This window comes from Vagococcus sp. WN89Y (assembly GCF_052220145.1).
Classification (GTDB): Bacteria; Pseudomonadota; Gammaproteobacteria; order Enterobacterales; family Enterobacteriaceae; genus Kosakonia.
The window spans coordinates 1-54144 of sequence record NZ_JBQPOM010000021.1 but is presented as its reverse complement, the minus strand read 5'-3'; the positions used below and the strand labels follow the sequence as shown (position 1 = coordinate 54144).

45 protein-coding genes, 1 pseudogene and 1 riboswitch are annotated in these 54144 nt (G+C 53.1%); of the genes and pseudogenes, 21 read left to right on the top strand and 25 right to left on the bottom strand.

Translation table 11 applies throughout. The features are described 5' to 3' along the window. Positions 1-149: 149 nt before the first annotated feature. Complete coding sequence (gene murI / locus ACTU3N_RS07185) at positions 150-1001, bottom strand: glutamate racemase (protein WP_443085452.1); 852 nt, start codon at positions 999-1001, stop codon at positions 150-152. Beyond that, complete coding sequence (gene btuB, locus ACTU3N_RS07180; RefSeq protein WP_443085451.1) at positions 946-2799, bottom strand: TonB-dependent vitamin B12 receptor BtuB; 1854 nt, start codon at positions 2797-2799, stop codon at positions 946-948. The genes murI and btuB overlap by 56 nt, the downstream gene beginning before the upstream one ends. A gap of 65 nt (positions 2800-2864) precedes the next feature. Then, positions 2865-3042: riboswitch (cobalamin riboswitch) on the bottom strand. Positions 3043-3160: 118 nt separating this feature from the next. Here btuB and trmA point away from each other — a divergent pair. Further along, entirely contained in the window at positions 3161-4270 is a 1110-nt protein-coding gene (trmA, locus tag ACTU3N_RS07175; RefSeq protein ID WP_443085450.1) for a tRNA (uridine(54)-C5)-methyltransferase TrmA, read from the top strand. A gap of 16 nt (positions 4271-4286) precedes the next feature. Here trmA and ACTU3N_RS07170 read toward each other — a convergent pair whose 3' ends face one another. After that, complete coding sequence (locus ACTU3N_RS07170; RefSeq protein ID WP_443085449.1) at positions 4287-4646, bottom strand: YijD family membrane protein; 360 nt, start codon at positions 4644-4646, stop codon at positions 4287-4289. A 3-nt stretch (positions 4647-4649) separates the two neighbouring features. Further along, a complete protein-coding gene (fabR, locus tag ACTU3N_RS07165; RefSeq protein ID WP_443085453.1) occupies positions 4650-5291 on the bottom strand; it encodes an HTH-type transcriptional repressor FabR in 642 nt (213 codons plus the stop codon). 198 nt (positions 5292-5489) lie between these two features. Here fabR and sthA point away from each other — a divergent pair, with 198 nt between their 5' ends. Next, positions 5490-6890 carry a Si-specific NAD(P)(+) transhydrogenase gene (gene sthA / locus ACTU3N_RS07160; protein WP_443085448.1) on the top strand — a complete coding sequence of 467 codons (1401 nt, stop codon included), beginning with the start codon at positions 5490-5492 and terminating at the stop codon, positions 6888-6890. On the opposite strand, the gene oxyR is transcribed toward sthA, so the two are convergent. The 4 genes from oxyR to argC all read right to left on the bottom strand — a co-directional run bounded on the left by oxyR (position 6873) and on the right by argC (position 11257). Further along, the gene (gene oxyR, locus ACTU3N_RS07155) at positions 6873-7790 is read right to left on the bottom strand and encodes a DNA-binding transcriptional regulator OxyR (protein WP_443085447.1); all 918 of its coding nucleotides are present in this window, start codon (positions 7788-7790) and stop codon (positions 6873-6875) included. The two genes, sthA and oxyR, sit on opposite strands and share 18 nt — an antisense overlap. Before the next feature lie 249 nt (positions 7791-8039). Continuing rightward, positions 8040-9413, bottom strand: a complete 1374-nt coding sequence (gene argH, locus ACTU3N_RS07150) for an argininosuccinate lyase (RefSeq protein WP_443085446.1) — start codon at positions 9411-9413, stop codon at positions 8040-8042. 50 nt (positions 9414-9463) lie between these two features. Then, the gene (gene argB, locus ACTU3N_RS07145; RefSeq protein WP_443085445.1) at positions 9464-10240 is read right to left on the bottom strand and encodes an acetylglutamate kinase; all 777 of its coding nucleotides are present in this window, start codon (positions 10238-10240) and stop codon (positions 9464-9466) included. Positions 10241-10252: 12 nt separating this feature from the next. Further along, positions 10253-11257, bottom strand: coding sequence for an N-acetyl-gamma-glutamyl-phosphate reductase (argC, locus tag ACTU3N_RS07140; protein ID WP_443085444.1), 1005 nt, complete (start codon positions 11255-11257; stop codon positions 10253-10255). A 170-nt stretch (positions 11258-11427) separates the two neighbouring features. On the opposite strand from argC, the gene argE reads away from it, so the two are divergent. The 4 genes from argE to ACTU3N_RS07120 all read left to right on the top strand — a co-directional run bounded on the left by argE (position 11428) and on the right by ACTU3N_RS07120 (position 18377). Further along, positions 11428-12579 carry an acetylornithine deacetylase gene (gene argE / locus ACTU3N_RS07135; protein ID WP_443085443.1) on the top strand — a complete coding sequence of 384 codons (1152 nt, stop codon included), beginning with the start codon at positions 11428-11430 and terminating at the stop codon, positions 12577-12579. Between the two features lie 263 nt (positions 12580-12842). Then, a complete protein-coding gene (ppc, locus tag ACTU3N_RS07130; protein WP_443085442.1) occupies positions 12843-15494 on the top strand; it encodes a phosphoenolpyruvate carboxylase in 2652 nt (883 codons plus the stop codon). Positions 15495-15721: 227 nt separating this feature from the next. Further along, entirely contained in the window at positions 15722-17455 is a 1734-nt protein-coding gene (locus ACTU3N_RS07125) for a phosphoethanolamine transferase CptA (protein ID WP_443085441.1), read from the top strand. Positions 17456-17540: 85 nt separating this feature from the next. After that, positions 17541-18377, top strand: coding sequence for a helix-turn-helix transcriptional regulator (locus ACTU3N_RS07120; protein ID WP_443085440.1), 837 nt, complete (start codon positions 17541-17543; stop codon positions 18375-18377). A 9-nt stretch (positions 18378-18386) separates the two neighbouring features. Here ACTU3N_RS07120 and metF read toward each other — a convergent pair whose 3' ends face one another. From metF to metB, 3 genes are all read right to left on the bottom strand, one after another. Next, a complete protein-coding gene (gene metF, locus ACTU3N_RS07115; protein WP_443085439.1) occupies positions 18387-19277 on the bottom strand; it encodes a methylenetetrahydrofolate reductase in 891 nt (296 codons plus the stop codon). A gap of 206 nt (positions 19278-19483) precedes the next feature. After that, positions 19484-21916: a bifunctional aspartate kinase/homoserine dehydrogenase II gene (locus tag ACTU3N_RS07110; protein ID WP_443085438.1), complete on the bottom strand. Its 2433-nt coding sequence runs from the start codon at positions 21914-21916 to the stop codon at positions 19484-19486. Between the two features lie 2 nt (positions 21917-21918). Further along, positions 21919-23079 carry a cystathionine gamma-synthase gene (gene metB, locus ACTU3N_RS07105; RefSeq protein WP_443085437.1) on the bottom strand — a complete coding sequence of 387 codons (1161 nt, stop codon included), beginning with the start codon at positions 23077-23079 and terminating at the stop codon, positions 21919-21921. Positions 23080-23343: 264 nt separating this feature from the next. On the opposite strand from metB, the gene metJ reads away from it, so the two are divergent. Continuing rightward, positions 23344-23661 carry a met regulon transcriptional regulator MetJ gene (gene metJ / locus ACTU3N_RS07100; protein ID WP_015966498.1) on the top strand — a complete coding sequence of 106 codons (318 nt, stop codon included), beginning with the start codon at positions 23344-23346 and terminating at the stop codon, positions 23659-23661. Positions 23662-23818: 157 nt separating this feature from the next. On the opposite strand, the gene ACTU3N_RS07095 is transcribed toward metJ, so the two are convergent. Continuing rightward, positions 23819-23992 (bottom strand): hypothetical protein, encoded by a 174-nt coding sequence (locus ACTU3N_RS07095; protein WP_443085436.1) that lies wholly within the window; start codon positions 23990-23992, stop codon positions 23819-23821. 71 nt (positions 23993-24063) lie between these two features. Further along, positions 24064-24276, bottom strand: coding sequence for a 50S ribosomal protein L31 (rpmE, locus tag ACTU3N_RS07090; RefSeq protein WP_007369223.1), 213 nt, complete (start codon positions 24274-24276; stop codon positions 24064-24066). Positions 24277-24483: 207 nt separating this feature from the next. Here rpmE and priA point away from each other — a divergent pair, with 207 nt between their 5' ends. The 7 genes from priA (at position 24484) to rraA (ending at position 32390) form a co-directional block, all read left to right on the top strand. Beyond that, positions 24484-26676, top strand: coding sequence for a primosomal protein N' (priA, locus tag ACTU3N_RS07085; protein ID WP_443085435.1), 2193 nt, complete (start codon positions 24484-24486; stop codon positions 26674-26676). A gap of 121 nt (positions 26677-26797) precedes the next feature. Continuing rightward, complete coding sequence (gene cytR, locus ACTU3N_RS07080) at positions 26798-27823, top strand: DNA-binding transcriptional regulator CytR (RefSeq protein WP_443085434.1); 1026 nt, start codon at positions 26798-26800, stop codon at positions 27821-27823. Positions 27824-27919: 96 nt separating this feature from the next. Continuing rightward, the gene (ftsN, locus tag ACTU3N_RS07075) at positions 27920-28849 is read left to right on the top strand and encodes a cell division protein FtsN (protein ID WP_443085433.1); all 930 of its coding nucleotides are present in this window, start codon (positions 27920-27922) and stop codon (positions 28847-28849) included. Positions 28850-28940: 91 nt separating this feature from the next. Then, a complete protein-coding gene (gene hslV / locus ACTU3N_RS07070; protein WP_443085432.1) occupies positions 28941-29471 on the top strand; it encodes an ATP-dependent protease subunit HslV in 531 nt (176 codons plus the stop codon). Between the two features lie 9 nt (positions 29472-29480). Further along, the gene (gene hslU, locus ACTU3N_RS07065; RefSeq protein WP_443085431.1) at positions 29481-30812 is read left to right on the top strand and encodes an HslU--HslV peptidase ATPase subunit; all 1332 of its coding nucleotides are present in this window, start codon (positions 29481-29483) and stop codon (positions 30810-30812) included. A gap of 70 nt (positions 30813-30882) precedes the next feature. Further along, entirely contained in the window at positions 30883-31812 is a 930-nt protein-coding gene (menA, locus tag ACTU3N_RS07060) for a 1,4-dihydroxy-2-naphthoate polyprenyltransferase (RefSeq protein WP_443085430.1), read from the top strand. Between the two features lie 92 nt (positions 31813-31904). Beyond that, positions 31905-32390, top strand: a complete 486-nt coding sequence (gene rraA, locus ACTU3N_RS07055) for a ribonuclease E activity regulator RraA (RefSeq protein WP_443085429.1) — start codon at positions 31905-31907, stop codon at positions 32388-32390. A gap of 102 nt (positions 32391-32492) precedes the next feature. Here the strand turns inward: rraA and ACTU3N_RS07050 are convergent, their stop codons facing one another. After that, entirely contained in the window at positions 32493-34928 is a 2436-nt protein-coding gene (locus ACTU3N_RS07050; protein ID WP_443085428.1) for a putative adhesin, read from the bottom strand. Positions 34929-35231: 303 nt separating this feature from the next. Then, positions 35232-35477, bottom strand: a complete 246-nt coding sequence (zapB, locus tag ACTU3N_RS07045; RefSeq protein ID WP_443085427.1) for a septal ring assembly protein ZapB — start codon at positions 35475-35477, stop codon at positions 35232-35234. Positions 35478-35971: 494 nt separating this feature from the next. Here zapB and ACTU3N_RS07040 point away from each other — a divergent pair, with 494 nt between their 5' ends. The 4 genes from ACTU3N_RS07040 (at position 35972) to fpr (ending at position 40293) form a co-directional block, all read left to right on the top strand. Beyond that, positions 35972-36817: an MIP/aquaporin family protein gene (locus tag ACTU3N_RS07040; RefSeq protein WP_443085426.1), complete on the top strand. Its 846-nt coding sequence runs from the start codon at positions 35972-35974 to the stop codon at positions 36815-36817. Positions 36818-36838: 21 nt separating this feature from the next. Next, positions 36839-38347, top strand: coding sequence for a glycerol kinase GlpK (gene glpK / locus ACTU3N_RS07035; protein ID WP_443085425.1), 1509 nt, complete (start codon positions 36839-36841; stop codon positions 38345-38347). A 92-nt stretch (positions 38348-38439) separates the two neighbouring features. After that, positions 38440-39450 carry a class II fructose-bisphosphatase gene (gene glpX / locus ACTU3N_RS07030; RefSeq protein WP_443085424.1) on the top strand — a complete coding sequence of 337 codons (1011 nt, stop codon included), beginning with the start codon at positions 38440-38442 and terminating at the stop codon, positions 39448-39450. Positions 39451-39546: 96 nt separating this feature from the next. Then, positions 39547-40293 (top strand): ferredoxin--NADP(+) reductase, encoded by a 747-nt coding sequence (gene fpr, locus ACTU3N_RS07025; protein ID WP_443085423.1) that lies wholly within the window; start codon positions 39547-39549, stop codon positions 40291-40293. On the opposite strand, the gene ACTU3N_RS07020 is transcribed toward fpr, so the two are convergent. After that, entirely contained in the window at positions 40294-40713 is a 420-nt protein-coding gene (locus ACTU3N_RS07020) for a DUF805 domain-containing protein (protein WP_443085422.1), read from the bottom strand. It abuts the gene before it with no gap. A gap of 111 nt (positions 40714-40824) precedes the next feature. Between ACTU3N_RS07020 and ACTU3N_RS07015 the strand changes: the two genes are divergently transcribed. Both ACTU3N_RS07015 and tpiA read left to right on the top strand, forming a co-directional pair. After that, on the top strand, positions 40825-41424 hold the full coding sequence (locus ACTU3N_RS07015) for a DUF1454 family protein (protein ID WP_443085421.1): 600 nt from the start codon (positions 40825-40827) through the stop codon (positions 41422-41424). Between the two features lie 107 nt (positions 41425-41531). Further along, complete coding sequence (gene tpiA / locus ACTU3N_RS07010; RefSeq protein WP_443085420.1) at positions 41532-42299, top strand: triose-phosphate isomerase; 768 nt, start codon at positions 41532-41534, stop codon at positions 42297-42299. A 42-nt stretch (positions 42300-42341) separates the two neighbouring features. Here tpiA and ACTU3N_RS07005 read toward each other — a convergent pair whose 3' ends face one another. The 5 genes from ACTU3N_RS07005 to fieF all read right to left on the bottom strand — a co-directional run bounded on the left by ACTU3N_RS07005 (position 42342) and on the right by fieF (position 47773). Next, positions 42342-43646 carry an SLC13 family permease gene (locus ACTU3N_RS07005; RefSeq protein ID WP_443085419.1) on the bottom strand — a complete coding sequence of 435 codons (1305 nt, stop codon included), beginning with the start codon at positions 43644-43646 and terminating at the stop codon, positions 42342-42344. A gap of 73 nt (positions 43647-43719) precedes the next feature. Further along, on the bottom strand, positions 43720-44475 hold the full coding sequence (locus tag ACTU3N_RS07000; protein WP_443085418.1) for a CDP-diacylglycerol diphosphatase: 756 nt from the start codon (positions 44473-44475) through the stop codon (positions 43720-43722). A 122-nt stretch (positions 44476-44597) separates the two neighbouring features. Further along, the gene (locus ACTU3N_RS06995) at positions 44598-45587 is read right to left on the bottom strand and encodes a sulfate ABC transporter substrate-binding protein (RefSeq protein WP_443085417.1); all 990 of its coding nucleotides are present in this window, start codon (positions 45585-45587) and stop codon (positions 44598-44600) included. Positions 45588-45730: 143 nt separating this feature from the next. After that, positions 45731-46693, bottom strand: a complete 963-nt coding sequence (gene pfkA / locus ACTU3N_RS06990) for a 6-phosphofructokinase (protein ID WP_443085416.1) — start codon at positions 46691-46693, stop codon at positions 45731-45733. 198 nt (positions 46694-46891) lie between these two features. Further along, positions 46892-47773: a CDF family cation-efflux transporter FieF gene (gene fieF, locus ACTU3N_RS06985; protein WP_443085415.1), complete on the bottom strand. Its 882-nt coding sequence runs from the start codon at positions 47771-47773 to the stop codon at positions 46892-46894. A 189-nt stretch (positions 47774-47962) separates the two neighbouring features. Between fieF and ACTU3N_RS06980 the strand changes: the two genes are divergently transcribed. Continuing rightward, positions 47963-51532, top strand: coding sequence for a hypothetical protein (locus ACTU3N_RS06980; RefSeq protein WP_443085414.1), 3570 nt, complete (start codon positions 47963-47965; stop codon positions 51530-51532). Between the two features lie 107 nt (positions 51533-51639). Here ACTU3N_RS06980 and ACTU3N_RS06975 read toward each other — a convergent pair whose 3' ends face one another. From ACTU3N_RS06975 to ACTU3N_RS06960, 4 genes and pseudogenes are all read right to left on the bottom strand, one after another. Continuing rightward, positions 51640-52845, bottom strand: coding sequence for a glycosyltransferase (locus ACTU3N_RS06975; protein ID WP_443085413.1), 1206 nt, complete (start codon positions 52843-52845; stop codon positions 51640-51642). Positions 52846-53134: 289 nt separating this feature from the next. Further along, a pseudogene (locus tag ACTU3N_RS06970) lies at positions 53135-53365 on the bottom strand (DDE-type integrase/transposase/recombinase); the annotation flags it as partial. A gap of 208 nt (positions 53366-53573) precedes the next feature. Continuing rightward, complete coding sequence (locus ACTU3N_RS06965; protein ID WP_443085412.1) at positions 53574-54005, bottom strand: hypothetical protein; 432 nt, start codon at positions 54003-54005, stop codon at positions 53574-53576. A gap of 30 nt (positions 54006-54035) precedes the next feature. Beyond that, a partial coding sequence (locus ACTU3N_RS06960; protein WP_140417647.1) for an IS3 family transposase occupies positions 54036-54144 on the bottom strand: 109 nt, incomplete at its 5' end.

Genomic DNA, 54144 nt, shown 5'->3' with positions numbered 1-54144 from the left:
CTGATTAATTTCAGATTTCTTCGCCTGACAGGCCGATGTGTTTGCCGTTGTGCCGTGTCAGTGGAGGCGCATTATAGGGAGATAATTTCCGCTGGCAACCCCTAATTTGAAAAAAGTTTTCAACCGTCTCTTTTTTATGCAACACGCTGTCAAAGTGGCAACATTTCGAGCGTTTTAAAGCCATAACGCTGTAAAACGGGTAAAAGTTGCACAGTTTCCGGCGTCAGCGCCATACAGAAGGCAATATTTTCGTCGGCAGATTTTGCATCCGGCGCTTCATGCCCCAGTAGCCAGGCCGTTCGACGCGCGATTGCTGCGCCCGAATCAATCAGGCGGGTGCCGTCCGGCAACACCTGTAATAACTCATCCTGTAATAAAGGGAAATGTGTACAACCCAGTACTACCGTATCAGGCGGCTCCTTCATGCGCAGCCAGGGGCGCAAAATACGCTTCAGCTCATCCAGCGGCACCGCTTCTCCGTGCAGCTTTGCCTCCGCCAGCTCCACCAGCTCCGCCGACCCCAGCATTTCGATATGGCATTCGTTAGCGAAACGCGCAATAAGCTCATGCGTATAAGGGCGTTTCACCGTACCGCGCGTTGCCAGCAGCCCGACTACGCCGTTAGCCGTTAAGCGCGCGGCGGGTTTAATGGCAGGCACGACACCCACCACCGGAAACGTAAATTTTTCACGCAGCGCGGGCAAAGAAACGGTACTGGCGGTGTTACAGGCAATGACGGCCAGCGCGAGGGGATAGCGAGCCTGAACAGCAGTGACAACATCGACAACGCGCCCGACGATAAACTCTTCGCTCTTTTCACCGTAGGGAAAAGCAACGTTATCGAAAGCGTAGATATAATGCAGATCCGGCAGGAGTTGCCGGATCTCGTCATAAACGGATAACCCTCCGACGCCGGAGTCAAACACCAGGACGGTGGGACGTGCTTTAGAAGGTGTAGCTGCCAGAGACGGTATATTCTCGTCCTGCAGTGCGGTAGCCATAAGCTGTCTCGTACTCTTTATCGAACAAGTTGCCTATTTTACCACGAACTGTCAGGTGAGAGGTCACTGGATATGAAGCAGAAATATCAACCGTGCTATAACAAGGGAGAGTTCGTTGCTCCGGATTATAGCTTGATGTGCGGTTGTCAAAGCGCTTGCCGAAATATTGCCAGGAGAGGTTCATATCCACATCGAATAGCGCCCAATCCAAATCATATTTTGCCTGGCGTTTGGCGCGGCGCGGCAGCACTTCATGGGTTTCATCATCACGCGGATCTATATATTGCAGCGTAACGCGGTGCGAAAAGATGCCGGTGTCAATATTCCCCGTCAGCTCGACCCCTTTGATGGTCGCCGAGTTGATATTGTAATAAGCAGTGTCGCTGTAGGTTATCAGGTTATCGATGGTGTAACGATACGCCGACAGCCGCCAGTCCAGCGGCCCGGTCAGCCCTTCGATACCGGCTTCCCACTGCTTTGACTTTTCCGGTTTCAGGTTCGGGTTAGAAGCAATACCGAAACGCTTCGCGCCAAACTGCTGACCAAGCGAAGGAGCGAGGAAGCCCGTTCCATAGGAGAGCGTGAGGCGGTAATTTTCGATAAACTCCCAGCCCGCAGCGGTCTGCCAGGTGCCGTGCCAGCCGAACTGATCGTCTTTATCTTCACGACCCGATGCCTCCAGCGTGACATCCCCGAACTGTTGCAGCCCGGTCAGATACAGGCCCGTGTTTTCGCGCTCGTAGGCTTCACGCGTGGCGATATCCGCCGAGGTCAGGCGCTCCTGCTTCCAGTCAACGCCCGCGCTCACCGAGCCTTTTCCGACCGCCAGAGTATTTCCCCACTGAATGTAACGCTGCGCCATCTCATCGAGCGTCGTGCCGTCGTGATAGCGGCCATAAATACTGCTGTAGTTGTAATCTTTGCTCTTCTGGTAGCTCGCCAACAATTGAGAAGAGTAGATGCCTTGATTAAAGAGCAGCCCGGTGTCCCAACCCTGGGCGTAAAGCTGGCGCTCATCGGCACTGTAAGAAGGTAAAAACGGCGGGCTTCCAAGGTCATAATCGACGTTATTACTGAAGTTATAACCGCGGAAAAAACCGTTGAAATTATCGTTAAACTTATGCTGAACGCTGCCCCAAAAGGTCTTGTTACGATAACCATCACGGTCGTCGTCATGATCCCAGCTCGAGTCTGGCTGGACGTTAAACCCGCGCGTGCTGGTATAAGAACCCGCCGCCGTCGCAACGGTATCGCCGAAACGCTGGCGTAGCGCACCGTCATACGTTTGATAGCCTTTCGAGCCAACACCCGCGTTGATTTGCGATTTTTCATCATTCGTCAGCGTGATGACATTGACCACGCCGCCGATTGCCCCGGAGCCGTAAACGGTCGAGCGCGGCCCGCGAATGTATTCAACACGCTGCACCAGAGAGAGCGGAATTTGGTTAAGTTCGGGATCGTTCGAAATACCAGAACGCGCAACCGGCACGCCATCGATCAGCAGCAAAAGGTGCTTTGCTTCCGTACCGCGGACATAGACCGATGCGGTCTGCCCCATGCCGCCATTTTGCGCAATATCGATACCGGGCAGCCGACGGAGCACATCCACCAGCGAACGCGATTGCCAGCGATCGATATCCTCACGCGTGACAATTTCCGTCGGTGCCAGCACCGTATTCACCGGTTGCTGAAAACGATTCGCGGTTACTACCATCAAAGACGAGCTGTCGCTACCCTGCGCCCAGCCGGAAAATGCCGTGACGCAGAGCGCCGACAGCAGCGAAACTTTTTTTATCATTGTGAAAGCATCCACACAGTAAAAGGATGCCGCAGGTTTCATCAATAGCTCGCGATGATGTTAACCAGATGCGACGTATTCCGGCAGGTCTTCGGGCTTGGGGGTACAACGAGACGGCGACTTCCCACCAATGGCAGTGTCTGCTTGCGCTACCGTCTCACCTTATCCTTACCGCTGCGCGTCAGCCCCAGATTCACACTGGGTTCCCTTTTAACTCACAGGACCGGAACACGGATGCTACATTCTGTTACATATAGATGTCCAGACTTCCGTAAGACTATTTAGAATGCTAACCAGGGCTGGACATCCCGTGAGCAATCCCTACAATCCCCGCGATATTGTTAATCTCTCAGGAAGCATCATGACCCCCGAACACCTGCCGACAGATCAATACGAAGCTCAACTGGCTGAAAAAGTCGTGCGTCTGCAATCAATGATGACGCCCTTTTGTGCGCCAGTGCCGGAGGTGTTCCGCTCGCCGGTGAGCCACTACCGTATGCGCGCAGAGTTTCGTTTGTGGCATGACGGCGACGATCTCTACCACATCATCTTCGATCAGCAGACAAAATCGCGTATCCGCGTGGATAGCTTCCCGGCGGCGAGCGAGCTGATAAACGAACTGATGGCGAAGGTGATTAGCGCGGTTCGCGGCAACCCGGTGCTGCGCCATAAGCTTTTTCAGGTGGATTACCTCAGTACGCTCAGCAACCAGGCGATCGTCACGCTGCTTTATCATAAGAAGCTGGATGACGCGTGGCGCGAAGAAGCCACCCGCCTGCGCGATGCGCTGCGTGCACAAAATCTGAATATTCAGCTGATTGGCCGCGCCACCAAAACAAAAATCGAACTCGACAGGGATTTTGTCGACGAGCGCTTACCGGTCGGCGGCAGAGAGATTATTTATCGCCAGGTGGAAAACAGTTTCACGCAGCCGAATGCGGCAATGAATATTCAGATGCTGGAGTGGGCGCAGGATGTCACGCGTGGCGCAACCGGCGATCTGCTGGAGCTGTACTGCGGCAACGGCAACTTTTCGCTGGCGCTGGCGCGCAATTTTAACCGCGTGCTGGCGACGGAAATCGCCAAACCGTCCGTGGCGGCGGCGCAATATAATATTGCCGCTAACCATATCGATAATGTGCAAATTATCCGTATGTCGGCAGAGGAATTCACTCAGGCGATGAATGGCGTGCGGGCGTTTAACCGCTTGCAGGGTATTGATTTACACAGCTATCAGTGCGAGACGATTTTCGTCGATCCGCCGCGCAGCGGGCTGGATGCAGAAACTGAAAAAATGGTGCAGGCCTATCCGCAGATTTTGTACATCTCCTGCAACCCGCAAACACTGTGCAAAAACCTCGAAACGCTCGGCCAGACGCATGATATCTCACGCCTGGCGCTGTTCGATCAGTTCCCGTATACGCACCATATGGAGTGCGGCGTGCTGCTGACGCGCAAGCCCTCTCTCTGAAAAGAGGGCCTCACGCTTATTCAGAGGCTTCGTGTTTGCGCCCGCGCAGGCGGAAGCCAATCCAGAACACCAGAATCACCGACAGCACCGCTGGCAGGAAATTAGAGCCAATGGCCGGATACTCTGCACGCACGACGGTGCTGTAGAGCAGCACGCCAAGAATAAAGCAGGCGGCGGCAAGCCCCGGCAGGCCGACCGGCATGGTGCGGTTTTGATAGCGCTGATGCAGGCAATAGACCGTCAGCACCAGCGTGATAATCGGGAAAATCGAAAAGGGCACAATCGAGCTGAACACCACTGAAAACGTGCCGTTAATGGCTAAACCAGCGATCAGCGCCAGCAGCAACGTACCTTTATCTTGACCTGATTGTTTCATTACTTATCCTTCGCTTTCAATTTGATGCGCCAGTCTTTCTTGTTCGCGGCGATACCAGTAATAGGCGCCTTTCGCAATCATTCGCAGCTGTAAAACCAACCGCTCTTCTAATTGCCGACGCTGCTCCTGACTGATATCCAGCGCTTCAGCGCCCGCGCTGAAGACTATCGTCACCATCGCCTCGGCTTGCGCCTCGGTAAAGGCCCGGGGCATATGGTTTTCGAGTTCCAGATAGTCGGCAAGTTCCGCAATAAAATGCTGGATTTCACGGGCGACCGCCGCACGAAATGCGGACGACGTGCCGGAGCGCTCGCGCAGCAACAGGCGAAACGCATTAGGGTTGTTGTCGATAAACTCCATAAACGTCGACACAGAGGTCCGGATGACGCTGCCTCCCTTGGCGATACGCTGGCGGGCCTGGCGCATAAGCTGGCGCAGCATCAGCCCGCTTTCATCGACCATGGTCAGCCCCAGCTCATCCACATCGCGAAAATGTCGATAAAAGGACGTCGGCGCAATGCCTGCCTCGCGGGCCACTTCGCGCAGGCTCAGGCTGGCAAAGCTTCGCTCAGCGCTAAGTTGGCTAAATGCCGCTTCCACCAGCGAACGCCGGGTTTTCTCTTTTTGTTGCGCTCTTACGCCCATCACGATGTTTGAATCCTTCCTGAAACCTGCTGGTACTATATCAGAGAATAAATCTTACCCGAATGTACTGGATTGTGACGGATTGTTTAGCGATGTTTCTTCTTTTCAAGCGTAAAAAAGCACAACGATAATTGGGTTATGCCGTCATTAATGTTAGTATTATGTTGCTTTTATGTATAAGAACAGGTGAGCACGACCATGCCACATTCCTACGATTACGATGCAATAGTAATAGGTTCCGGCCCCGGCGGCGAAGGCGCAGCCATGGGACTGGTTAAACACGGCGCCAGGGTTGCCGTCGTTGAGCGCTACCATAATGTCGGCGGTGGCTGTACGCACTGGGGTACCATCCCGTCGAAAGCGCTGCGCCACGCGGTGAGCCGTATTATCGAGTTCAACCAAAACCCACTCTACAGCGACCATTCCCACCTTCTTCGTTCCTCTTTTGCTGATATCCTGAACCATGCCGAAAGCGTGATTAATCAGCAAACGCGTATGCGTCAGGGCTTTTATGAGCGCAACCGCTGCGAAATTCTCGAAGGGAACGCCCATTTTATTGACGATCATACGCTGGCGCTGGAGTGCCTGGATGGCACAGTCGAAACGATTACCGCTGAAAAGTTTGTTATCGCCTGCGGCTCCCGCCCCTATCACCCGGCAGATGTGGATTTCACCCATCCGCGCGTCTACGACAGCGACTCCATCCTCGATATGCATCACGAACCGCGCCATGTGATCATCTATGGTGCCGGGGTGATCGGCTGCGAATATGCGTCGATCTTCCGCGGAATGAACGTAAAAGTGGATCTGATCAACACCCGCGATCGCCTGCTGGCGTTCCTTGATCAAGAGATGTCGGATTCGCTCTCCTATCACTTCTGGAATAGCGGCGTGGTGATTCGCCACAACGAAGAGTATGAGCGCATCGAACCGCTGGAAGATGGCGTGATTATGCATCTGAAATCGGGCAAAAAGCTGAAAGCAGATTGCCTGCTGTATGCAAATGGTCGCACCGGTAACACCGACAGCCTGCAACTGGCGAATATTGGTCTGGAAACCGACAGCCGTGGCCAGCTCAAGGTCAACAGCATGTATCAGACCGCGCTGCCGCATGTTTATGCCGTCGGCGATGTGATTGGTTACCCAAGCCTGGCCTCCGCTGCGTACGATCAGGGGCGCATCGCGGCGCAAGCCATGATCAAAGGGGAAGCGACCGCGCATCTGATAGAAGATATCCCGACCGGTATCTATACCATCCCGGAGATAAGCTCTGTTGGCAAAACGGAACAGCAGCTGACCGCGATGAAAGTGCCGTATGAAGTGGGTCGTGCGCAGTTTAAACACCTGGCGCGCGCGCAAATCGTCGGTATGAACGTCGGCACGCTGAAGATCCTGTTCCATCGTGAAACCAAAGAGATCCTCGGCATTCACTGCTTTGGCGAGCGCGCAGCCGAAATTATTCATATCGGCCAGGCGATTATGGAGCAGAAAGGCGGCGGTAACACCATTGAGTACTTCGTTAACACCACCTTTAACTACCCGACCATGGCCGAAGCCTATCGGGTAGCGGCACTCAACGGCTTAAACCGCCTGTTTTAACGCTTTGTCGAAATGGCCGTCCATTGTCTCACGGATGGCCTCGGCCAGCTGCTCATAGCGGCTGCGCAGCGGTGAACCAGGGCGGTAAACCAGGCCCACGGTGCGTTTCGGCTCCGGCTTGATACACGGCAGATAAATCACCCCATCGCGCTTACGTTCGCGCGGCACAGCGAGCGCAGGCAACAGGGTGATGCCACTTCCCGCCGCGACCATATTACGCAGCGTTTCCAGGCTGGTTGCGCGAAAGTGCGTATCTTCGTCGGCACCGGCCTCGAAGCAAAAGCCCATCGCCTGATCGCGCAGGCAGTGCCCATCTTCCAGCATCAGCAGTTTTTCGCCCGCCAGGTCGGCCATCGGCACACATTCACGGTTTGCCCAGGGATGGTCTTCATATATAGCCAGCATCATTGGCTCATCAAACAGCGGCACCTCAATAAAGGCTTCGCTCTCTTTGACCAGCGCCAGAATCGCGCAATCAAGCTTGCCGCTGTCCAGCTGCGCCAACAGTTGATGCGTCTGCGCTTCATGCAGATACATTTCCAGTTTCGGGAACGTTTGATGCAGCAACGGGATAATCTGCGGTAACAGATAAGGCCCAACGGTGGGGATCAGGCCAATATGCAGCGGGCCGGACATGGTTTCCCCCTGCTGGCTTGCCATTTCCTTCAGCACTTTGACCTCGCGTAGCACGGTACGCGCCTGGTCCACCAGCAATAACCCCGCCTGGGTAAACAAGACTTTACGGCTGGTGCGTTCCAGCAGCATCACGCCAAGTTCATCTTCCAGTTTACGGATCTGCCCGCTCAGCGTTGGCTGGCTAACATGGCAAGAATCCGCAGCGCGGCGAAAATGGCGGTGTTCGGCTAACGCCACCAGGTACTCAAGATCACGAATATTCATTATTCATCCTCCGTCGCCACGATAGTTCATGGCGATAGATAGCATAGCAACGAACGATTATCCCTATCAAGCCTTCTGATGAATAATTCCCCCCTGAAACAAAACGGTATCTTATATGCTAATACCGCTTACCCTCTGTTTCTCTCTGAACAACTAAAGCCAACGTGAACTTTTGCGGACCCCGTGTCCGCTTTTTTTTACCAAAAAAAAGCCCGGCGTTGCGCCAGGCTCTGATAACAGATGTGAATATTAAACCAGCCGAGACTTCGCCTCGTTAATGGCCTGCGCCACCTGCGCGGGTGAAACGCCACCTTTTGCCGCACGTTTATCCAGGCAGGATTGCAGCGCCAGGATCGGGTAGACATCTTCGCCAATTACCGGGCTGAATTTTTGTAAATCCGTCAGCGACAGCGCTTCCAGCGGCTGGCCCTGGCGGATAGCTTCAACCACCGCTTCCCCGACAATATGGTGCGCTTCGCGAAACGGTACGCCTTTGGCAACCAGGTAATCCGCAAGCTCGGTCGCATTCGCATAACCTTGCTGCGCCGCTTCCTGGCAACGCGGGCGTTTTACCTGGATACCGTCCAGCACCAGCGTGGCCATATGCAGGCAATCAAGCCAGGTGTCCAGCGCGTCGAACAGCCCTTCTTTATCTTCCTGCATATCTTTGTTGTACGCCAACGGCAGGCCTTTGAGCGTCATCATCATACCGGTTAACGCACCCTGCACACGGCCACACTTGCCGCGAATCAGCTCCAGCGCATCCGGGTTTTTCTTTTGCGGCATCAATGATGAGCCGGAGGTCACGCGATCGGACAGCTCCACAAACCCGGCTTCGCCAGAGTTGAAGAAAATTAAATCCTCGGCAAAGCGTGATAAATGCACCATGCCGATAGACGCATCCGACAGCAGCTCCAGCACATGGTCGCGGTCGGAAACGCTGTCCAGACTGTTGCGGGTCGCCGAAGCAAAACCGAGCCACCCCGCCAGCTGTTCCCGGTCTACCTCATAAGCAGTCCCTGCCAGCGCGCCGCTGCCCAGTGGGCTGACGTCAAGGCGTCTAAGCGTATCCTGCAAACGGCTCTCGTCACGCGCCAGCATCTCCACGTAGGCCAACGCCCAGTGGGCAAAGGTGACGGGCTGTGCGCGTTGCAGGTGCGTATAGCCTGGCATCACGGCATCCTGATTATTCTCTGCGGTCACTACCAGCGCATTCTGCAACTGACGAGTCGCGGCCAGCAGCTCACCAATCGTCTCTTTGCACCAGAGTTTCAAATCCGTCGCCACCTGATCGTTACGGCTACGCCCGGTGTGCAGCTTTTTACCCAGTTGGCCCACTTTGTCGATAAGCTTGCCTTCCACCCAGCTATGAATATCTTCTGCATCGCTTTGCAGGATTTGCTGCGGATCAGCCTGCACCTCTTCGAGCAGCACATTCAGCGCCTCTTCCAGCTGTTGCTGCTCCTGCTCGCTCAACACGCCAACCGTGACCAGCGCTTTAGACCAGGCCACAGAGCCAACGATATCCTGCTCCGCCAGGCGATAGTCAAAGCGCAAAGAGTCGTTAAACTGCTTGAACCGTTGATCCGCTGCCTGAGTAAAACGCCCGCCCCAAAGTGCCATAACTTGCTTCCTTCTCTCTGTAAGTTCTGCCGAAACCCGGCCTTGTCTGATTATGCGAGGATACGTGTGCCAATTGGCGTACCGTTAAACAACGCCGGTAGCTGCTCAGCATGGCGCCAGGAGGCGATGTCTACCGGGCGACCCAGCGTACGCGCAGCATCCAGCGCCGCATTCACTTTCACTATCATGCCATCGGTAATAATACCCTGCTCGATAAGCTGCTCCGCTTTAGCGGCGGTCATTTCGGCGATGCGCTGGCCTTTACCATCCAGAATCCCGCTGACATCCGACAACAGGATCAGATCCGCGCCCAATGTTGCCGCAAGGGCCGTTGCCGCCTGGTCTGCGTTCACGTTCATCAGCTCGCCCGCTTCCGTCACGCCGATAGAGCTAACCACCGGCAGGAAACCGCCTGCCAGAAGCGTCGTAATCAGCTTCGGCGAGCCGGGCTGCGCCTGGCCCACATGACCCAGTTCTTCATCAAGCGGCGTCACTTTCACGCTGTCGCCATCGCCGAGGAACAGACCTACGGCGTCGAGATGATGCTTTTTCGCCCAGGCCAGCAGCGTTTTGTTCGCCGTTCCGGCCAGCGCACCGGTAATGATGTCGATTTGATCGGCAGGCGTTACCCGCAGACCGTTTTTCTTTTTCACCGGCAGGTTAAGCTGCTTCATTAATTCATCGACCACGCAGCCGCCGCCATGAACAATGACTAACGGGCGCTGATATGCTTCGCGGTACTGCACCAGTGCGGTAAACAAACGCTCCAGCGCTTCCTCGCTATCCAGCAGTACGCCACCGAGCTTAATAATTAATGGGTTCATCATTAGCCTGTTCTGTTAAATAAGTGACTGGGTTTCAGCATAGCCGAAACGGATGTTGGCGCACTGCATTGCCTGCGCCGCCGCGCCTTTCAGCAGGTTATCTTCCGTGGCGACGACAATCAGATGGTTATCCTGCACAGCAAAACCGATATCGCAATACGGCAGGCCGACGACGTTTTTCAGCGCCGGAACCCCTTTTTTATACAGGCGTACCAGCGGTTTATCCGCATACGCCTGCTGGAAAACGTCCGCGACCTGCGCGTCGGTCACGCCTGGGTTCAGACGGCAGGTGATGGTTTCGAGGATCCCGCGTGGGAAGTTGCCCAAGTGCGGGGTAAAAATGACCTCCGCGCCCAGATGCGTGGCGATTTCCGGCTGGTGGCGATGGGTAAACACACCATACGGTTGCAAGCTCACTTCGCAGAAACTGTTGGAGAGAGCGGCTTTGCGCCCGGCGCCGCTGACGCCGCTGGTGGCGTTGATAACCGGCCACTGGCTGAGATCCAAAAGCCCGGCGTCGATCAGCGGCTTTAACGAGAGCTGCGCCGCCGTCGGGTAACAACCCGGCACGGCAATCAGCGCGGCATCTTTCAGCTGCGCGTGATTCCACTCGGCCAGACCATAAACCGCCTTTGCGAGCCAGTCGGCGTGCTGGTGCGTAAAGCCGTAGAATTTTTCATAGAACGCGGGATCGTTCACGCGAAACGCGCCGGAGAGATCGAACACCACACAGCCTGCCGCAAGGCAAACTGGCGCCAGGTCGTGACTCACTTCATGGGCCGTTGCGAGGAAGACAATGTCCACACCATCAAGGAACGCGCGGATGTCCGACATCGGCTGTAACGGCAGCTCTACCTGGCCTTTAAGCTGCGGATGCAAATCGGAGATACACTTTCCTGCATCATTACTTTGCGCAGAAACCGTCAAAGCGGTTATGTTCATATGTGGATGGCGATTGACATAGGTCACTAGCTCTGCGCCGGCGTAACCGCTGGCGCCCACAATTAATGTGTTCAACATTGGGGCGGTTTACCTTCTTCCATCATGTTCGGCCAGGGAGAGACGTCTCATCCATCCCGCGTCGCTGAGCGAGGTCACCGGTTGGGTTCCTTTTTGCTCAACATTAATGTATTTTTATTCACTATTAATGCATGAATATTGATACTATCACGAACTCAGGTATGTCAACAATGAAAATGAATTTGCCACCATTTATCGAGATTTACCGCGCCCTGATTGCGACTCCGTCCATCAGCGCGACGGAAGAAGCGCTGGATCAAAGTAATGCGTCTTTAATCAATCTGCTGGCAGGATGGTTTGGCGACCTCGGTTTCAGTGTAGAAGTGCAACCCGTACCCGGCACACGCAATAAATTCAATATGCTTGCCAGCGCAGGAACCGGCGCTGGCGGCCTGCTGCTGACCGGCCACACCGATACAGTGCCCTTTGACGACGGTCGCTGGACGCGCGATCCGTTTACCCTTACCGAGCACGAAAACAAGCTCTACGGCCTGGGTACCGCCGATATGAAAGGCTTTTTTGCCTTCATTCTTGATGCGTTGCGTGACGTCGATGTGACAAAATTAAGCAAGCCGCTCTATATTCTCGCCACGGCGGATGAAGAGACCAGCATGGCAGGCGCGCGCTATTTTTCAGAAAATACGCAGCTGCGCCCGGACTGCGCAATCATCGGCGAACCGACCTCGTTGCAGCCGGTGCGCGCGCACAAAGGGCATATCTCTAACGCTATCCGGGTGCTTGGTCAGTCCGGGCACTCCAGCGATCCGGCGCGCGGCGTCAATGCGATTGAACTGATGCATGAAGCTATCGGCCAAATCCTGCAACTGCGCGACAGCCTGAAAGCGCGTTATCACTACGATGCATTTACCGTGCCTTACCCAACGCTAAACCTTGGGCATATTCATGGTGGTGATGCGGCGAACCGTATCTGCGCCTGCTGTGAATTGCATATGGATATTCGCCCGCTGCCGGGCATGACGCTGAATGATTTAAACGGGCTGCTTACCGAAGCGCTGGAGCCGGTGAGCGCCCGCTGGCCTGGGCGGCTGAACATCACCGAGCTGCACCCGCCGATTCCGGGCTACGAATGCCCGCCGGATCACCAGCTGGTGAACGTGGTTGAAAAGCTGCTTGGCGTGAAAACCGACGTGGTGAATTACTGTACCGAAGCCCCTTTTATTCAGACGCTCTGCCCAACGCTGGTGCTTGGCCCGGGTTCTATCAACCAGGCGCATCAGCCGGATGAATACCTGGAAACGCGTTTTATTAAGCCGACGCGCGAACTTATTACCCAGGTCGTGCATCATTTCTGCTGGCATTAAGCCCTGCCACCACGTTTTATTCCCCCTCTGCGGAGGGGGTTTTTATGCACGAAGTCGGTACAAAATCGCGCATTTCCATAAGCGATACTTATCTGATGCAAAGCGAAATAACTTACGCAAATTCTCCGGATTTATACGTTTGCTGAAGCGATTTCGCCACAATTGACGTGGTGGGTTTTACGTGGCTTTATAAAAGACGGTGTCTGATATCCGCTCAGCGGCGGGTATAACAAAATAAAATGAGATGGGGTGTCTGGGGTAACATGAACGAACAATATTCCGCGTTGCGTAGTAATGTCAGTATGCTCGGCAAACTGCTGGGAGATACCATCAAAGATGCTTTGGGCGAGAATATTCTCAACCAGGTAGAAACGATCCGTAAGCTGTCCAAGTCCTCTCGTGCCGGTAACGAAGCCAACCGACAGGAGCTGCTCACCACGCTGCAAAACCTGTCGAATGATGAGCTGCTGCCCGTGGCGCGCGCGTTCAGTCAGTTTCTCAATCTGACCAACACCGCCGAGCAGTATCACAGCATTTCACCGAAAGGCGAGGCCGCCAGCAACCCGGAAGTGATTGCCCGTACCCTGCGAAAACTAAAAGACCAGCCGAATCTTGACGAAGCCACCATTATCAAAGCGGTTGAATCCCTGTCGCTGGAGCTGGTGCTGACCGCCCACCCGACAGAAATCACCCGCCGCACGCTGATCCACAAAATGGTGGAAGTGAATAACTGCTTAAAACAGCTGGATAACAACGATATCGCTGATTATGAGCGCAACCAGCTGATGCGCCGTCTGCGCCAGCTTATCGCCCAGTCCTGGCATACGGATGAAATTCGCAGCTATCGCCCAAGCCCGGTAGACGAAGCCAAGTGGGGCTTTGCGGTGGTGGAAAACAGCCTGTGGGAAGGGGTGCCCAACTTCCTGCGCGAGCTGAACGAGCAGCTCGAAGAGAACCTGAATTACAAACTGCCGGTCGATTTTGTACCAGTGCGTTTTACCTCCTGGATGGGCGGCGACCGCGACGGCAACCCGAACGTCACCGCCGATATTACCCGCCATGTGCTGCTGCTAAGCCGCTGGAAAGCCACCGATCTCTTCTTAAAAGATATCCAGCTGCTGATTTCTGAACTGTCGATGGTGGATTGCACCGACGAATTGCGCGCGCTGGCCGGTGCCGAAGGCGCGCGCGAGCCATATCGCTATCTGATGAAAAAGCTGCGCAGCGATCTGATGGCGACCCAGGCCTGGCTGGAAGCGCGCCTGAAAGGGCAGAAGCTGCCAAAACCTGCCGGGCTGCTGACGCAAAACGAGCAGCTGTGGGAGCCGCTCTACGCCTGTTATAAATCCCTGCATGCCTGCGGGATGAGCATTATCGCAAACGGCGAGCTGCTTGATACACTGCGCCGCGTGAAGTGTTTCGGCGTACCGCTGGTGCGTATCGACATCCGCCAGGAGAGCACGCGCCATACCGAAGCGCTGGGCGAACTGACGCGCTATCTCGGCATCGGCGACTACGAAAGCTGGTCAGAAGCAGACAAACAAGCGTTCCTGATCCGCGAACTGAATTCCAAGCGCCCGCTGCTGCCACGCCAGTGGGAACCGAGCGACGAAACACGCGAAGTGCTGGACACATGCAGAGTGATCGCCGAAGCGCCGCGCGGCTCGATAGCCGCTTATGTTATCTCAATGGCGAAAACCCCGTCCGACGTGCTGGCGGTGCATCTGCTGCTTAAAGAGGCGGGAATCGGCTTTGCCCTGCCGGTCGCGCCGCTGTTCGAAACGCTCGATGACCTGAACAACGCCAACGACGTGATGACCCAGTTGCTGAATATCGACTGGTATCGCGGCTTTATTCAGGGCAAACAGATGGTGATGATTGGCTATTCAGACTCCGCGAAAGATGCCGGGGTGATGGCCGCGTCCTGGGCGCAATATCAGGCACAGGATGCATTAATCAAAACCTGCGAAAAAGCCGGTATCGAACTGACCCTGTTCCACGGGCGCGGCGGCTCCATCGGTCGCGGCGGCGCACCGGCTCATGCCGCGCTGCTCTCGCAACCGCCGGGCAGCCTGAAAGGCGGCCTGCGTGTGACCGAGCAAGGCGAGATGATCCGCTTCAAATACGGTCTGCCGGAAGTGACCATCAGCAGCCTGGCGCTCTATACCAGCGCCATTATGGAAGCGAACCTGTTGCCTCCGCCGGAGCCGAAACCGCAGTGGCGCCATATTATGGACGAGCTGTCGACCCTCTCTTGTGAGATGTACCGTGGCTATGTGCGTGAAAATAAAGATTTTGTGCCCTATTTCCGCTCGGCAACGCCTGAGCAGGAGCTGGGCAAATTGCCGCTCGGCTCCCGCCCGGCGAAACGCCGCCCAACCGGTGGTGTCGAGTCGCTGCGCGCGATCCCGTGGATTTTCGCCTGGACGCAGAACCGCCTGATGCTCCCGGCCTGGCTGGGTGCCGGTGCGGCGCTGCAAAAAGTGATGGAAGATGGCAAACAGAGCGAACTGGAAGCCATGTGTCGCGACTGGCCGTTCTTCTCTACCCGCCTCGGCATGCTGGAAATGGTGTTCGCAAAAGCTGACCTGTGGCTGGCGGAATATTACGATCAGCGGCTGGTGAAACCGGAGCTGTGGGCGCTGGGCAGCGAGCTGCGCAAGCGGCTTGAGGACGATATAAAAGTGGTGCTGGATATCGCGAACGACTCGCATCTGATGGCAGACCTGCCGTGGATAGCCGAGTCCATTCAGTTGCGCAATATCTATACCGACCCGCTTAACGTATTGCAGGCCGAGCTGCTGCACCGCTCGCGCCTCGCGGAAGAACAAGGCAAAGAGCCGGATCAGCGCGTCGAGCAGGCACTGATGGTCACCATTGCCGGTGTTGCGGCGGGTATGCGTAATACCGGCTAAGCGCAATATCAACCAATAATCAACCAATGCAGCATTTTTGCCTGATGCGTAAAAATGCTGCAAAATCTGCTGTCATAATTTCGCCACATTCCCTATATTCCTCCCCGCATTCCACACCTCCTGCGGAATGTTGAAAGACAAAAGCGTGCGCCTGAGCAACGGAAGTTCAGGTTAGCTTAAGTTTTTGTCGTTATGTTTGGCGCAATTTATTACGACAGGCTCAAAATATGCGTTCGACTCACACTCACGTTAAGCACCCGTTTGATGTGAAAGCCCTGGGATGGGCTCTGCTCTATTTCTGGTATTTCTCAACCGTTCTACAAATAGCCATTCTCGTCAGCGGTTACAGCGGCACTAACGGCCTGCGTGACTCGCTCTTATTCAGCTCGTTATGGCTGATCCCGGTATTACTCTTCCCACGCTATACGCGCACGCTGGCAGCGGTCATTGGCGTGGTGCTGTGGGCAGCGTCGCTATCCATGCTGGGTTATTACGTTATCTACGGCCAGGAGTTCTCGCAAAGCGTTCTGTTCGTGATGTTTGAAACCAATGCGAACGAAGCCAGCGAATTTTTAGGGCAATACTTTAGCCTGAAGCTGATATTGATAGCTCTGGCCTATACCGCAGGCGCAATCTTCCTCTGGACGCGCCTGCGCCCGGTGTATATCGTCACGCCCTGGCGCTGGGTGGTGTCTTTTGCCCTGCTGTATGGGCTAATCCTGCACCCCATTGCCGTCAATATGCTGCTGAAAAAGGAGCCTTTTAGCCAGGCCTCCTCCGGCCTGATGTCGCGCCTGGAACCTGCCGCTCCGTGGCAGCTGGTGATGAGCTACGCGCAGTATCGCCATCAGTTGGCCAGCCTCAACAAGCTGCTTGATAGCAACAGCGCCCTGCCGCCGCTGGCAAATTTAAAAGATACCTCCGGCGATGCGCCGCGCACGCTGGTGCTGGTGATTGGAGAATCCACCCAGCGCGGGCGCATGAGCCTCTACGGCTACCCGCGTGAAACCACGCCAGAGCTGGATGCGCTGCACAAAAACGATCCGCGTCTGACGGTGTTTAATAATGTCGTCACCTCTCGCCCGTACACCATCGAAATCCTGCAACAAGCGCTGACGTTCGCCGATGAGCAGCATCCTGACCTTTATCTGACGCAGCCATCGCTGATGAATTTGATGAAACAGGCGGGTTATAAAACCTTCTGGATAACCAATCAGCAGACGATGACCGAACGCAACACGATGCTGACGGTTTTCTCCAGGCAGACAGATGTTCAGTACTATATGAACCAGCAGCGAACCCAAAGCGCGCGTGAATATGACACCAACGTTTTGCAGCCGTTTAAAGCCGTGCTGAACGACCCGGCGCCGAAAAAATTTATTATCGTGCATCTGCTGGGAACGCATATTCGCTACGACTTCCGTTACCCGGAAAACTGGGGCAAGTTCACAAATCAGCACGATCATCAGCCGCCGGGTCTGACGCGTGAGGAATCTGAAACTTACAACTATTACGATGATGCCAACCGCTATAACGATCATGTTATCGCGTCGCTCATTAACGATTACAAAGCCACCGATCCGAATGGTTTCCTGCTCTATTTTTCGGATCATGGCGAAGAAGTTTATGACACGCCACCGCACCACACGCAGGGCCGTAACGAGGACAATCCCACGCGCCATATGTACACCGTACCATTTATTTTGTGGACGTCAGATAAGTGGCAGGCCGAACATCCTCATGATTTTTCAAAGGATGTTGACCGCAAATACAGCAGCTCGCAGCTGATCCACACTCTGTCCGATCTGGCCGGGTTACGTTACGACGGTTACGATCCGACGCGTTCGATAGTCAGCCCCGAGTTCGTACAGACCACGCGCTGGATAGGCAATCCGTACAAGAAAAATGCGCTGATGGATTACGACAGCTTGCCCTACGGCGACCAAATAGCAAACCAGTAAAACATCCGAAAGCCATCACCTGGGTGATGGCTTTTTCGTCACCCGGCGACTAAGGTGAGCCTGTGTTCTCTCGCATGGGGAAATCATGAGCCACGATATTAGCCACCTCATCTCCCGCCTGATTAACGGCCCGATACCGCTACGGCAGGTTAATTTTGCCGACGCCAGTACACCTGCCCCTGCACAGGCAACACAGGTAGATTTTCCACGTCTTGAGATTGTGCTGGAAGGGATGCTGGTGGATAGCTGTATTGTGGGAGATGCGGCATTGATGGCGCAGCATGATGTGCTGTACGTCCCGCCGGGCGGCTGGACGCTGCCGCAATGGCAGTCGCCGGTGACCACCCTGAGCGTACTGTTTGGCAAGCAGCAGCTTGGTTTTAGCGTCAGCCTCTGGAACGGTGTGACGCTGCAAACACTGGCGCGCCAACATGTGGCACGCCGGGGGCCGCGCGTTGGCTCGTTTCTTCTGCAGGCTCTGCATGAAATGCAAATGCAGCCGCAACAGCAGCAGACCGCACGTTTGATTGCCACCGGGCTGCTCAGCCACTGCGCCGACCTGCTCGGTAACCAGACTCAGACCGCTTCGCGCAGCCAGGCGCTTTTCGACGCTGTTCGCGACTATATCGACGTAAATTACGCTCTACCGCTCACGCGGGAATCCGTCGCGCTGGTGTTTCTCATCTCGCCAAACTACCTCTCGCATCTGTTTCAAAAAACCGCTGCCGTTGGCTTTAGCGAATACCTCAACCGCACGCGGCTGGAGCATGCGAAATATTTACTTAAATGCTATGACCTGAAGGTCAAAGAGGTGGCGCATGCCTGCGGGTTTGTGGATAGCAACTACTTCTGCCGCCTGTTTCGCAAAAATAGCGCGCTCTCCCCGTCCGAATATCGTCGGCAGTATCGCACCGACAACTAAGCGCGCCTTTTATAGCGCCGGGCGAACGCCCAGGGTATGGCAAATCGCATAGCTCATTTCAGCGCGGTTCAGCGTGTAGAAGTGAAAATCCTTCACCCCTTCGCGACTTAAAATCTTCACCATATCCATGGCGATATTTGCCCCCACCAGCTTACGGGTTTCGGCATCATCGTCCAGGCCGTTAAACATTTGCGACATCCATGCCGGGATACGCACATTGGTCATGTCGGCGAACTTTTTCGCCTGCTTAAAGTTAGAGACAGGCAGGATGCCGGGCACTATCTCTACGTCGATACCGGTGGCGGCACAGCGATCGCGAAAACGCAGGTAGCTTTCGACGTCGAAAAAGAACTGGGTGATGGCGCGGCTGGCTCCGGCTTCCACTTTACGCTTCAGGTTGAGGAGATCGGCCTGCGCGCTTTTGGCTTCCGGGTGAACTTCCGGGTAAGCCGCCACGGAGATATCAAAATCCGCCACTTCTTTTAATAACGTCACCAGATCGGCGGCGTACATTTCGGGTTTCCCGCCGCCCGGCGGTAGGTCGCCGCGCAACGCAACGATATGGCGGATACCGTTATACCAGTAGTCCTGCGCGATGGTGCGCAATTCACTGCGTGTGGCGTCGATACAGGTAAGGTGCGGCACTGCTTCCAGGCCGGTGCGATCTTTGATGCCCTTGATAATGCTGTGCGTGCGGTCGCGCTCACCGGAGTTGGCGCCGTAGGTCACCGAAACGAATTTGGGTTTCAGGCTGCTCAAACGATCGATGGAACTCCATAAGGTTTGTTCCATTTCACTGGTGCGCGGCGGGAAAAACTCAAAAGAAACATTAATCTGGCCGTGAACTTCTGCCAGGCTCTGGTTCAGGGCTTCCCGCTGATTGGCGTGAAAAAAGCTCATACCTTACCTCATCAATCGCATGTCGTTGTCTGTTGTCTGTAAACTTCTATACGTTTAGACGTCCAGATGTAAAAATGACGGAAAACGGACAAAGCGTCAACAGGAAAATCACCATTATGCGTGAGGAATGTTCAGCGAAGATGAAGGAAATTCACATTGGTGAATGATTCCCTCTCCCGGCGGGGAGAGGGTGAGGAAGGGATAATTTACAGCAGCTGCGCCAGGCGATTGATATCTGACTGGATTGCGCCAGCCGTCACGTCGCGCCCGGCGCCTGGCCCACGGATCACCAGCGGGTTATCGCGATACCAACGGCTCTCAATGGCAAACACATTATCGCAGGGCAATAACGCCGCCAGCGGGTGCTCCGGGCGCACCGCTTCTACGCCGACGCGTGCTTTACCGTTAGCGTCGAAACGCGCCACATAGCGCAGCACCAGGCCCAGCTCACGGGCAGCTTCAAGGCGCTGCACCATTTGCTCGTTCAGCGCTTCGCCATTCTCGAAGAAGTGATCGACCGACCCCTCTTCGCAGCCCGCAGGCACCAGCGACTCCACGCGCACCTGATCCGGCTCGATATCGTACCCGGCTTCGCGCGCAAGAATGACCAGTTTACGCATCACATCCTGGCCGGAGAGATCGACGCGCGGGTCAGGCTCGGTCAGCCCTTGCTGCCACGCCTGATCGACAAGCTCGGTAAAGGGCACCGTGCCGTCGAATTGCAAAAACAGCCAGGAAAGCGTGCCGGAGAAAATACCGCTGATCGCCAGAATCGCATCACCGCTGTCACGCAGATCCCGCACCGTATGGTTAACCGGCAGGCCCGCACCAACGGTCGCGTTATACAGCCAGTGGCGACCGGTTTTTTCAAACGCATCGTGGATTTGGCGATACTTGTCGCTGTTACTTGCTCCGGCCAGTTTGTTGGCGCTAATCACGTGGAAACCGTGGCTGGCGAAATCCAGATACTGATCCGCAAGCTGCGCGCTGGCCGTCACATCCAGCACCACTAAATCATCGTAGGGATGAGCGCGCATCCACAAGAAGAGCGACTCTTCGTCCTGCTCTACCGCTTCATCATTAAAGAACGCCAGCGCGCGGCTGGCATCCAGACCTTCGTAACTCAACAGGCTGCGGCGGCTATCCACCACGCCCGCCAGCACGAATTCAAAACCGGTGCGCGCCGAGAGCGCACTCTGCTCGCGTGAAAAAAGTTCCAGCCAGCGCGAGCCGATATTGCCTTTGCCAAACAGCACCAGCCCGATACGTTTTTCAGCACGGAATAGCGACTGGTGCAGACCCTGAATTAAGCTCTCGGTCGGACCAACGCGCAGCACCGCCACCAGACTAATACCTTCGTCGGACTGCCAGATAAACTCAACCGGCTGGCCTTTTAGCTGCTGCCAGAAACGGTGGCTATGCAGCGGATTACGGCAGACACCGGCACCGACCATCGCCACCAGCGCCAGCCCCTGGCGCAGCCGCAACTCGCCCGGCAGCCCCGCTTCATCCAGCAGTTTAAAGACGCTGTCCACCACTTCCGAGGTGTAGCAGAGCTGTAAAAGGTTGCGATCCGCATGCACGCCAACCGCCAGCGGACGCACCTGCGCACGCTTAAGGATCAGATCTAACTCTTTGTGCGCCAGCTTAAAATCCTGGCGGGCGGGCACCTGGAACTCAATCAGGCAGACGTCATCATGGCTGGTGACGATACGCGCGCCGGTGCCGGAAGCCAGCACGCGCTCGATACGCGTGGAGCCCTGCTCCGGGTTATAGCTACAGCGCAGCTGCAAGTCGATATTGCTGGCCGATACCGGCTGCAACGTACGCGCGTGCAGAACGGGCGCAGCCAGGCGTGCCAGTTCGCTGGCTTCGTCGAGACGCAAAAGCGGCAGCAGGCAGGCATCTTTCACTTTACGCGGGTCGGCGCTGTAAACGCCTGCGACGTCGCTCCAGATGGTCACGCGGGACGCATCGCCCAGCGCGCCGATTTGGGTGGCGGAGTAATCGGAACCATTACGCCCTAACAGAACGGTTTCTCCCGCCTCGTTACGGCTGATAAAACCGGTGACAACAATGCGTTTGCCCGGATGCTGCGCGAGCTGCTGTTGCAAAAGCGGGTAAGAAGCCCCTTCATTAACCTGCGGTTGCGCCGCGCGTTCGGCACGCAGGAATTCGCGGGCATCAAGCCAGGCCGCGTCCAGACCTTGCTGGTTAAGCAGCGCAGCCATTAGCCGCGCTGACCAGATTTCCCCGTGGCCGACCACTTCTGCATACACTGCATCGCTGATGTTGCCATCCAGTAACCCGGCCAGATACTCAAGGTCGCTGATAAACTGGCTGGTCAGGCCGTCTGCCACGTCGGCAGGCAGCAGGCCGCTAATCAGATCGCTTTGATAACGACGCAGCGATTGTTGAACTTGATGCGCAGAGAGCCGATCGGTCTGGCTCAGCTTGAGCCAGTTAATCAACTGATTGGTGGTGCTGCCAGCGGCGGAAACAACCATCATATCGCCCGGTTGTGAATACTCCGCCATGATCCCTGCAACACGCAGATAACACTTCACATCTGCCAGACTGCTGCCACCAAATTTGTGCAGCTGACGAGCCTTCGTCCCTGCCTGCGCAATCACACTCATGTTTACCCCTCAGCGGCGACCCGGAAGCCATTTTCCAGATCGGCAATTAAATCTTCACAATCTTCAATACCGGTTGAGATGCGCAGCAGCGTCTCAGAAATACCCGCAGCGGCACGTGCTTCTGGCGCCATGCCTGCGTGCGTCATGGTGGCAGCATGGGAGATAAGGCTCTCCACCCCGCCTAACGATTCTGCCAGCGTAAACAGCGACAAACCGCTCAAAAAGCGGCGTAATGTTTCTTCGTCGCCATCCAGCTCAAAACTTAACATCGCGCCAAAGCCTTTTTGTTGACGCGCGGCAATCTCATGCCCCTGATTCTCTGGCAGTGACGGGTGATAGAGCTTTTTCACCAGTGGCTGAGTTTGCAGAAAATCGACAATCGCCTGGGCGTTACGCTGCGCAACCTCCATACGCGGCGACAGCGTGCGCAGCCCGCGCAGCAGCAGATAACTGTCGAAGGCGCTGCCGGTGACGCCAATATTATTCGCCCACCATGCCAGTTCAGTGACAGTTTCCTCATCTTTTGCGATAACCACCCCGGCCACAACATCCGAATGCCCGTTCAGGTATTTGGTGCAGGAGTGCAGCACCAAATCAGCCCCCAGCGCCAGCGGGTTTTGCAGCGCCGGGCTGAGGAAGGTGTTATCCACCACGCTGACCGCACCGGCGTCACGCGCGAGTTGGCAGATTTTCGCAATATCCACGACGCGCAACAATGGGTTGCTCGGACTTTCTACCAGCACCAGCTTCGGTTTTTCTGCCAGCGCCGCTTTTAGCGCCTGCTCATCCCCTTGATCGACAAACAGTACGCGGTAACAGCCCCGTTTCGCCAGGCTATCGAACAAGCGATAGCTGCCGCCATAGCAGTCATGCGGCGCCACCAGCAGATCGCCCGGTTTGAGAAACACCGTGGTCACCAGATGGATAGCCGACATGCCGGTGTTGGTCATGACCGCGCCCGCGCCACCTTCCAGCTCCGCCAGGGCGCGCTGCACGACATCACGCGTTGGATTACCACGGCGTGAATAATCATGGGCGCGCGGTTCGTTAAAACCGGTGAAGTTGTAAGTACTGGAAAGATGGATAGGCGGGACAACGCAACCGTACTGCTCGTCGTCGTTCAAACCGCTACGCACTGCAATGGTGGCCTGTTTACGCGTCATAGGAAAGGCTTCCTGGCTGAATGAGGGAAAAACTGATAACAGAGTAAACATTGCGATGATGGACGTCAATACATCTGGACATCTAAACTTCTTTGCGTATAGATTGAGCAAAAGCGTAATAGCCGTTAAAATTATACGCTTTAATGATGCATCACTATGCGATACACCGTGTCACACTGGTGACTCTACGGTAAACTACGCGAAATTTAGGCCCGGGCGCTGGCCGGGGCATTGACTAATGACTGAGAGGATTAAAGGTATCTCATGGCTGAATGGAGCGGCGAATATATCAGTCCATACGCTGAGCACGGCAAGAAGAGTGAACAAGTAAAGAAAATTACGGTTTCCATTCCTCTTAAGGTGTTAAAGATCCTCACCGATGAACGCACCCGTCGTCAGGTGAATAACCTGCGTCACGCCACCAACAGCGAGCTGCTGTGCGAGGCTTTTTTGCATGCGTTTACCGGTCAGCCTCTGCCGAACGATGAAGATCTGCGTAAAGAACGCAGTGATGAGATCCCGGAAGAGGCAAAAGTGATAATGCGTGAGCTGGGAATTGACCCGGAAACCTGGGAATACTGATTACGCATCCTGAACGGGCGAGACAAAACGTTTAATACCTGGCGTCAGGTGTTTTGCCTTATCCGCAATCCCGCTGTTCTTCGCTTCGGGACGTAACGGACAAAACGAAAAAGGGCAGAAGATAACCTCTGCCCTTTCGTTAAATTTCTCTGATTGCTCAGAAGCGCGTGACTTCCGGGTGCACTTCCGCCAGCGAAAGAAAATAAGATTTGATCACATTTTTCATTGCCGTCAGCATCGCTTTCACCTTTCCCATACGGATTACGCTATCAATGGTGCAAAGGATATGCTCAATTTTTATGCTCAGCAATAATTTTGTGACGAACTTCACAAAAAATTATTCTTTCCGGCAAACTGCAGAGACAAAAAAAGCGCCCTGCGGCGCTTTTTTCTGGCAACGACTTACTTGCTGCCCGGGATGCTGAAACGTTTGTTGAAACGCTCAACACGACCACCGGTATCAACTACACGCTGTTTACCAGTAAAGAACGGGTGGCATTTGCCGCACACGTCCAGGTTCAGGTCGTGACCCACGGTGGAGTGGGTTTTGATTACGTTACCGCAAGAACAGGTTGCAGTAATCGCTACATAATTCGGGTGAATACCTTTTTTCATGGGAAACCTCAGTTTAAGGCCGCGTCGCTCTTCCAGCCCTAACGCCAGACACCACGCGAGTTAATGTATTAGTGTATCTTCGACGCGGGATTTTCGCATCAAAGGCGGCGAATCATACAGAAATTAACCAGCACATGCAAACTGATCCGCTCGCTGCTGACAACAATGTGTATACTATCCCGCCAGTTTTCAAGCCAGGATAATGAGATGCCCGTCGCCCACGTTGCGCTATCCGTGCCTTTGCCCCGCACTTTTGACTATCTGCTGCCTGACGATATGCCTGCCAGCGCAGGCTGTCGCGTGCGCGTGCCCTTTGGTACTCAGCAGCGTGTCGGCATCGTCGTGGCGGTGAGTGAGAAAAGCGAGCTGCCATTAAACGAGCTGAAAAGCGTCGGGGCAGTGCTGGACAGCGAACCGGCGTTCTCGCCATCGGTCTGGCGAATGCTGCTTTGGGCGGCGGAGTATTACCATCACCCGATTGGCGACGTGCTGTTCAATGCCCTGCCCGTGCTGCTGCGCCAGACAAAACCGGCCAGCGCCGAGTTCCAGGGCTACTGGTTCGCTACCGAACAAGGGATGGCGACAGACATCAACCGTATCAAAGCGCCAAAGCAACAGCAGGCGCTGTCTGCGCTGCGCAAAGGTAAAATCTGGCAACACCAGCTGGCCGCGCTCGAATTAAAAAGCGTGACCTTGCAGGCGCTGCGGGCGAAAGGCCTTGCCGAGCTGTGCGACGAAGCGCCTGAGTTTGTCGACTGGCGTGAGAATTTTTCCGTTAGCGGCGAACGCCTGCGGCTCAATACTGAACAGGCGACGGCGGTGGGTGCAATCCACAGCGAAGCCGATCGCTTTTCTGCCTGGCTGCTGGCGGGCGTAACAGGTTCGGGTAAGACCGAAGTCTACCTGAGCGTGCTGGAAAACGTGCTGGCGCAGGGCAAGCAGGCGCTGGTGATGGTGCCGGAAATTGGCCTGACGCCGCAAACTATCGCCCGCTTTCGCGAGCGGTTTAACGCGCCGGTCGAGGTGCTCCATTCCGGGCTAAATGACAGCGAACGCCTGAGCACCTGGCAGAAAGCGAAAAGCGGCGAAGCAGCGATTGTTATCGGCACACGCTCGTCGCTGTTTACCCCGTTTAAAAACCTCGGCGTGATTGTGATTGATGAAGAGCACGACAGCTCTTATAAGCAGCAAGAGGGCTGGCGTTATCACGCCAGAGACCTGGCGGTTTATCGCGCGCACAGCGAGCAGATCCCGATAATTCTTGGCTCGGCGACGCCCGCGCTGGAAACGCTGCATAACGTGCGGGCGCGAAAATACCGCCTGCTGCGCCTGACCCGCCGCGCCGGTAACGCGCGCCCGGCAAACCAGCACGTGCTGGATATGAAAGGCCAGGCGCTGCAAGCGGGGCTGGCCCCGGCGCTGATAAACCGCATGCGCCAGCATTTGCAGGCGGGCAACCAGGTGATTTTGTTCCTTAACCGCCGTGGTTTCGCCCCGGCGCTGCTGTGCCACGATTGTGGCTGGATCGCCGAGTGCCCGCGTTGCGACCACTATTACACCTTTCATCAGGCGCAGCAGCATTTGCGCTGCCACCATTGCGACAGCCAGCGCCCGGTGCCGCGCCAGTGCCCCTCCTGCGGCTCCACGCACCTGGTACCCGTCGGGATTGGCACCGAACAGCTGGAGCACGCGCTGGCCCCTCTGTTCCCTGGCGTGCCGGTGTCGCGTATCGACAGAGACACCACCAGTCGCAAAGGCGCGCTGGAACAGCAGCTTGCCGCGGTGCATCGCGGCGGCGCGCGTATTCTTATCGGCACGCAGATGCTGGCCAAAGGGCATCACTTCCCGGACGTCACGCTGGTAGCCCTGCTGGATGTTGACGGCGCGCTGTTCTCGGCGGATTTCCGCGCGGCGGAGCGGTTCGCTCAGCTCTATACCCAGGTGTCAGGCCGCGCCGGGCGTGCCGGTAAGCAGGGTGAAGTCGTCCTGCAAACCCACCACCCTGAGCATCCTCTGTTGCAAACGCTACTCTATAAAGGTTATGACACCTTCGCTGAGCAAGCGCTGGCAGAGCGGCAAACGCTGCAATTGCCGCCGTGGACCAGCCATGTGTTAATTCGTGCCGAAGATCAGAACAACCAGCACGCGCCGCTGTTTTTGCAGCAGTTGCGTAACCTGCTACAGGCAAGCCCGCTGGCAGACAATCAGCTGTGGATCCTCGGCCCGGTCCCGGCGCTTGCGGCGAAGCGCGCCGGGCGTTACCGCTGGCAAATCTTGCTTCAGCACCCTTCACGTATTCGCCTGCAGCATATCGTTACCGGCGCGCTGGCGCTGGTTAACACCCTCCCGGAAGCGCGCCGGGTGAAATGGGTGCTGGATGTAGACCCGATTGAAAGCTAATGCGAGGTTGCGCATAAAATTCAACTTCCATCACACTTTTCATGAAAATTCTGTAACCGCTGGGTTTAACTATCTGATAAAAATGTGACTACGCCTGCGCCGTGCATGCGAGGAGAACAAGGTGAAACCCAAAAGTCAGGTCGCGGCAGCGACTATGAAAGATGTTGCCATGAAAGCAAAGGTTTCTACGGCAACCGTGTCCCGTGCGTTAATGAACCCGGATAAAGTGTCGCAAGCAACCCGTCACCGGGTAGAGCAAGCGGCAATGGAAGTGGGCTATTTACCGCAATCGTTGGGGCGAAATATTAAACGTAACGAATCGCGCACTATCCTGGTGATTGTGCCGGATATCTGTGACCCCTTTTTCAGTGAAATTATTCGCGGCATTGAAGTCACCGCAGCCGCGCAGGGTTATCTGGTGCTGATTGGCGACTGCGCGCATCAAAATCAGCAAGAAAAAACATTTATCGATTTAATTATTACCAAGCAGATCGACGGCATGCTGCTGCTTGGCTCACGCCTCCCCTTTGATGCCAGTATTGAAGAGCAGCGTAATTTGCCGCCCATGGTGATGGCGAATGAGTTCGCGCCAGAGCTGGAACTGCCCACCGTCCATATCGATAACCTGACTGCGGCGTTTAATGCGGTCAATTATTTGCAGGATCAGGGGCATCAGCTGATTGGCTGTATCGCCGGGCCGGAAGAGATGCCGCTGTGCCACTACCGTCTGCAAGGGTACGTGCAGGCGCTGCGCCGCGCCGGGACGACCGTCGATCCGCATTACATCACGCGCGGCGACTTTACCTTTGAGGCCGGTGCGCGCGCGCTGGAAAAACTGCTCGCGCTGCCGAAACCGCCCACCGCCGTGTTCTGTCACAGCGATGTGATGGCGCTGGGCGCACTCTCCCAGGCAAAACGCCAGGGTTTACGCATCCCAAAAGATTTATCGATTATTGGTTTTGATAATATTGCGCTGGCGGAATACAGCGATCCGCCGTTAACCACGGTGTCTCAGCCGCGCTATAAAATCGGCTGCGAAGCGATGCTTCTGCTGCTTGAGCAGCTGCAAGGGCACAGCGTCAGTAGCGGTTCGCGTCTGCTGGAGTGTGAATTAGTTCTGCGCGGTTCTACGCAGGCGCTTAAGTAAAGGCGGCGGCTTTCCGTCGCCCTCTTCTGGTCAAAAGCCCGTCGCTTAAGTAACATGGCGGGCTGATAAACGAAATATAAAGACAGCGAAACGATAGTGGCACAACGAGATTATGTACGCCGCAGCCGGTCGGCTCCTGAGCGGCGCAAAAAGAGCACACCCAGGAAAAAACAACGTAGTACGTCTGCGGTCTCTCCAGCCATGGTCGCGATTGCGTCCGCTGTGCTGGTTGCCTTTATCGGTGGCCTTTATTTTATTACCCACCACAAAAAAGAAGAATCCGAAGCACTACAAAATCAAAAGGTCACGGGCAACGGCCTGCCGCCGAAACCGGAAGAACGCTGGCGCTATATTAAAGAGCTGGAGAGCCGCCAGCCGGGCGTGCGTGCGCCAACCGAACCTTCTGCCGGTGGGGAAGTTAAAAATGCCGACCAGCTCACTGACGAGCAGCGCCAGCTTTTAGCCCAAATGCAGGCGGATATGCGCCAGCAGCCTACGCAGTTAAGCGAAGTGCCGTGGAACGAGCAGACGGCGGAGCAGCGCCAGCAAACCTTGCAGCGCCAGCGCCAGGAGCGCCAGGCACAGCAGCAGTGGGCGCAGACCCAACCTGTTCAACAGCCGCGTACCCAGCCGGTACAACAGCCGCAGCAACAAAAAGCGGCTACGTCGCAGCCGTATCAGGATCTGGTGCAAACACCGCCGCACACAACGCCGTCGCAGCCAAAAGCGCAAACGCAGCCTGCCGCGCCAGTTGTGCGCGAAACGCCTGCGCCAAAAGCCACGGCGGAGAAAAAAGATGAGCGCCGCTGGCTGGTTCAGTGCGGTTCGTTCAAAGTGCAGGATCAGGCGGAATCTGTCCGCGCACAGCTGGCTTTTGAAGGTTTTGACTCCCATATCACCAACAATAATGGCTGGAACCGCGTGGTCATTGGCCCGCTGAAAGGTAAGGAAAATGCCGACGCCACGATTAGCCGTCTGAAGCTGGCCGGTCACACAAACTGCATTCGTCTGGCCTCCGGGGGTTGAAACCCCCAAAAACTCCCCCATTTATAATTGCATTCTGCCCCGTACTCTGTGCGGGGTCTGTATTCTGCATGGTTAACCAGGGGGTCTGCTCGTGACAACTATAGTAAGCGTACGCCGTGACGGTCATGTCGTGATCGCAGGCGATGGCCAGGCAACACTGGGCAATACGGTGATGAAAGGCAACGTGAAAAAAGTACGTCGCCTGTACAACGACAAAGTGATTGCAGGGTTTGCTGGCGGTACCGCCGATGCATTCACGCTATTTGAATTATTTGAACGCAAGCTGGAAATGCACCAGGGCCACCTGGTCAAAGCGGCAGTTGAGCTGGCTAAAGACTGGCGTACCGATCGTATGCTGCGCAAGCTGGAAGCGCTGCTGGCGGTTGCCGATGAAACCGCTTCGCTCATCATCACCGGGAATGGTGACGTGATTCAGCCAGAGAATGACCTGATCGCCATCGGTTCCGGCGGGCCATACGCTCAGGCCGCAGCGCGGGCGCTGCTGGAAAACACCGAGCTTAACGCGCGTGAAATTGCGGAGAAGGCGTTGGGGATTGCGGGCGATATCTGCATCTATACCAACCACTTCCACACTATCGAAGAATTACCCTCTAAAGCGTAAGGATCTCCCATGTCTGAAATGACCCCACGCGAAATTGTCAGCGAACTGGACAAACATATTATCGGTCAGGACGCCGCGAAGCGTTCTGTCGCTATTGCTCTGCGTAACCGCTGGCGTCGCATGCAGCTTGATGAAGAGCTGCGCCATGAAGTGACGCCGAAAAATATTCTGATGATTGGCCCAACCGGTGTCGGTAAGACCGAAATCGCCCGTCGTCTGGCGAAACTGGCCAGCGCGCCTTTTATTAAAGTCGAAGCGACGAAATTCACCGAAGTTGGCTATGTTGGTAAAGAAGTGGACTCTATCATCCGCGATCTGACCGATGCCGCAGTGAAAATGGTGCGCAGCCAGTCAATTGAAAAAAACCGCTACCGCGCGGAAGAGTTAGCGGAAGAGCGAATTCTGGATGTGCTCATCCCACCGGCCAAAAACAACTGGGGCCAGCCAGAGCAAACTTCTGAACCCTCAGCCGCCCGTCAATCTTTTCGTAAAAAATTGCGCGAAGGCGAACTGGACGATAAAGAGATCGAAATCGATCTCGCCGCCGCACCGATGGGCGTAGAGATCATGGCGCCTCCGGGCATGGAAGAGATGACGAACCAGCTTCAGTCAATGTTCCAGAACCTGGGCGGCCAGAAGCAGAAGCCGCGCAAGCTCAAAATTAAAGATGCGATGAAGCTGCTGATTGAAGAAGAAGCGGCGAAGCTGGTGAACCCGGAAGAGCTGAAACAGGATGCTATCGAGGCGGTTGAGCAGCACGGGATCGTGTTTATCGACGAAATCGACAAAATCTGTAAACGCGGCAACACCTCCGGCCCGGATGTCTCCCGCGAAGGCGTGCAGCGCGATCTGCTGCCGCTGGTAGAAGGTTGCACCGTTTCCACCAAGCACGGCATGGTAAAAACTGACCACATTCTGTTTATCGCCTCCGGCGCGTTCCAGGTTGCCAGCCCGTCAGACCTGATCCCGGAATTGCAGGGGCGTTTGCCTATTCGCGTTGAGTTGCAGGCGCTGACCGCCGAAGATTTTGAACGCATCCTGACCGAGCCGAACGCGTCTGTTACCGTTCAGTACAAAGCGCTGATGGCGACCGAAGGGGTGAACATCGAATTTACCGACGATGGTATCAAGCGTATCGCGCAGGCGGCATGGCAGGTGAACGAATCGACGGAAAATATCGGCGCGCGTCGTTTGCATACGGTGCTGGAGCGTTTGATGGAAGATATCTCCTATGAAGCCAGTGATTTGAACGGAGAAACCATAATCATTGACGCAGATTATGTTAGTAAGCACCTTGATGCGTTGGTGGCAGATGAAGATCTGAGCCGTTTTATCTTATAATCGCGATAATCTGTATTCATCACACTTGATGGGGGCCTGCCCCCCCATTTTTGTTAGCTGGTTCTTATGTATGAATGAAACGCAAACTTTAAGCCGCACACAGGCATGGCTGGAAAGCCTGCGACCCAAAACGTTACCTCTCGCCTTCGCCGCTATTGTCGTCGGTACGGCACTCGCCTGGTGGCAGGGATTTTTCGATCCGTTGGTGGCGGTGCTTGCGCTGCTAACCGCCGGTTTGCTGCAAATCCTCTCAAATCTGGCCAATGATTACGGCGATGCGGTAAAAGGCAGCGATAAGCCGGATCGCATCGGGCCGCTGCGTGGTATGCAAAAAGGTGTCATCAACTTTGCGCAGATGAGGCGTGCATTGATTATTGTGATTGTGCTGAGCTGCATATCCGGGCTGCTGCTGGTTACAGTTGCAACACAGTCGATGGCGGATTTTCTGGGGTTTCTGGCGCTCGGCGTGCTGTCGATTATCGCCGCAATTACCTACACCATCGGTAAGCGTCCTTATGGTTACCTGGGCCTGGGTGATATCTCCGTGCTTATCTTTTTCGGCTGGCTGAGCGTGATAGGCAGCTGGTATTTACAGGCACATATGTTTATCCCGGCAGTTTTTCTGCCTGCGACGGCCTGTGGTTTGCTTGCCACGGCAGTGCTCAATATCAACAATTTACGTGATATTGATAGCGATCGCGCCAACGGTAAATACACGCTGGTGGTGCGTTTAGGCCCGGTCAATGCGCGCCGTTATCACGCCTGTTTACTCGCTGGCGCGTTACTTTGCCTGGCATTGTTTAACCTGCTCTCTTTACAAAGCGTCTGGGGCTGGCTGTTTGTGCTGGCAGCGCCGTTACTTATCAAACAGGCGCGCTTTGTGCTACGTGAGCGAGACCCGCGCGCCATGCCGCCCATGCTGGAACGCACGGTGAAAGGCGCATTGCTGACGAATTTGTTATTTGTCATCGGTATCGTTGCCAGCCAGCTGAATTTTTAAAGCATAAAGATCATTTCAGAATCGATGATTTTGCCAACAGCGAGTGATGCGCGATATACTGACTACTCTTGAAGCAACTGAACGTTAAACCTATGAAATACGATACTTCTGAGCTTTGTGATATCTATCAGGAAGAGATCAACGTCGTAGAACCTCTGTTCTCCAATTTTGGCGGGCGGTCGTCTTTTGGCGGGCAAATCATCACGGTGAAATGTTTCGAGGATAACGGGTTGCTTTACGATCTGCTCGAAGAGAATGGCCGTGGTCGTGTCCTGCTGGTTGACGGCGGGGGTTCTGTGCGCCGTGCCTTAATCGACGCTGAGCTCGCACGTACCGCTGTGCAAAACGAGTGGGAAGGTATTGTGGTCTACGGCGCGGTGCGCCAGGTTGATGACCTTGAAGAACTGGATATTGGTATTCAGGCAATTGCGGCCATCCCGGTCGGCGCGGCAGGTGAAGGCATTGGCGAAAGCGATGTCCGCGTCAATTTTGGCGGCGTGACCTTCTTCTCCGGCGATCATCTTTATGCCGATAACACCGGTATTATCCTGTCGGAAGATCCGCTGGATATCGAGTAAGGCAAATCAACTTATTACGCAAAACGGGCCGGGAAACTGGCCCGTTTTTTTGTGCTGTCTTCCGGCCGCCGCTTTCATAGTGTCCAGGACAAATACGCCTGGTTAATCGTCAAGATAAGGGGAGATGCCTTCGAAGAAAGTTTCGACGCTCTCGCCCTCTATTTCAATGCGCTCATAAAGGTAATACCCGTCAAATGAAAAACTCGCGGCAGAGGTATTATCAAACAGGCTCCTTTTCGCCGGAACTTGTGCGGGAACAGGCATATCAATAAACATTATTTTATAGGCATTCTTAAGGCCGTCAGACTTCATTGCACCAGCCTTTTTTATCTCCCGGCAAGCGTAGAAAATAATTTTGTTATATTCTTGCAGCAGCTTACCCTGCTTCATCAGATTGATCACATCCGACAGTTTTTTCTCTCCGGCCAGTTCATCAACCACAAGAAAATCCATTTTGGTGCCGTCAGTTTTAAGCCTGTTCTCAATCACCGCCAGCGTGAGTTCTTCCTCGGGCGTTACTTCGTAATGTTTTAGCCTGTAATTTTTGGCTTGCTCAAGAGCAACGTGTTGCGATTCTTTACTGGTTAATAACGTAATACCCTCTTCCGTAAAGGTGCTAAATATCGCCGGGTGTTTTTTCCCGGCAACCAGATAAGACGAAGGTAGCAACCCCTCCTTTTCCGGAGCCTCAAGTAAAACTTTACCATCAGGCCCTAAAAAATAGATTTTTTTACCCTTTGGCAATCTTAGCTGATTGGTATACCTCTCCGACCAGGCGTGTGCGCTAAGCACCAATATTTGCCCCCGATCGTTCTGCGCAGTAGTCAGCGTGAAGCCACCCTCTGATTGATGTATGATTTTATGTTGATGCGTCTTCTCCAGTTGTTTTATTTTATCAATAGCAATTTTTTTGCGCCTGGTATGATCATAATTCGCCCCCAGCGCGACTCGCTCTTTTATATATTTCTCATACTTTAGCTTGTCTTGCAGGTAAGTCTCATCATCGGGATAATCCTTGCGGCTGGGTTTTCTCACCCTGTTTTTCGGGCCTTTTTTGTTGGGGTGGATTTTGTTAAAACTCATGTCGGCTAAGCTGCTTTTATCGAGAGGCTTCTGCTTACTGAATTTACCTGCCAATTTATTTTTCAAAAAAACCGATCTTGTGATTTTGCTTTTAGCCAAACCCGAGGGAAGCAAAAACTCCTGAGCAAGAAACAGAAACAATTCGCTCATATTTCTTTTCGAATTATATTTAACTTCAATGTCGGAGTTAAAATGATAAATCAGCGCATCAATTTTATCATTGCGATTAAAAGCGCTCATTTTTTTAACTTTGCTGTCGTTGATAGCCAAATTAACATCAGGATTAGCCAGATAATGATGATAAAGTGAAAAGTAAAAGTGGTTAGCAATTTCACTCACTAAATCATCATCATTTTCTGTTATATATTCTTCAAGCCCCACCAGCAGCCATTTATAAAAACTCAGTTTATCAACAGCAGAATATGTTGTTAACTGTTCCGCTGAATGAATGCCGGAAATATACAAAGCGTATGCAACTAATGACTTTCTGGCCTGGTAGGCAGGCCCATAGATGATCGTATGGCCTTCGGGAACACCGTGATTATTTACAATAACATCCTCGATCAATTCCCCCGCCAGTTCCTGCTCGCTCGATTCGTAAGTGCTGTCGTAGTGATTTTTCGGATTAGGTGTAAGTAAAAAGGGGCGAAAAACAATATCAAATTTTTCTTTGACTAATTTTTCTAAATGATAAAGTTGGACTTTTAAAGCGAGCCGCTGATTGTCAATTTCGGGACCGTCTCCCGTTAACCCAAACAATGCGGTCGCCTTTTCAAGCAGGAGGCTTTTTGGTGCTTTCTTTGTTAAACAGTGTTTTATTTTATCCAGCGCGGAGCTGTAAATAATATAATCATCGAACAATTTAATGAGTCTTGTGGTTTCTTCTGTTGCCAGTACACCATTTTCCCGCAGTCGGTTCTGCTTAATTAACCGCTGGATAGAGGCGATCTCGCCGGGAATATGTCTCCTCAAGGAAAACTTATAAATATCATCATCCACGTCCTGGTGAAAATCTTCTTTCACCAGCACAAACAATTCTGGCTTACTTGTTTTGAATACCGCTGTCTGCGCGTTAATTCCCTCTATATGGCGTTTTGCAACCCGTTTCGCCAGCGGTGTTACCGGCGCATCCTGCAGTACATGCAGGGCGGGGTAAATTGTTTTTTGATAATCCTTCGTCAATTGCCGATCGTTTAACAGATCATATTCACCAGTTTTTTTAGTCACCGAACGGAGCGCGGGCGTGGTATTTGTATTTTGTATTAGGCTAAGAAAGGATAATAATTGCAGCAGCGCTTGCGCTCGCCCTCTTTGTCTTAAATCCCCGGCATGTCTGGATAAATCAATTACATGTTCATCCTGTAAAGCCTGACGTTCTTGTCGATTATCCAGCCAGTTAGTATGATTCCCTGTATTTCTTCGATGTTGCTCATAAAGCGAAAGAAAATCAGGCATATTCATATTCTCCCAATATATTTTGGAGGTTTATAAAATCATTGCCACTAAAATTAATACTGAAAATTATATTAATAATATAATAGATGTGCTTAATAGCGCCAACTGGCTAATAAAATAACACAGGACCGGGAACAGAATAAATATCTCAGGGTGGATTATTATCACACGGAGAAAAGCAATGCCAGGTTTAAAACGCTTTAAATGCGGGTGCACAACTCACCAGCAATTGCCCCTGCCAGAATAGCGTTAATAAAGGAGGGGCAAAAGCAGGCTAAAATGTCTGCGCCAGTGCGCGAATAATCAGACCTCTTCCATCCGGCCCAGCAGCGCCTGTAAACGCTCCTGCCAGCCGTGCTGTTGCTCTCTTAACTGGTTGTTTTCACGCTCCAGCTCTTCGCGACCTTGTTGAGCAGACTGAACTTCCTGAGCCAGACTGTTATTTTTCTCTTTCAGCTCTTCGATTTCCATCTGCAGCAGCGTGATGGTATCAATCGCCTGCTGTACTTTTGCTTCCAGTTTCTCGAACACTTCTAATGACATTGTCATACCTCTCCTGAGTTGCAAGGCGTTGATGGATATACACTTCACTTCTCAGGCCGCAGATACTTATGTTACCTGCCACCGAATAATGCGTGTATTTAAAAATCCTCGTCCCGAATACCGGCGACGCCTTAATTGTTTGTTCGCGTAATTCGCTTGTTACCGATTGTATGAATCGCGCCAGTCCCTGTCCAGCGCCGAGCCACGCTGTTTGCGCTTTGCAACACTTTTCAGCATAGACCTGGTGCATTACGTACCGCTACCCCTAAATTGTTACATTCCGGGCAACAAAATTGATTCAGCTCTCATTTCGTATGAGAGCAAAAAACCAGAACTTTCGCGCGAAAACGCTCATTTTATTGACACAGTACACATATTTTGATTTCGATATTTCTCGTTTTTGCTCGTTAACGATAAATTAACACTATGTATACACGAAAACAGGGGAAGTCAGACCTCTTCTGTTCATAATAACCACTCAACTATTGCAGGTTCCGATTATGAGTCAGACTCCTACCTTAAAGGGTCAGTGTATCGCCGAGTTTCTCGGCACCGGGCTGTTGATTTTCTTCGGTGTGGGTTGTGTTGCAGCGATGAAAGTGGCCGGTGCAAGCTTCGGACAATGGGAAATCAGCATTATCTGGGGCCTGGGCGTGGCGCTTGCCATCTACCTGACCGCAGGGGTTTCCGGCGCACACCTCAACCCCGCCGTGACGATCGCGCTATGGCTGTTTGCCGATTTTGATAAACGTAAAGTTGTTCCTTTTATTCTTGCTCAATTTGTCGGTGCATTTTGCGCCGCCGCACTGGTTTACGGGCTTTATTACAATCTTTTCTTCGATTTCGAGCAATCGCACAATATGCTGCGCGGTAGCGTCGAAAGTCTTGATCTGGCAGGCATATTCTCTACCTATCCCAACGCACATCTTAATTTTGTGCAGGCCTTCGCAGTAGAAATGACCATCACCGCTATCCTTATGGGTCTTATCATGGCGCTGACGGACGACGGTAACGGCGTACCGCGCGGCCCACTGGCGCCACTGCTGATAGGCTTGCTGATTGCTGTCATTGGGGCCTCGATGGGGCCACTGACCGGCTTCGCCATGAACCCGGCGCGTGATATCGGGCCGAAAACCCTCGCCTGGCTCGCAGGCTGGGGCAATGTTGCCTTTACCGGCGGTAAGGATATTCCTTACTTCCTCGTTCCGCTATTTGGGCCAATCGCTGGCGCGATAGTGGGTGCTTTCGCGTATAAGAAGCTGATTTGCCGGCATCTGCCGTGCAACCTCGCGGAGGTTGAAGACAAAAAAGACGCCTCCACCGCACAACAAAAAGCTTCGCTGTAATGTGACTACGGGACCATAATCATGACTGACAAAAAATATATCGTTGCGCTCGACCAGGGTACCACCAGCTCCCGCGCAGTTGTAATGGACCACGACGCCAACATCATCAGCGTTTCTCAGCGCGAATTTGAACAAATTTACCCGAAGCCAGGCTGGGTTGAACACGACCCGATGGAGATCTGGGCATCGCAAAGCTCTACGCTTGTGGAAGTGCTGGCGAAAGCAGATATCAGCTCCGATCAAATTGCCGCTATCGGCATCACCAACCAGCGCGAAACCGCGATTGTCTGGGAGCGTGAAACGGGTAAACCGATTTATAACGCTATTGTCTGGCAGTGCCGCCGCACGGCGGATATTTGCGAGAAGCTAAAACGCGACGGCCTGGAAGATTATGTGCGCGACACCACCGGTCTGGTGATTGACCCCTATTTCTCCGGCACTAAAGTGAAATGGATCCTCGACCATGTAGAGGGTTCGCGCGAGCGGGCCAGACGCGGCGAGCTGCTGTTCGGCACCGTGGATACCTGGCTTATCTGGAAAATGACCCAAGGCCGCGTTCATGTAACGGATTACACCAACGCGTCGCGCACCATGCTCTTTGATATCCACAAGCTGGACTGGGACGACAAATTGCTGGAAGCGCTGGATATTCCGCGCGCCATGCTGCCTCAGGTGCACAAATCCTCTGAAGTTTACGGCCAGACCAACATTGGCGGTAAAGGCGGCACGCGTATTCCTATCGCCGGGATTGCGGGCGATCAGCAGGCGGCGCTCTTCGGCCAGCTTTGCGTCAAAGAGGGCATGGCAAAAAACACTTACGGTACCGGCTGCTTTATGCTGATGAACACCGGTGAAAAAGCGGTGAAATCGGAGCATGGTCTGCTGACGACCATTGGCTGCGGCCCGAAAGGGGAAGTGAATTATGCCCTCGAAGGCGCGGTGTTTATGGCTGGGGCATCCATCCAGTGGTTACGTGATGAGATGAAGCTTATCAGCGACGCTTTCGATTCAGAATATTTTGCCACCAAAGTGAAAGACTCCAACGGGGTGTATGTTGTGCCCGCCTTTACCGGCCTCGGCGCGCCCTACTGGGACCCCTATGCGCGTGGCGCGATTTTCGGTTTAACCCGTGGGGTGAATGCTAACCACATCATTCGTGCGACGCTGGAATCTATCGCTTTCCAGACGCGCGACGTGCTGGAAGCGATGCAGGCGGATTCCGGTATTCGCCTGCACGCTCTGCGTGTGGACGGGGGTGCCGTTGCCAATAACTTCCTGATGCAGTTCCAGTCCGATATTCTCGGCACCCGCGTGGAGCGCCCGGAAGTGCGTGAAGTTACAGCGCTGGGTGCCGCCTACCTGGCCGGGCTGGCGGTCGGTTTCTGGCAAAACCTGGATGAGTTACAGGAAAAAGCCGTTATCGAGCGCGAATTCCGCCCCGGTATCGAAACCACCGAGCGCAACTACCGTTACAGCGGCTGGAAAAAAGCCGTCAAACGCGCGCAGGCGTGGGAAGATCACGAAGAGTAACACCGCTCTCCCGCCCTCTCCTGCCTCGGGAGAGGGCGCCTCCCCTCCTCTGTGATAAACTTTGCGCAATTTCTTTCACTACAGAGTGTGTTATGAGACGAGAACTTGCCATCGAATTCTCCCGTGTTACCGAAGCTGCGGCGCTTGCTGGCTATAAGTGGCTGGGACGCGGCGACAAAAATACGGCCGACGGCGCAGCGGTGCATGCTATGCGCATCATGCTTAACCAGCTCAATATCGACGGCACCATCGTCATTGGCGAAGGGGAAATCGACGAAGCCCCGATGTTGTTTATCGGTGAGAAAGTCGGTAGCGGCAACGGCGACGCGGTGGATATCGCAGTCGATCCGATTGAAGGCACGCGCATGACGGCAATGGGCCAGGCGAATGCTCTCGCGGTGCTGGCGGTGGGCGACAAAGGCTGCTTCCTGAACGCGCCGGATATGTACATGGAAAAGCTGATTGTTGGCCCCGCAGCGAAAGGCGCTATCGATCTCACGCTTTCGCTTGAAGAAAACCTGCGCAATATCGCCACAGCGCTGGGAAAACCGCTGGCTGAGCTGACGGTGACGATTCTCGCCAAACCGCGGCACGACGCCGTGATTAAAGAGATGCAAAACCTGGGTGTACGCGTCTTCGCTATTCCTGACGGTGATGTGGCCGCCTCTATCCTTACCTGTATGCCCGACAGCGAAGTGGACGTGCTGTACGGCATCGGCGGCGCGCCGGAAGGTGTGGTTTCCGCTGCGGTGATCCGCGCGCTCGATGGTGACATGCAGGGCCGCTTGCTGGCGCGCCATCAGGTAAAAGGCGACAGCGAAGAGAATCGCCGCATCGGCGAGCAGGAGCTGAAACGCTGCCGTGGCATGGGTATTGAAGCCGGGAATGTATTACGCCTGGATGAAATGGCGCGCAGCGATAACGTGATTTTCTCCGCAACCGGCATCACCAAAGGCGATTTGCTGGACGGCATCACCCGCAAGGGGAATATCGCCACCAGCGAAACGCTGTTGATTCGCGGGAAATCGCGCACGATTCGTCGCATAAAATCCATTCATTATCTGGATCGTAAAGACCCGGAAGTGCAGCGTCATATACTTTAAAGGAATTTGTTCAATTGAGCTTTCCGGCCCCGGCGGGCTGGAAATCTCAGGAGACAGGCACGAAGATAAGGTATTGCCAGAAAACAGGAGGAAAACATGGCGGACTGGGTTACAGGAAAAGTCACAAAGGTGCAGTTCTGGACCGATGCACTCTTCAGCCTCACCGTTCATGCCCCCATTCACCCCTTCACGGCCGGGCAATTCGCCAAGCTCGGGCTGGAAATTGACGGCGAGCGCGTCCAGCGCGCCTACTCTTACGTCAACGCGCCGAGTAACCCCGACCTGGAGTTTTATCTGGTGACTGTCCCGGAAGGAAAACTCAGCCCGCACCTGGCAGCGCTGCAGCCGGGCGATGAAATTTTAGTGGTGAGTGACGCGGCAGGCTTTTTTGTGCTTGAAGAGGTGCCGGACTGCGACACGCTATGGATGCTGGCAACCGGCACGGCGATCGGCCCGTATTTGTCTATCTTGCAAGAAGGCAAGGACCTGGAGCGCTTCAAAAACCTGGTGCTGGTGCACGCGGTGCGCTACGCCGCTGATTTAAGCTACTTGCCGCTGATGCTGGAGCTGCAAAAGCGCTACGAAGGCAAACTCCGTATTCAGACCGTGGTCAGCCGCGAAACGCTCCCCGGCTCGCTAACCGGGCGAGTGCCCGCGCTGATTGAAAGCGGTGCGCTGGAAGAGGCCGTTGGGCTGGCGATGAACACCGAAACCAGCCATGTGATGCTGTGCGGTAACCCGCAAATGGTGCGCGATACGCAGCAGCTCCTGAAAGATACCCGCCAGATGACCAAGCACTTGCGCCGCCGACCGGGGCATATCACCGCCGAACACTACTGGTGATCAGCGGTATTTTACGTCGAGCGTTGCTTTGCCGTATTTATTCTCCCCCTGGGTGCCCACAAACGCGCCCAGGTCAATGAGCATCATCACGATGATAACCACCGGCAGAAAGCGCCCCACCAGCCAGGCAAGGGTGCCGTTGAGCATATCCCAGTGGCCGGAAAGCAGCATCCACGCCAGCACCATCAACAGCCCCCAGCCGCCGTGGCGACCACGATCGTGCAGGCGTTTCACCATCACGCAGGCGGTCGGCCAGACCAGGCACACCAGGAGAAACGCCGCCATCTGGAAATCAAGCATCCCGCCATTTGCCAGCGCAAAAAGCAGCGTCATACTCAAGACCCAGAGGATTATCCAGACCCAGAAGTCCCGGCGACCGATACGCCCCTTAAACGAAAACAGCCACTGCTGTATGCCCATGCAAATTCCTTCTTTCTGTCATTGCGCCTAGTGTACCCTGGCAACGGGAGTTTTTGACAAGCCAGCCGGATACCGTTTTAATCTTGAGCACACTGTAAGAGGACAAAGTTAATGAAAACGTGGCGTTATCAGGCATGGTTGCTATTTTCAGCGCTGGTTTTCAGCTTCCCTGCAATGGCAGAAGAGAGCGCTGGCGTGGTGACAGCGCCTTATTTACTGCCCGGCGCGCCGACTTTTGATTTCTCAATCAGCCAGTTTCGGGAAAAGTTTAATAAGGACAATCCGCAGCTGGCGCTTAACGAATTCCGCGCCGTAGAAAGCCGCAGCGATCAGGCGAATCTGACGCGTGCTGCAACCAGCATTAACGATAATCTGTACGCCTCCACCGGCCTTGAGCGCGGCACGCTGAAAATCAAATCCATGCAGATTACCTGGCTTCCCGTCCAGGGGCCGGAGCAGAAAGCAGCCAAAGCGAAAGCGCAGGCGTATATGGCGGCGTTTATTCGTGCTTTTTCCCCGGGGCTTACCAGCGCGCAAAGTACGCAAAAGCTGCAAAAATTGCTCAGTAGCGGCAAAGGAAAAGCGTACTACACACAAGCGGATGGCGCCGTGCGCTATGTGGTGGCAGATAACGGCGAAAAAGGGCTGACCTTCGCTGTTGAACCGATTAAGCTGACGCTATCTGATCTGCCCGGAGGTAACAATAAATGATAAAAAGCAAAGCCTTTGCCGGGATGAATCTCTATACTGTTTCACAGACCATGCTGCCCTGAAGGGCGGCCATATTCCTTAATTCGCCAAGCGCGTGGAGAGAAAAAATGCGACATCCTTTAGTGATGGGTAACTGGAAACTGAACGGCAGCCGCCATATGGTAAACGAACTGGTTACAAACCTGCGTACCGAGCTGGCAGGCGTAACAGGTTGTGCCGTCGCAATTGCGCCGCCGGAAGTCTATCTGGATCTGGCAAAACGTGCCGCTGACGGCAGCCATATCCACCTCGGCGCACAGAACGTGGACGTTAACCTTTCCGGCGCATTTACCGGTGAAACCTCGGCAGAGATGCTGAAAGATATTGGCGCAAAATACATCATTATCGGCCACTCCGAGCGTCGTACTTACCATAAAGAGTCCGATGAACTGATCGCCAAAAAATTCGCCGTGCTGAAAGAGCAAGGCCTGATCCCGGTACTGTGCATCGGTGAAACCGAAGCGGAAAACGAAGCCGGTAAAACCGAAGAAGTGTGCGCACGCCAGATTGACGCGGTGCTGAAAACACAGGGCGCGGCAGCGTTTGAAGGCGTGGTTATTGCTTACGAACCGGTTTGGGCTATCGGTACCGGCAAATCCGCCACCCCGGCGCAGGCTCAGGCGGTGCACAAGTTTATCCGTGACCATATCGCTAAAGCAGACGCGAAAGTGGCTGAGCAAGTGATTATTCAGTACGGCGGTTCTGTGAACGCGGGTAACGCAGCGGAGCTGTTCACCCAGCCAGACATTGATGGCGCGCTGGTAGGTGGTGCTTCTCTGAAAGCAGATGCATTTGCCGTGATCGTGAAAGCCGCAGAAGCGGCAAAACAGGCGTAACGCCACGCCGATTACCCTCTCCCTTCTGCGGAGAGGGTCTTGCTACAGTTTCCCCAGTACGCTAAACCACGCATAATCCAGCGGTAACAGCACCACGTAGGTGACAACAGCCAGTGCCAGGCACAGCAGCATCCCCGCACGCGCCGGTACTTTCCCCAGCGCCATCGCCACCACAATCGGCGAAGCCTGATAAGGTAACAGCGGCGTGGAATACCCAAGCACCTGAATCATAATCACCGACAGCAGCGGGAAACCCGTCGCATCCGCAAAGCTCTGGGCAAAGGTGGTGAACAACGCCGGGACACCATTCGCGGTCATAATAAAATTCAGCGCGGTTGTCGTTCCGGTCAGGGCGAGAAAGCTGGTGAATGGGCTGGCAGGGTCAAGCGGCATAACATGCAGTAGCGCATCACCCACGGCGCTACCGATCCCGGTGTGCGTCACGGTGATCGCCAGTCCCAAAATCCCGGCGACATAAATACAGGTGCGGATGTTCACCCCGCTGGAAAACTCGTCGCCATTGATAAACCCAACGCGCGGCAGCAGCGTCACACAAGCCGCTGCAAGACCCGTCCATGCCGGGCCGATGCCGTGCCAGCTTTCCGTTACCCACAGCGTCAACACCACCGCCAGCAGCCACGCCAGCCTTTTCTCTTCCCGGCTCATCGGCCCGCTGGCAAGCTGTTCACGCGCCGGGTGCGGCTTACCGGGGAACAGCCAGTAAATCAGGCCAATCAGCACGCACCCTTTTAACAGCCCAAGCACCGGCGTATGCAGCAGCAGATAAGGAACATAGTTAAGATGAATACCCCAGGAACCTTCTGCGGCCCCGCTCATCACCAGGTTTGGCACATTAGCCGGTAAGATAGTCGCGGAGAGTTGAAACGTACCAAAACCGACCGCCAGCGCCAGACCGTACCACGCACGCGTACCTTCGTGGATACCGGCGCGTGCCGCCATCGCCGCCACAATCGGCATCAGCAGCGCGATACGCCCCATATTCGATGGCATCACAAAAGCCAGCGCATAACTGAGCAACACGACGCTTGCGACCATTTGCAACCATGAATCCCCAAGACGCGCCGACAGTGCCCGTGCCGCGCGATCCGCCAGCCCGGTTTTGCGAATAGCCACCCCAAGCACAAAACCACTAAAAACCAGCCAGAATGCCGAGGAAGCAAAACCACCAAAAATCACCTCTGCCGGGGCAATTTTCGCCACCATCGCCGCCGCGAAAAACAACAGCGCGGTGATGAATTCCGGCAACAGCGAGGTTGCCCATAATACGATGGTCACACCCACAATCAGGGAAGGAAGAACCAGAGGATACGTTGCCCAGAATGACATGCCTGTCTCCTGTTGTTTTTTTCAGCAAGTCTACGGCGACAGGCAGAGTGAGTAAACGCGAATTATAGTAGGGTTATTTCAGGATATCGCATTGATGATCCTGAATTTCCTCCGCAGATGCCAGGTTAAAGGCAAGCAGGTTGCGCTCGGTCGCCAGCAGCACGAACGTCCCATCCGCCTGTGGCACCATGGCCAGCCCAAAGCGCCCCATATGCGCTTTCGCTTCAGGCACCTCTTCAGCCAGCATCATAAACGGGCTGCGCTGCACCAGCTCGGCCTCGGTCACACGCCGCGCCAGATATTGATGGCCGCGCAAACCGCCAGGCAGTTCCAGCCACTGGCTACTGATGCGGGCTGCATTTTCATTGAGCTGCGCACGCACGTCAGGCCGTAAACAGGAGATATGAATATGGAAATGGTTCTGCGTACGCCCGGTGCGAGAGTTAATCGCCAGCGAAATAGCGCTATCCGGCACCGCGCTGCCGCGTGTTTCGCTCATGATGTCGCGCGACTGCCAGGCTTGCCAGAAGAAGTTCGGCGTATTCGCCTGGGTGAGGAGCGGGCTTTCAGTACCGTTGATACGGTAAGTGGGCATCAGCAGATATTGCAGCGGCCCGTTGCGGTCTTTCATCAGCACATAGCCGCCCTGGAGATTGACCTGCTCGCAAGGCGCGGGAGAACGATTTTCGCGGGCATTGGGTAAACATTGCCCGAAGACTTTTTGCCGCAACGCATCGGGATTGCCGCTTTTCAACCAAATCCAGCCTCCCGCGGCCGCCAGCACAACCAGCGTCAGCAGAGTAATGACGAACCAGTAAGCTTTTTTCATGTTCCGCTTCCTTTGCTAAAAGGATCGCATGATAACGCAAAACGCGGCGGAAGTTAGAAAACCAGGAATACGGCAAGGGGAAAAGCGAAAACCCGGCAGGCGCGGTGCTGTCGGGTAAGAGGTTAGCGTTTACTGATTTGGTCGAAAGTGCCGCCGTTGGAGAAGTGCTCTTTCTGCGCTTTGCTCCAGCCACCGAACACATCATCGATAGTAAAAAGTTTCAGTTTCGGAAATGCATTGGCGTACTTCGCTGCGACTTGCGGGTCACGCGGGCGATAGAAATTCTTCGCGGCAATCTCCTGGCCTTCCGGCGAGTAGAGATACTTCAGGTACGCCTCGGCAACCTGCTGCGTACCTTTTTTCTCGGCCACTTTGTCGACCACAGAAACGGTTGGCTCGGCGAGAATAGATTCGCTCGGCGTGACGATTTCAAACTTGTCTTTATCCAGCTCATGGGTTGCCAGCAGCGCTTCGTTTTCCCATGCAATCAGCACATCGCCGATACCACGCTCAACAAAGGTATTGGTCGCACCCCGCGCGCCGGAATCCAGCACTTCCACGTTTTTAAACAACGCTTTGACGAACTCTTGCGCTTTGGCCTGATCGCCCCCGTTCTGATGCAGCGCATAGCCCCAGGCCGCCAGATAGTTCCAGCGCGCGCCGCCGGAGCTTTTCGGGTTTGGGGTAATCACAGAAACACCGGGTTTTATCAAATCATTCCAGTCATGAATCTGTTTCGGGTTACCTTTGCGTACCAGAAACACGATAGTTGAGGTATAAGGCGCGGAATTATCCGGCAGGCGTTTGATCCAGTTTTTATCAATGCGACCGCGCTCGGCGATTGCATCCACATCATAAGCCAGCGCCAGCGTGACCACGTCTGCATCAATACCGTTGATAACTGATGTCGCCTGTTTGCCGGAGCCGCCATGCGACTGGCGAATCACCACGTTGTCGCCGGTCTCCTTTTTCCAGTGCGCGCTAAACGCTTTGTTGTATTGATCATACAACTCGCGCGTTGGATCGTAAGACACGTTTAAAAGCTGGACATCCTTAGCCATCACGCTGGCCGATGCCAGCAGTAAAGTTATTCCCACGCCCCATTTGTTCATCGCCCACTCTCTCTGGTTCACTGTTTTGATAAATTCAGCCTGCCAGAAAGCGTTCCAATCATTAAAGAATAAAAAAAGATTGGCTATAACTTTAGAATATATAATGAGCAAAAAAAAGCCCTCCAGGCAGAGGGCATTTGCTATCAGTAAAGCTTTTTCGCGCAGTCCAGCCAGTCGCCTTTGAACGGACGCTTCATGTTTTCGATAGCGTCGATGATGTCGTGATGCACCAGTTTTTCGTTCTGAATACCGACGCAGCGACCGCCGTAGCCCTGCAGCAGCAGCTCGATGGCGTAAGCGCCCATGCGGGAGGCGAGGATGCGATCGTAAGGCACCGGAGAGCCGCCGCGCTGGATATGGCCAAGCACGGTCGCGCGGGTTTCACGCTGCGTTTCGCTTTCAATGTATTTCGCCAGTTCATCAACGTCGCAAATGTGTTCGGTGATCGCCACAATCGCGTGTTTTTTACCTTTCGCGATACCGGCTTTGATTTCAGCCACCAGATCGTCACGGTCGAACTCGACTTCTGGCAGCACGATAAATTCACACCCGCCGGCGATAGCCGCCGCCAGCGTCAGATCGCCGCAGTAGCGGCCCATCACTTCTACGATAGAGATACGCTGGTGGGAAGAGGAGGTGTCACGCAGGCGGTCAATGGCTTCCACCACGGTTTGCAGCGCGGTGAAATAACCGATGGTGTAGTCAGTACCCGCAACGTCGTTATCAATAGTTCCCGGCAGGCCGATGCAGGGGAAGCCCATTTCGGTTAACCGTTTTGCACCCATATAAGAACCGTCGCCGCCAATCACCACCAGCGCGTCGATGCTGCGTTTTTTCAGATTTTCGATAGCCACTTCACGGATGTGGTCCTGGCGGAACTCCGGGAAACGGGCGGAACCGAGGAAGGTGCCCCCACGGTTGATCATGTCCGACACACTGTAGCGATCGAGCTGGATCATACGGTCTTCGTACAGGCCGAGGTAACCATCATAGATACCTGCAACTTCCAGACCTTCTGTCAATGCTGCGCGGACGACACCACGGATTGCGGCGTTCATACCTGGCGCATCACCGCCACTTGTCAACACACCGATTTTCTTAATCATGACTACCTCTGAACTTTGGAATGCAAAATAAATTCTGTGGCCCGAAGCGACTCCCACGGGAGCGAATAACTCTGTTGAAAATAGTATATCAATCCATCGTTGCTGAATTGATTCAGGTCAGCCCATGTGGTGGTAATTTATACACAAAAAGCGGGTCTGGCTCACTTTTTTACAACAAAAGGCGAAAGCTGGTATTACTTATCGCCCCAGGGGGACGACTGAACACGGGTCCTGATGAATAATCACATCCGATCCGGGAAAACGTTGCAAAAGTGCCTGCTCAACCTGGTCGGCCACCCGATGCGCCTCCACCAGCGGCAGGTTATCATCCATTTCTATATGGATTTGGATAAAACGCGTCGGCCCCGACTGCCGTGTACGCAAATCATGCGCGCCGCTAACGCCAGGCCAGGAGGTGACGATAGAAAAAATCTCCTCGCGCTCAGCGTCAGGTAACGCTCTGTCCAGCAGCGCCTGAACGGCTTCATAACCCATGCGTAAAGCGCTGTATAAAATATAGCCGCCAATACCGAGCGCAAACAACGCATCCGCCCGATGCCAGCCATACCATGACAAGCCAAGCGCGACCAGAATGGCACCGTTCATCATAACATCAGACTGATAATGAAGCATATCGGCCCGCACGGCCTGGCTGTGGGTTTTGCGCACCACCCAGCGCTGGAAAGTCACCAGCAATACCGTACTGAATAGCGCAATCAGCGTCACGCCAATGCCAACGCCCGCCGCTTGCAAAGGTTCCGGGCGCGCAAGGTGCTGGATACCGGTCAGAAAAAGAAACAGCGCGGAGCCGGAGATAAACATGCTTTGTGCCAGCGCCGCCAGCGATTCCGCTTTGCCGTGGCCAAAAGTATGTTCCTCATCTGCTGGCTGGAGCGAGTAGCGCACCACCAGCAAGTTTGTCAGCGACGCGGCGATATCCACCAGTGAATCAACCAGTGCGGCCAGAATGCTGACCGAGCCTGTAAGCCACCAGGCAAAAATTTTAATGATCAGTAGCAATGACGCCATCACGGTTGCCGCCACCGCAGCGCGAGTTACCAGCCGCCCATAGGTTTCCATAAATACTCCTGTTATACCCTGCGGGAATTATAACGGATGGCAAATCACCGCATTGAATAAATTAAGCGCGGAAAACAGGCTCAATCATTGCGAATTCCTGGTTGTTGTTACAAACGTTTTCCTGAAAGAAACCTTGCTAATCGTAAGGTTATAAGCGGAGGGAATTGCCACTTTGCGAGGGAAACGATCATGATAAACGTCAACAATACATCACCGTTTCGACACATAATCACAACGCCTGATCAACCAGAAGAAAAAGAAACATGGTTTGATGCGATTGATTATGTGGAGATGGATGAAAAGTGGTTTGACGCCTGCGAAACATTGCCTGCGGAAACCGTCGCAGAAACACTGGTTCCTTTAACCGAAGATTGCCGTCGTTGTATCAAACAACTGATTTCTATTACTGGCGACTATAAACAGAGCGAGTTACTTGCACGCGGCCTCGCAAAACTATTCCCCGGCATCCCTGGCGATATTTTGTTTGCCGCTGATAGCCTCTATACCGCAATAATGGAAAAGAGAAATATTGATATCGCGGTGTTACATACCCTGGGGCTAACCGCCGGGCTGCTGCCCGATAATATCAATATCATCTCCTGGGTGGCCGGTTATATCCGCCGCGCCGTCCTCGACTGCGCCGGCGCGGCGTTTTCCAGCCAGTTCCTGCACGATGAAGAGGAGCCGGGCTGCGGGTATGCCTTTATGATTCTGGCCATTGCCGCCATTGCTGCCAGGTACTGGGTGCGCGATGAGCACGCCCCACAGCGCCGTTTATTACAGGTGCCTGCTTTTATCGCCAACCTTTTGGTACAAGCCAGCCATTACTGGAAAGCACTCGCCAATATGGTACAGGCGCACGACTTACCGAACAAACCGCCCCAGGACAAACCCGCTTTCGAAATCGACACCAGTATAGAAATTATCCAGCCTCTATCGGAAAATGCTGCTTCTACACAGGCTCCTGTCATTCGCGCTTTTTTATCAAACTCAACTGCGTTGCCTGAATTTTCCACTAAAGCAACGGTGGAAAACCGCACCGTTCACGCTCCTTGTGCCAGCATAAATATCGCCGAAAACGCCCACGCACTGGCAGTGGAAAAATCGAAACGCGAGCTGGGTTTGTCTGCACTCTTGTACTGCGACACGCATAAAACAGAGACGACGCTGCGCCTGCCTAAGCACACCGTTACCCATTCACACTTTAATACGCAGTGTGACGCCACCGCGTTTGCCAATCAACAAAGAAAATTGAGCATTGCCGGAAATACTGCGCCTCTGGGTATGGCGGCCTCGACGGGGATAATAAACGATGGAAAAACAGCGCTTCCTCTAATAGCCACAGCCGCAATGGCCACCACAGCAAAAACTTATCTCCAGGTCCCGCGAAACAATAAACTCATCGTTGCCACTGCCCTCGCCGGTACAAGCGCGCTGGTATTTAGTGGCAAATTATTACTGGATAACGTTTTAGCAAACAGATCAGAAAATATCCCGACACGGCCAATAGCTTCGGCACGGGTGAAACGGGCCGTTAATAGTAAAAAGAAAAAACAAACACCAAATTCGATTGAAAAATTAAAGCTGGAAGGGGGAGAAAAAAAGATATTCAGTCGTTTTAATTTACAATCTGATATTTCAGGAAAGTTAAGAAAAATCAACCCGCAAAGATTAAAAGCGACTAACATCCTCACGCTGGGCACAGCGGCGTATAACAGCGAGGGTTTCCTTACCTTTACCCTTCCCCGGAAACAGTCCACCATCAAAGCAACCGCTGCGGGAATTATTAATTCGTTAAAGAAAGGAGAAAACGTTATCGAGTTTGGCATCAGAATAAATACGCAAACTATTAAGACGCTGTTTTTCCGCATAAGTAGCGCCGCTCAGACCGAATTTTTTTCCATGTCAAAACTGGGTGCCAAACTTATCATTAATCATGATGGGCATGAAACCACTGTTGATAAGGTATTTACTTCGCTTACTGATTCATCGAAGTTTATAGTAACCGTTAATAAAGGCAGCGCATCATTTATTACTGTGAATATGGATTCACATAAAGTGTACTCCGATTTGCTGGAGAGAAATACGCATCAATTCTTTATTGGTATCTCATGTGATCCCTCAGAAAAATACTTCAGATCGGTGGATATTAAAGATGTATCCAGAAAACACACCGCCGTACATCCATTACATGCCGACTGGCATAACTATATCTCTGTCGCCGTTAAAGAAGGCATTAAATTCGATCGCGCAATTAACCCTTTCAGCAAAAAAGGGATAAAATTTTACGGCGGAGCAGAAAATTTAAAGATCAGGAAACTTCGTAGCGAATTTGTGGCTAATATGTTTGTTAAGCTTCGTCATAAACGCGCTATTGAGGGAGAAGCCACTTTTACCTCGGTGCTTAACGCTGCCAGTCTGACCTATCTGGCACGCGTTCTGGGCGACCCGAAAGTCACCAGGAGTGAAAAAGAACTCGCCGTAAACGAATATTTAAAAACCGCCGCCGCTGACGCTTTCTCTTTTAGCGCTGGCCTCGTTGAGCATATGGACCCTTTTTCCCTGGTATCAGAAAATTACGCGTCAGGAATGAAAGTGCTTCTTAAAGCGGGCGGCGCTGCCGTTGGTATTATTTTTAACGCGATGAACTTTATCAACGGCGTAAAAGAAGATGATATTGCAAAGATTATTTCCTCCACTATTGGCATCGCAGGCGCTATTGCCGGTGTTGTGTTATCTGGCCTGACGGGTTTTGGTGTTGCACTGTTCTTTTTAGGCGCAAAATTGATCGCAGATGCTATTTCTGATGCTAATACGCGAGGAAAAGCCAGAGAAAGTTATTTCCAGCAAACAATATTAAAAACACAACGCAATAAATTATTTCATTATACCTGGATGGCAAAAACAAATCAGGAAGGTCATTCTGATGACAGATATAACCCGTTCAAACTCGAAAATGAAAATTCCCCTGGTCCGGAGCAAAAAAATGATGAAGACGATAAACCGCTCTTTTATACCACATTGACCGGGGATGTGGATATCACCCCAGAAATGGCCGGAAGCGTAGATGGACTGATTACGTATAATACCGATCCCAATAGCGACAACGAAGGTTTTAAAGGGTTTCACACACGAATAAGGGAGAAAGATGATGAGGTATCGCACCTTATTTACGCTTCACATGTTATGATCCCTGACACCGGTTATATTACTCACGAAAATCAGGGCAAGGATTCAATTCAGGCAGATGGAACTTTATTAAAAGGCGACGACACCATTGTATCCGGCAGCATTAACGCTAAAATTGATGCCGGCGAAGGTAATGATATTATATTTATCAGCGGCCGCGAAGAAGTCATTGATGGCGGCGCAGGTGCCAACATCGCCATTATTGATGGAAAAGAGGGAAAGGTCACGGTAAATATTTATGGCGATGGCAATGCCAGCCTGAATAGCGGAACAAAGCTACTTAACATAGCAGCATATATTATTACCGGGAAAGGCCATAAAGTTATTATTAATTCTTCTAACCTTGCTGACATTGTGCCCATTCTTGTTTGCCAGGGTGATGGTATTATTATACTCAGAAATCCGTCCGCCAATGGCCAGGAAGCAATTGTAAAAGAGTACGGCAGCAAAGGAAGAGTTAAGGAAGGGAATATTTTTAAATTTCATACCGTGCTAAACAGGGTATCAATTGGTGAAAAAACGATTGCCATGCAAAAAGGATTTGGTGTTAAACAATATTATGATAATTAGCAGCGTATTACCAGAAACTTTTCTTACAGCATGTGGGATATTTCTTTCCAGATATAAAAATGCTCGCAATGCGAGCATTCATGACGGAATATATAACCTGTATATATTTAGAGCGTAATCGAATCCTTTTTTATATTTTTAACATAAGCCCAGCTTGATGAATCATTAAATGACTCTTCAAGATGAGCGAATAAAACCTCACCTGCACTTTTTTCTTCTGTTAGCATGTTTTTTAGGCGCGCTTTAAAAAATGGTTTAAACAATTCATCATATTGTTTTAAAGAATCATCAGAGGTTGAGTAAATGTCAGCCTTAAAATAGATGCCACTTTTTTCATACATCTTTAAGTCCGTGAGCAATTGTGGCCCTGTCATTTTTAAGGTATTCGAGAATCTACTTGCCTGATTGCTTCTTTTGTTAACCCATAGCAGCATATTATCTTTCTTATCTTTTGTTTTACCCTCAATATCTGGTTTTGCATGCGTTGCTATTTTGGTATCGGGTTCTGCAGACATTAAACGCGCTGCCATTGTTTCAATAATTGTTTTAGAAATTTCTGACTGAGGTAAAGAGACTAAAAAAGCATTCGCCATAATATCCGTAGATACAGCGCCAATTAAATAACCCTGCGGTATTTTTGATTTTTCGATTTTATTTAGCGAGGTACAAACAGCATCCACATCCAGATAGCAGCCGCCTTTTAAGAACATTAACGCAGCACGAGTGATATCGCTAGCTGCGGCATAATTTTTGTAAATACCATTGATTTCTCGCGCGAACATTGAAGCGAGATATTCACCAGCATTTATATTGGCACTATGCTCATTATAACTATTTAGCTTTAATTTAAGCTCATCATATAATTTGTTAGTATCTTTTACAGTTATTGCCGAACAAAAATTACGCGCAAGGTTTCTGTAGCGCACATTTGTTTCGGAGCTCATCATCTTTTCTAGCGTCGAATAAATTGCACCGGGTCTTGTCGTCCATATATTGACATTGAAATTTGGTACCATCGCAGCGTTTAACAATATATTAGACAAGTGCTCCTCTGAAATATCGTTACCTTCCCAGACAAAATGCAATTCGGTAGGGATACCATTGGCAAAGGTTTCTGCTTTACATGTGGAAGCACACATTGGCATATTTGTTACCCGGCGGCCCAGGATTTTAGCATCGCGAGTTTTCAGGATTTCACGATCGTTAGAGACACCTTTAAGCCATTGACTAAAGGCGGATTCTTTTTTAACGATGGCGGGGCCATCATTCAGGATAGACTGAACAACATTAGTATTTACATAATGAATACGCATTACACATCTCATAGTTTGCAGTTATATAAATGTGCGTTTTAGCATCACACTCATAGAAGATCTTTCAAAATAAGGTGTGCGCCGCAGGGTATGTCGTTTTTTGGTATTTTTTTGTGGGATTGCAGATATGGCCCAGTGGTGGTCCTGGCAGTGCGGTGAGTACGACCACATTTTGGGCCAGGGTCATACCTGCAAAATGCTGCCACACTGAATCCGCTTAATGGTGAGGTAACGCTGTAAATGATCTCTGCGAGCGTCCACAAAGTGTCCATACTCAGAAGATTTTGATACCTGATCCTACCCGCGGNCCACGCAGATTATGTCGCTTCAGCAGGGCCTGATAATCCGCTGAACAGTATTGCCCGCCGCGGTCGCTGTGAACAATGACATTTTCCGGTCGCTTACGCCGCCACAGCGCCATCTGCAGTGCATTGCAGGCAAGCTGAGTCGTCATCCGTGATGACATTGACCAGCCGATAACCGCCCGCGACCACAGGTCAATCACCACCGCCAGATACACAACGGCCATCACGATCATTTTTTACGCCTTTTGAATAATAGGTCGCTAACAATGAAGGAAATGATAAGGAATATGACTGTGGTAACAATCGCATATTCCTCCCAGTAGCTAACAGCAACAAGAGCGAATACTATCGTTGCAGCAATAGGAAGGTAGACTCGCATCACAAGCCTGATTAAATCCTGCCACCAAACGGAAAACATTTTCTTCATTTCGTAATCCTTAAAATATCCGATGCAATATCTTGATCAGTTTTTGCAAACTGATTATAAACATCCACACGATTAATAATCGGCTCTATTAAAAAGTAGAGCATTTCCAAATCTTGATTATAAAGATCTCTATAATATCTCGAGTGCTTATGTAAAAGCCTTTCAGCAGCTTTAGAAGCGATTTGTACATATCCATAGACACCGGCAACAAATACGCCTCTCGTAGCCCAGGTCGTTAAAGCACTTTCAATAGCAACCCTAAGGCCAAGACTCGAACTGGCAGCAGCTGAAATTGAATAACTGAGAGAAAGTTTTGTTAATGTTGCACTAGTAAAAGTTGCACTAACCTTTGACAATATTAAGGTTATATTTCTGATTCGCTGATCAGAAAGATTTTCAAGCATATAGTTGATATATATTTCTAACATTTTTCTAATAGTTGAATCGCCACGGATAATCTAGACACTTCCGAGCCGTTGATAATATTGATTTTCATATTCCGTCGGTGGCATCTGATCACTCGAACCATGCCGACGCTTACTGTTATAAAACATTTCGATGTAATCA

Excerpts from the sequence above, each read along its gene's own strand:
- ACTU3N_RS07110 (WP_443085438.1), bottom strand. The coding sequence starts at position 21,916 with ATGAGTGTGATTGCGCAGGCAGGGACGAAGGCTCGTCAGCTGCACAAA.
- priA (WP_443085435.1), top strand. The coding sequence starts at position 24,484 with ATGCCCGTCGCCCACGTTGCGCTATCCGTGCCTTTGCCCCGCACTTTT.
- ACTU3N_RS07005 (WP_443085419.1), bottom strand. The coding sequence starts at position 43,646 with ATGTCATTCTGGGCAACGTATCCTCTGGTTCTTCCTTCCCTGATTGTG.
- btuB (WP_443085451.1), bottom strand. The coding sequence starts at position 2,799 with ATGATAAAAAAAGTTTCGCTGCTGTCGGCGCTCTGCGTCACGGCATTT.
- fpr (WP_443085423.1), top strand. The coding sequence starts at position 39,547 with ATGGCGGACTGGGTTACAGGAAAAGTCACAAAGGTGCAGTTCTGGACC.
- ACTU3N_RS07020 (WP_443085422.1), bottom strand. The coding sequence starts at position 40,713 with ATGGGCATACAGCAGTGGCTGTTTTCGTTTAAGGGGCGTATCGGTCGC.
- pfkA (WP_443085416.1), bottom strand. The coding sequence starts at position 46,693 with ATGATTAAGAAAATCGGTGTGTTGACAAGTGGCGGTGATGCGCCAGGT.
- ACTU3N_RS06975 (WP_443085413.1), bottom strand. The coding sequence starts at position 52,845 with ATGCGTATTCATTATGTAAATACTAATGTTGTTCAGTCTATCCTGAAT.
- ACTU3N_RS07050 (WP_443085428.1), bottom strand. The coding sequence starts at position 34,928 with ATGCCTGATTTTCTTTCGCTTTATGAGCAACATCGAAGAAATACAGGG.
- murI (WP_443085452.1), bottom strand. The coding sequence starts at position 1,001 with ATGGCTACCGCACTGCAGGACGAGAATATACCGTCTCTGGCAGCTACA.
- ACTU3N_RS07125 (WP_443085441.1), top strand. The coding sequence starts at position 15,722 with ATGCGTTCGACTCACACTCACGTTAAGCACCCGTTTGATGTGAAAGCC.
- ACTU3N_RS07000 (WP_443085418.1), bottom strand. The coding sequence starts at position 44,475 with ATGAAAAAAGCTTACTGGTTCGTCATTACTCTGCTGACGCTGGTTGTG.
- argC (WP_443085444.1), bottom strand. The coding sequence starts at position 11,257 with ATGTTGAACACATTAATTGTGGGCGCCAGCGGTTACGCCGGCGCAGAG.
- menA (WP_443085430.1), top strand. The coding sequence starts at position 30,883 with ATGAATGAAACGCAAACTTTAAGCCGCACACAGGCATGGCTGGAAAGC.
- glpK (WP_443085425.1), top strand. The coding sequence starts at position 36,839 with ATGACTGACAAAAAATATATCGTTGCGCTCGACCAGGGTACCACCAGC.
- metF (WP_443085439.1), bottom strand. The coding sequence starts at position 19,277 with ATGAGCTTTTTTCACGCCAATCAGCGGGAAGCCCTGAACCAGAGCCTG.
- hslU (WP_443085431.1), top strand. The coding sequence starts at position 29,481 with ATGTCTGAAATGACCCCACGCGAAATTGTCAGCGAACTGGACAAACAT.
- ACTU3N_RS06995 (WP_443085417.1), bottom strand. The coding sequence starts at position 45,587 with ATGAACAAATGGGGCGTGGGAATAACTTTACTGCTGGCATCGGCCAGC.
- argE (WP_443085443.1), top strand. The coding sequence starts at position 11,428 with ATGAAAATGAATTTGCCACCATTTATCGAGATTTACCGCGCCCTGATT.
- ACTU3N_RS06980 (WP_443085414.1), top strand. The coding sequence starts at position 47,963 with ATGATAAACGTCAACAATACATCACCGTTTCGACACATAATCACAACG.
- trmA (WP_443085450.1), top strand. The coding sequence starts at position 3,161 with ATGACCCCCGAACACCTGCCGACAGATCAATACGAAGCTCAACTGGCT.
- zapB (WP_443085427.1), bottom strand. The coding sequence starts at position 35,477 with ATGACAATGTCATTAGAAGTGTTCGAGAAACTGGAAGCAAAAGTACAG.
- glpX (WP_443085424.1), top strand. The coding sequence starts at position 38,440 with ATGAGACGAGAACTTGCCATCGAATTCTCCCGTGTTACCGAAGCTGCG.
- fabR (WP_443085453.1), bottom strand. The coding sequence starts at position 5,291 with ATGGGCGTAAGAGCGCAACAAAAAGAGAAAACCCGGCGTTCGCTGGTG.
- ACTU3N_RS07170 (WP_443085449.1), bottom strand. The coding sequence starts at position 4,646 with ATGAAACAATCAGGTCAAGATAAAGGTACGTTGCTGCTGGCGCTGATC.
- metJ (WP_015966498.1), top strand. The coding sequence starts at position 23,344 with ATGGCTGAATGGAGCGGCGAATATATCAGTCCATACGCTGAGCACGGC.
- ppc (WP_443085442.1), top strand. The coding sequence starts at position 12,843 with ATGAACGAACAATATTCCGCGTTGCGTAGTAATGTCAGTATGCTCGGC.
- ACTU3N_RS06965 (WP_443085412.1), bottom strand. The coding sequence starts at position 54,005 with ATGTTAGAAATATATATCAACTATATGCTTGAAAATCTTTCTGATCAG.
- ACTU3N_RS07015 (WP_443085421.1), top strand. The coding sequence starts at position 40,825 with ATGAAAACGTGGCGTTATCAGGCATGGTTGCTATTTTCAGCGCTGGTT.
- sthA (WP_443085448.1), top strand. The coding sequence starts at position 5,490 with ATGCCACATTCCTACGATTACGATGCAATAGTAATAGGTTCCGGCCCC.
- fieF (WP_443085415.1), bottom strand. The coding sequence starts at position 47,773 with ATGGAAACCTATGGGCGGCTGGTAACTCGCGCTGCGGTGGCGGCAACC.
- tpiA (WP_443085420.1), top strand. The coding sequence starts at position 41,532 with ATGCGACATCCTTTAGTGATGGGTAACTGGAAACTGAACGGCAGCCGC.
- argH (WP_443085446.1), bottom strand. The coding sequence starts at position 9,413 with ATGGCACTTTGGGGCGGGCGTTTTACTCAGGCAGCGGATCAACGGTTC.
- ACTU3N_RS07040 (WP_443085426.1), top strand. The coding sequence starts at position 35,972 with ATGAGTCAGACTCCTACCTTAAAGGGTCAGTGTATCGCCGAGTTTCTC.
- oxyR (WP_443085447.1), bottom strand. The coding sequence starts at position 7,790 with ATGAATATTCGTGATCTTGAGTACCTGGTGGCGTTAGCCGAACACCGC.
- ACTU3N_RS07120 (WP_443085440.1), top strand. The coding sequence starts at position 17,541 with ATGAGCCACGATATTAGCCACCTCATCTCCCGCCTGATTAACGGCCCG.
- metB (WP_443085437.1), bottom strand. The coding sequence starts at position 23,079 with ATGACGCGTAAACAGGCCACCATTGCAGTGCGTAGCGGTTTGAACGAC.
- argB (WP_443085445.1), bottom strand. The coding sequence starts at position 10,240 with ATGATGAACCCATTAATTATTAAGCTCGGTGGCGTACTGCTGGATAGC.
- rpmE (WP_007369223.1), bottom strand. The coding sequence starts at position 24,276 with ATGAAAAAAGGTATTCACCCGAATTATGTAGCGATTACTGCAACCTGT.
- rraA (WP_443085429.1), top strand. The coding sequence starts at position 31,905 with ATGAAATACGATACTTCTGAGCTTTGTGATATCTATCAGGAAGAGATC.